The organism is Thauera sp. ZXT1-4 (genome assembly GCF_052598215.2).
Window position 1 is genome coordinate 219,757 of sequence record NZ_JBQWSN020000002.1, and the last position, 45,965, is coordinate 265,721.

Consider the following 45,965-nt stretch of genomic DNA (forward strand, 5'->3'; position numbering starts at 1 on the left):
GGTCGATCACCACGGCAATACCTCGGCGGCGTCGATCCCGCTTGCCCTTGATGAGGCGGTGCGTGGCGGAATGATCCGTCCGGGGCACCGGGTCATCATCGAAGGCGTGGGTGGCGGCTTCACCTGGGGCGCAGCCCTGATCGATTTCTGATACTTCCCGAACTCCCAAAACTGGAGAACAGCATGGCATTTGCGCTGGTTTTTCCCGGCCAGGGCTCGCAGTCGGTCGGCATGATGGCCGCCTATGGCGAATCGGCCGTGATTCGTGACACCTTCGCCGAAGCGTCCGAGGCGCTGGGCGAGGATCTCTGGACGATGGTCTGTGATGGCCCGGCGGAACGTCTGGCGTTGACCGTCAATACCCAGCCTCTGATGCTGACTGCGGGCGTCGCGGCCTATCGTGCCTGGCTTGCTGCAGGTGGTCCGAAGCCCGACATTGTCGCCGGCCATAGCCTCGGGGAGTACTCGGCTCTGGTCGCCGCGGGTGCGCTGGCCTTCAAGGATGCGGTGCCGCTGGTGCGCTTCCGCGCCCAGGCCATGCAGGAAGCGGTGCCGGCGGGCGAGGGCGCGATGGCTGCAGTGATGGGGCTGGAGGCCGACGCGGTGCGGGAGGCCTGCGCCGAAGCGGCGCAGGGACAGGTCGTCGAGGCGGCCAACCTGAACGCCCCTGGCCAGATCGTGATCGCGGGCGCAAAGGCTGCGGTGGAGCGTGCAGGTGAGATCGCCAAGGCCAAGGGCGCCAAACGCGCCGTGCTGTTGCCGGTTTCCGCGCCCTTCCACTGTGCACTGATGCGTCCGGCTGCGGAGCGCCTGGCTGAACGTCTGGCCGGTGTGTCGATCTCGCAGCCGGAGATTGCCGTCATCAACAACGTCGATGTTGCGGTGTACGACGAGCCGGAGAAGATCCGTGATGCGCTGGTGCGCCAGGCATATGCGCCGGTGCGCTGGATTGAACTGGTGCAGGCGATGGCCGGCCGTGGCATGAGCCACATCATCGAGTGCGGACCGGGCAAGGTGCTTGCAGGCATGACCAAGCGCATCGCCAAGGATGTGGAAGGGGGTTCGGCGCACGATGCGGCCAGCCTCGAGCAAGCCATTGGCGCAGTGAGGTGAATCATGAGTTTTTCGCTTGAAGGTCAGGTCGCGCTGATCACCGGCGCGTCGCGCGGCATCGGTCGTGCGGTGGCGCTCGAACTGGGGCGCCTCGGCGCTACCGTGGTCGGCACCGCAACGTCCGACTCCGGCGCTGCCGACATCGGTAAAGCGCTCGCCGAGACAGGTGTGCAGGGGGCCGGCATGGCGCTTGACGTCACCGATGCCGCGGCCTGCGAGGCGCTGGTCGGCGAGATCGAGAAGCGCTTCGGTGCCATCGGCATCCTGGTCAACAATGCCGGGATTACGCGCGACAACATCTCGATGCGCATGAAGGACGAGGAATGGGACGCGGTGATCGACACGAACCTGCGCGCCGTTTTCCGCATGAGCAAGCTCGTGATGCGCGGCATGATGAAGGCCCGCAACGGGCGCATCATCAACATCACCTCGGTGGTGGCCAGCTCCGGTAATGCGGGTCAGGCCAACTACGCTGCGGCGAAGGCCGGCGTGGCGGGCATGACGCGCGCACTGGCGCGCGAGTTGGGGAGCCGCAACATCACGGTGAACTGTGTTGCCCCCGGTTTCATTGATACCGACATGACGCGCGCGCTTCCCGAAGCCGCGCGCGACGCCCTGTTGGGCAACATCGCGCTGGGTCGCCTGGGTCGTCCGGAAGAGATTGCCGGCGCCGTGGCGTTCCTCGCATCTCCCGCGGCCGCGTACGTGACGGGAACCACCCTGCACGTGAATGGCGGCATGTACATGTCCTGACGCTCGTCGGGATAGCGGTTCCCCGGCGTTTTGGTAGAATACGCCGGCTTTTTAAATACACCTGTCTCAGGAAGGAGTTGGTTCATGGAGAACATCGAACAGCGCGTCAAGAAGATCGTCGCTGAGCAACTTGGCGTGAACGAATCGGAGATCAAGAACGAATCTTCGTTCGTGGATGATCTGGGCGCGGATTCGCTGGACACCGTGGAACTCGTCATGGCGCTGGAAGAGGAATTCGAGTGCGAGATTCCGGACGAAGAGGCCGAGAAGATCACCACCGTCCAGCAGGCGATCGACTACGTCAACGCCCACCTCAAGAAGTAAGCCTCTTTCGCGCTCCTGAAGCGTTGCCTGCCCGGTGCCCGCAGGGTTCTGCGGTGACCCCGGGCGGGTTTTCGTTCTTTGGGGTTTCATTCCTTTTTACCGAATTCAACGGAGTTGCCTGTGTCGCGTCGTAGAGTCGTCGTCACCGGTCTGGGCGTGATCTCGCCGGTGGGCAATACGGTTCCGGAAGCTTGGAACAACCTGATTGCCGGCAAGAGCGGCATCGGTCCGATCACCCGCTTCGACGCCAGCAATTTCGCTTCGCGCGTTGCGGGCGAAGTGAAGGATTTCGATGTGTCCGCCTACCTCTCGCCCAAGGAGGCACGCCGCATGGATGTATTCATCCATTACGGCATGGCAGCGGGCATCCAGGCAATCCGCGACTCCGGCCTCGAGGTCACCGAGGCCAACGCCGATCGCATCGGTGTCAATATCGGCTCCGGCATCGGCGGCCTGCCGATGATCGAGGAAACGCACAACGACTTCCTCGGCGGTGGTCCGCGCAAGATCTCGCCCTTCTTCATTCCCGGCACGATCATCAACATGATCTCGGGCAACCTGTCGATCATGTTCGGCATGAAGGGGCCCAATCTCGCGGTGGTCACGGCCTGCACGACCGGACTGCATGCGATCGGCATGAGTGCGCGCATGATCGAATATGGCGATGCCGACGTGATGGTCTGCGGCGGCGCCGAGTCGACCGTCACCAATCTCGCCATCGGCGGCTTTTCCTCGGCCAAGGCGCTGTCCACGCGCAACGACGACCCCGCGACTGCCAGCCGTCCCTGGGACAGGGATCGCGACGGCTTCGTGCTTGGCGAAGGCGCCGGTGTGATGGTGATCGAAGAGTACGAGCATGCGGTCAGGCGTGGCGCGAAGATCTACGCCGAGCTTGGCGGCTTCGGCATGAGTGGCGATGCCTATCACATGACGGCGCCCGATACCGACGGTCCGCGTCGCAGCATGCTTAACGCATTGAAGAACGCCGGCGTCAATCACGATCAGGTGCAGTATCTCAACGCGCATGGCACCTCCACGCCGCTCGGCGACAAGAACGAAACCGAGGCGATCAAGCTTGCCTTTGGCGTCGAGAATGCCAGGAAGCTGGTCGTGAACTCGACCAAATCGATGACGGGTCACCTGCTCGGCGGGGCGGGCGGCGTCGAGTCGGTGTTTACTGTACTTGCGGTGCATAACCAGATTTCGCCGCCGACGATCAACATCTTCGAACAGGACCCCGAGTGCGATCTGGACTACTGCGCGAACGTCGCGCGGGAAATGAAGATCGATGTCGCGCTGAAGAACAACTTCGGCTTCGGCGGTACGAACGGGACGCTGGTCTTCCGGCGCTTCTGAACCCGGTCCGTCGCGGGCGACATGCAGTTCCCGCGCGAGATCAGGATGCAGCCCTCCCGGGCTGTGATGGCGTCAGTGCGGGTTGCGCATCTCGCAGCCGCGCTGGCGCTTTTTCACGTGTTCGGTTCGGGCGTCGGCGTGGAGGATGAAGTCGTGAATGGCGCTCGGGTCGCAGCCCTGCTGATGGTGTGGGGCGTGCTGCTGGCGACTTTGTGGCACGGTCTGCGCGCCGAGGCTGCAAAACGTGGGGTGAGCATCCTGCTGGAGCCGGGAGGTGAACTGGTGTGGTTTGCCTCCGACGTGGAACAGGGTGTGCTGTGCGGCACAGTGCCCTCGGCGACCGTGGATCTTGGTTGGGCGGTGTGGCTGAGGCCGGTGCCGCGGGTCGAGATGGGCGAGGGCACAGGAATGCCGGCGCCGGTGCCTTGGCTCATGCTGGTGCGCGCCAACGTGGGAGGCAGCGACTGGCGCGCGCTGAAGATCTGGTTGCGGCACAAGACATCACGGGACCCGGCTGCCGCGACCGAATCCCCGCCGCACTCGGTGGTCTGAAGCCTCGCCGCCGTCGGCTGAGCGCGGCGGCGTGAGTCGGCCTTCAAGCGTCAGCGCGCAAGCCCCCTGGGTGTTGCCGGGCGCAGGACAGTGTCGCGAGCCCGTGGCAGCATCTCGGGGTAGTCGCGCGAATGATGCAGCCCACGGCTTTCCTTGCGCCGAAGCGCGCAACGCACGATCAGATCAGCGGTGACCACGAGGTTGCGCAGTTCGATCAGGTCGTTGCTGATGCGGAAATTCGAGTAGAACTCGTTGATCTCGCGTTCGAGCAGGCGGATGCGGTGCTGCGCGCGACGCAGACGTTTGGTGGTGCGCACGATGCCGACGTAGTCCCACATGAAGCGGCGCAGCTCTGCCCAGTTGTGGGCGATGACGATCTCCTCGTCGGCATCGGTGACCCGGCTCTCGTCCCAGTCCGGCAGCTTCGGTGCCGGCCGGCGCTGCTTGGAAAGGATGTCCTTCGCTGCGGCTTCGCCAAACACCAGACATTCGAGCAACGAGTTGCTCGCCAGGCGGTTTGCGCCGTGCAGGCCGGTGCAGGCGGATTCGCCCACCGCGTACAGGCCCGGCACATCCGTACGTGCGGATAGGTCGGTGACGATGCCGCCGCAGGAATAATGCGCTGCCGGAACGACCGGGATGGGTTCGCGCGTGATGTCGATGCCCAGTTCCAGGCAGCGCGCGTAGATGTTCGGAAAATGCCCGCGCAGCCAGTCGGCAGGCTTGTGGCTGATGTCGAGGTAGACGCAGTCGATGCCGCGTTTCTTCATCTCGAAGTCAATCGCGCGTGCGACGATGTCGCGCGGCGCGAGTTCCTCGCGTGCATCGTGCTCGGGCATGAAGCGCGTGCCATCGGGCAGTTTCAGCAGTCCACCTTCACCGCGCACCGCTTCGGAGATGAGGAAAGACTTCGCCTGCGGGTGGTACAGGCAGGTGGGGTGGAACTGGATGAATTCCATGTTGCCCACCCGGCATCCGGCGCGCCACGCCATGGCCACGCCGTCGCCGGTCGCGACGTCGGGGTTGGTCGTGTACAGGTAGACCTTGCCGGTGCCGCCGGTAGCGAGCACGGTGTGCTGGGCGGAGAACGTGACCACACGGTCGTTGACGATGTCGAGTACGTAGGCGCCGAGGCAGCCGGCGCCGGGGTGGCCGACCTTGTCACCGACGACCAGGTCCACTGCGATGTGGTGGTCGTAGATGTCGATGTTCGGGTGGTTGCGAACATGGTCGCCGAGCGTGGCCTGCACTGCAGCGCCGGTGGCGTCTGCGGCATGGATGATGCGTCGGTGCGAGTGCCCGCCCTCGCGCGTGAGGTGGTAGCCGAGCTCTGAATCTGCCTCGCGCGTGAAGGGCACGCCGCGGTCGATCAGCCACTCGATGGCGCGCTTGCCGTTCTCGACCACGAAGCGGGTCGACTTGGGGTTGCACAGGCCGGCGCCGGCAACGAAGGTGTCCTGGATGTGCGCTTCGATGCTGTCGGCGGTGTCGAGCACCGCGGCGATGCCGCCTTGCGCCCAGTTGCTGGCGCTGTCGGCCAGTTCCCGTTTGGTGACCAGCGCGACGCGAAGGTGGTCGGCAAGCCGGAGCGCCATGGATTGGCCAGCCGTGCCGCTGCCAAGAATGAGAACGTCGTACTGTTTCAGCAAGATGTCGCTCGGGCCGGATTAAAGGGAGAACGAATATAGCACGCCATGAGAGGCCCCAATAAACCCGCTCGACCGTGCGGGCCTTGCGAGTGACCGCTCGCGAACTGCTCGATCCTGGCGGCTGGCGCCGCCTTGACAGGTGCGCCAGGCATGCAGGTCTGCATGCGAGGCGGGTTACCGAGCGGCGTTTGCGGATGAGCGCCTGAACTATTTTGCAGGGGCCGGGTCATCTGACTGTCTTCGACTACTGCTGTTGGCGTGACCGGTCGCTTATAATCCGGGCGTTTTGTCATTCAAATACCCGGAAGAACCCAGTTCCCATGAGCGATCGTGAACTCGATCAGCAACTCGTCGAGCGCGTGCAGCGCGGCGACAAGCAGGCGTTCGGCTTGCTGGTATCCAAGTACCAGCGCAAGCTGAATCGTCTGCTTTCCAGGCTGATACGCGATCCAGCCGAAGTCGAGGACGTTGCGCAGGAGACCTTCATCAAGGCCTACCGCGCATTGGGCTCGTTCCGGGGAGACAGTGCGTTCTACACCTGGCTGTACCGTATCGGTGTCAATACGGCCAAGAACTATCTCGTCTCCCAGGGCAGAAGGGCGCCAACGTCGACCAGTTTCGACTCCGAGGAGGCGGAAACCTTCGAGGACGGCGATCAGTTGCGTGACATCAACACGCCCGAGCGGCTGATGATGACCCGCCAGATCGGCGAGACCGTGGAGGACGCAATGGCCGCGCTGCCGGAGGAATTGAGAACCGCCATCATGCTGCGCGAGCTCGAGGGTCTGAGCTACGAGGAGATCGCCGGCATCATGGAGTGCCCGATAGGGACCGTGCGCTCGCGGATCTTCCGTGCGCGCGAAGCGATTGCTGAACGTCTGCGGCCTCTGCTCGATACGGCCCCGGACAAACGTTGGTAGGTAACGAGTATGAAGGACAAGGTATCGGCTCTGCTCGATGGAGATCTCGACGATCAGGCCTCTCTGGCCGTGTTCGAACGCTTGCGTCGGGATCCGGATCTGCGCGAGGACTGGGAAACCTACTGTCTGATCGGCGACACGCTGCGCGGAGACCAGCCGCGATCGAGCGGGTTCGTCGCGCGCGTCATGAGTGAACTCGAGGACGAACCCACGCTGCTCGCACCGCTCGCCCAGCCGGCGCGCGCGCAGGCGGATGGTGATGGGCGCAGACTGTGGCGGTCGCTGATGCCGCTGGCCGCCTCGGTGATGGGCGTGGCCGCGGTCGGACTCGTCGCTGCGACGCTCTATCGGCAGGAGGCGCCGGCGCCGCAGATTGCTTCCAACGCGGCCGTCGTGCAGCTCGTCAAGGCCGCGCCGTCACAGGCGGGTACGGCAGGCTTGGGCGACGACCCGCTGCGCGAATACGTGTTCGCGCACCAGGGCCTGTCGCGTAGCGGCCCGCTGCCGGCGGGCGTGCAGTACGTTCGCACCGTTTCCGATCAGCGTCTGGGTGCCAACCGATGAGGTTGTTCGCGGTCGCGCTCGGCTTTTGCGCCCTGCTGGCGCAGGGGCCCGCTTGGGCGGACGCGCCCTCCGATCCGTTGTCCTGGCTTGGCCGGATTGCCTCGGCCGGGCAGCGGCTCAATTATGTGGGTACGTTCGTCTATCAATCCGGCGGACAGGTCGAGACCTCCCGTATCGTTCATCGCGTGGAAGGTGGGGTCGAATACGAACGCCTAGAAGTGCTCGATGGCAGTCCGCGCGAGGTGATCCGGCGGGGGAACGAGGTTCACTGCGTGTTGCCCGAGCGGCGTACGGTGATCATCGACGAAGCGGCCGGGCGACGTGCCTTTCCTGCGCGGCTACCGGGCTCGCCAGGTGGTCTCGCCGAGCACTACCGCATCCGCAAGGGCGAGGTGAGTCGCGTCGCAGGATACGAGGCGCAATCCGTGGTGCTGGAGCCTCGGGACAACCTGCGCTATGGACATGTGCTGTGGGCAGAGATGCAGACGGGCCTGCTGCTGAAGTCGCGTACGGTGGACGCGGGCGGCGGGCTGGTCGAGCAGTTCAGTTTCAGTGACTTGCAGATCGGTGGCGAGGTCGATCCCGCCCTGCTCGAGTCCCGCTTCGACCAGGGCGAGGGCTGGCAGGTAGTCAATGCGCGCGGCAACGATCTGGATGAGCGTGATGCAGGGTGGTCGCTCGCGGAGCCCTTGCCCGGCTACACCCTCAGTTCGGTGATGCGCAGGCCGCTCGGCCGTGAGCGCGGTGAGGCCTTGCACATGGTGTTCAGCGATGGTCTCGCTGCGATCTCGGTCTTCATCGAGCCTGTCGGGGACGCGTCGGCGATCGGCCTCGGGCCGATCTCGAACGGAGCCATCAGCATTTTCAAACGCACGGTGAACGGGCATCTGGTCACGACCCTGGGCGAAGCGCCTGAGCAGGCCGTGCGGCGGCTCGGCGAGAGCGTGCGGGCCCGCGAGCAATGATGCAGGCGCGGGCGCGCGTTCTTCGGGTCGAGGGCGGGCAGGCCTGGTTGAAGCTGTCCGAGAGTACCGGTGGCTGCGGGCGCTGCGACGAGCCGGGGGGCTGCCGCTCGGTGCAGATCAGTCATGCCTTCGGCCTGCCGAAGGAGGAGTTCGTGCTGCCGACCCGGCTGGATCTGAAGCCGGGTGACAGCGTGCTGATCAGCATCCCGGAGGGCGCTCCGTTGCGCGCGGCATTCGCGAGCTACGGGCTGGCCTCGCTGCTGCTGCTGCTGGGGGCTGCGCTGGGAAATCACCTGGGCGGCGCAGTGCGGGCGGATCTCTACGCCCTGATCGGTGCGCTCCTTGGTCTCGGCCTTGCCTGGGCAGCCAACCGGGCGCTTCCGCGTAGCCGCAACTGGCGCAGTCGCCTGCACATGGAGCTCACGCGGGAGGACGAGTGCGTACGAACCTTGCGCCCGTTGCAGCAATGAAGCGTCCGTCCGCGCATTCTCCCGACTGGGCCTTGCGGGTCTTCGTGGTCGTGCTCTGCGCGTGGCTGCTGCTTCCCCTCGGGACCGTGGGTGCGGCAGAGATCGTGCTGCCCGACTTCCGCGTGCTCGCCGCTCAGCAGGGCGCAGCCGTGGTCAACATCAGCGCGACGCAGCGCAGTGAGGCTCCGGTGCGCATGCCGTTCCGGCTTCCGGAACTGGACGAGTCGGACCCGATGTTCGACTTCTTCCGAAAATTCATCCCCCGCACGCCGGACAACCCCGGTCTGGGCGCCGACCCGGAGGACCGTTCGCTCGGGTCTGGCTTCATCATTGGCGCGGACGGTTACATCCTCACCAATGCGCACGTGATCGAGGGCGCCGAAGAGGTGCTGGTGCGGCTCGCGGACAAGCGCGAGTACGATGCCACTGTAATCGGTGCGGATGTCCGTAGTGACATTGCACTGCTGCACATCGATGCCGCTGATCTGCCGCACGTGGTGCTTGGCGATCCGGAAGCGCTGCAGGTGGGGGAGTGGGTGCTGGCGATCGGGTCGCCGTTCGGATTCGAGCAGTCGGTGACGGCAGGCATCGTCAGCGCGAAGGGGCGCAGCCTGCCGGATGAGAACTTCGTACCCTTCATCCAGACCGATGTGGCGATCAACCCGGGTAATTCGGGTGGGCCGCTGTTCAACCTGCGCGGCGAGGTGGTCGGCATCAACTCGCAGATCTACAGCCGTACCGGTGGCTTCATGGGCCTGTCGTTCGCAATTCCGATCGATGTTGCCATGGACGTGCAAGCACAGTTGCGCACCCAGGGCCGGGTGGAGCGTGGCCGGATCGGGGTGTCCATCCAGGAGGTCACGCGCGACCTGGCAGACAGCTTTGGTCTGCCCCGTCCTGCAGGCGCACTGGTGAGCATGGTCGAACCGGAGGGGCCCGCTGCGCGCGCGGGCGTGATGCAAGGGGACGTGATCGTGCGCTTCAACGCGCGTGTGGTGGAAAGCTCCGCCGACCTGCCGCGCATTGTCGCCGCGGCGCGCCCGGGCAGCAGGGCGCAGGTGGAGATCTACCGCGGTGGCGTGCCGGAGGCGCTGGAGATCGAGGTCGGCGAGTGGCAGGATCCGGAGCAGGCGCCCGAGCAGGCCGCTGCGCAGGGGCCGGCTCAGGCGCCCAACCGCCTCGGCCTGGAACTGGCCGAGCCCACAGCGGTGCAGCGCCGTGAGCGTGGCATTGAAAGCGGCCTGCTGGTGCAGCGTGCGCAGGGTCCAGCCGCGCGTGCCGAGATCGTTCCCGGCGACCTGGTGCTGGCGCTGGTGAGAAAGGGGCAGCAGATCCGCCTGGGCAAGCTCGCCGATTTCGAGCACGCGGTCGCTGGGCTTGCACCCGGCGAGCAGGTGACGCTGCTCGTCCATCGTGGCGATGGTGCATCCTTCGTCAGCCTGCGGGCGGCGCGATGACCGGCGAGACGGCAGATGCCTGCTTCACGGTCATGAGCCGGCAGTGGTGCCACCTGTGCCACGACCTTGTTGCCGCGCTCGAGCCGATCGCGCAGGAGTATGGCTGGCGCATATGCGTGATGGACGTCGATGAGGATCCTGCGCTGGAGGCGCGCTGGGATGAACTGGTGCCCGTGCTGCTGCACGGCGAACAGGTGTTGTGCAACTACCATCTCGACGAAGCGGCGGTACGCGCTTATTGCAGTGGTTTTCCGCTAGAATCGCGGGCTTGACGCGGTCGCCAAGCACCGGCCGCGACCCTTCCGAACATTTTTCCGAAACGGGTGCTGTGAGGCACCCTTTTCGTTTCGCTGAACCATATTCGCAACTAAGTCAAGCACTCCCAGTGCTGGCGCGGCTTGCAGCCCGGTCGGGCTCGTTGCGCTTCACGACATACCCGCTTTTCTACCCGCACTTTCAGGCGCTACCCGCACGCGGGGTGCCCCGCACCAACGAAAAACCCCCTTGCGGGGGCTTCGTGCGGGGGCTGTGCTTACGTGTAAGCACGTTGCCCGCTGCGGTCCTGTCGGGGTGCTCGTGCTCGGTCTGTCCGTCGCGCGCTCGTAGCGTCAAGGGGGAGGGGGTACCCCCTGCCGGGTGGGACATCGACCCGACCACCCCCGCCCACGTCCGATCTATTGCTCACAGGTCACGACCCCCTGAAAACTTCGCCCTGTAAACTTCTTAACAGCAAAGGCCAAGTGGTATAGTCGAAGCATTGCGCCTAATGATGGGTGCCCCCGCCCGCGTCAGTCGTTTACATAACTCGACGGTCAAGTCCTTTTAAGCACACCGTGCCCGACAATAGGCGCCACGACACAGGGAGAGGTCATGCAGGACAGCGAACCCACACGCGCGCAGCGCATGGCGGCGCATCTCAAGGCCGATCAGGCACGTTTGATCGAACAGGGCGTACTGCCCCCGGACACTGTACGGCGCACAGTCAAGGCGTCGGAGAAGGAAACCCCGGAGCAGCGCGAGAGGCGACGTGCTGCGCTGGAGAAACTGCGGTCATTTCTGGACTAGGGGAGGCGTGGATGTTGAACAAGGATCGTTTTGTAGAAACCTTCGGTGCAACGCTGGGGGTTGCGTTGTTTGCTTTCGGCATCTTGAGCTTTCCGCTTGCCGTCTATGCCATTAACGGCTTCACGCAGATGGGGGTGTTCGTCAGCGTCCTTGCGTTGATTGGGCTCTACATGTTCATTCCCTTCGGAGAGCTAGTGGGGTTAGTCCTTGCCGTTCTTGGCTTGATTGACCTGCTTTTTTACTGAAGGGCTTTTCTTGAATGCGTTATCACCTGCTCTTGGTCGTTGGGCTCTTGTTCTCTGGTGGAGCAAACGCCGGGATACTTGGGTACGACAATTATTGGGATTGCATCATTGAAGAGATGCCTGGCGTACAGAACGATGTCGCCGCGCGAGCCGTCCTGCGCAAGTGCAACAGCGAAGCGCCTAACCGTACCGTAGAACGAAAGAGATTCACGTTCTTGGGGATGAATGCTGAGAAGTGTCTGCTAAAAAACGCGAAGGATGTACGGAGTAATCTAGGAGCAGCCCAGATTAGATGGGCTTGTCGATCGCTTTACGAGTAACAACAAGGGGGCGAAAGCCCCCTTCGTGCTTAATGGACCTTGCTGCCGTCCTTCGTGGCCTCGGGGTGCGCGGCTTCATAGAACAGGTTCGCGGTCTCGGGGATGCCAAGCACCGTTTCAGCGATGCGCCGCACGTTGTCCAGTTCGGGCGGGAAGGGGCGGGTTTCGCCCTTGAGGGCGTCGGCGTGTTCGGTCAGGCTGGCGAGCAGTGCCTTACGAACGGGGGCGCGCAGGCGCTGCTTTTGCTCAGGTGGCAGTGCGTCAAGCACGGTGCGGATGAGGGTTGCAGGGTCCGCGCGCTTGAGGGCTTCCCAGCACGTAACCATGTGCTCGCCGTCCAGCTCGTAGTGCTCCATTCCGGGCACATTGTCGGTGCAGCCGGGGGCGCGTTCTTCGGCGGCGAAGGTCAGCAGGCACGTCGCCAGTGCTCGATTCAGGGGGCCGCTATACGCACCCAGTGCGGGGTGATCTTCGGTGCCGGTCGAGCACGTCACTTGAACGCCGGGAATTTGCTCCAGCACCGCAGCGAGTTGAAGGGCGTACAGGGGGTAGACCGCGCTCGTGGGGTCCATGGTGGTGGTCTCGGTGGTGCCGTCCACGTTCGTGGTGGTCACGACGATCGTGCAGGCGTGCTGGTTGGTCTGGGCGTGCATGGTGGTGGTCTCCGTTGGGGTGGTGCGGTTCAGCGGGGGAAGAGGTCGTATGGGTCGGTGCGTTCGATGGCGAGCAGCGCGAGCACGTCGAGGCTTGGGCGTCCCCGTGGGGGCTTGGGCACGTGGTGCCCAGGGGGTGCGTAGTAAGTGCGGATGCGTCGGCGTCCGGCTTCGCGGGTCCATCGCTGTGCGCGGTGCCAGCCCAGCAGTTCAAGCACGTGGGGGAGGTTGGCGCGGGCGATGCCGGTCGCGGCTTGGAGTTCGGCGGGTCGGTAACACGTGCGGCGTTGGCCGGGTTCGAGGCTTGCCCACCACAGCGCAGCGGCGGACATGTCGCGGGAGAGGGTCAGCGGGTCCATGTTGTGTGAGGTCCTTTACAGGTTGTGGGTTGGTCGTCGGGCACGGGTGTGGATCAGGTTCGGGGTGCTGGAACAGGCAAAAAACGCCACCTGTTCCACTACCTGTTCCAGTTTTTCCCAGTGCTGGCGCGGGTTGTAGGTGATTGGATCAAGTGGCACACGTTTTTCGGACCAAATTGCTGGGTAAGCACGGGGGATTAAAAGTTGCCTATTTTTTACGCAATCCTTTTTTAACCACTGAACTTATTAAAAAAGGTGTTCCACTTGATCCACGTGCTTGAATCCCAGTGCTGGCGCGGGGTTTGCTGGAACAGGATGTGGAACAGGTGCCCGAAAATGCTTGATCCATCCTGTTCCACCCCAGTGCCTCACTCGTCGGCGGGCCAGTCGGTGCTTGCACCCGACAAGACTGCTTCCTCGAACTGTCGCCGCGCTTCCTCCAGGGGCGGGAATACCCAGAACCGCGTCCGCTGGCCTGCCCCGGTTCGCCGGTTCGAGTCGCCCATCTCGGGAAAGACCTTGCGCAGTGACCTACCGATGAAGGCGGCGTCGGTGTGCTCGAACCGCGCCCCCTTGCGCCCCGCGTACTCTGCGAAGGCATTCACCACGGCGTCCCGGCTTTGTTCCCTGTTCCACTCGTTTTCGTGTGTCATCAGGTGCCCCGCGTATAGCCGCGCGTAAAGCCACGAGTGCAGCGGCGGGAGAGAAAGCAGCTTCTGCTGATCGAGTGCGGCGGTATGGGGCACGTCACGCACGTTGAACGAGGAAAGGTCGTAGTTCAGAAGGAAGTGGAGCAGGGCGGCGAGCCCGCCGTTTCCCATGTGCGCGTTCAGCGCGGCGAAATACTCGTGGTCCTGCTTCTTCACGTCGGACACGTCGAGGACCAGATAGCGCCGCTCGTCGGTGCCTGCGGGCACGACCCAGTCCGAGTTCGACGCCATCATGATCTTGAGCCGGTTGCGTGCCGTGAAGGCATCCACTCCCTTGCGTTCGATGGTGATGGTGGGTTCAGTGACCAGACCTTTCAGTACATCAGCCCCGGCGCGATCCCCGGCAAAAAACGCCTCATCTGCGAACAGAAAACACGTGCTCCGCAGGTGCGCGTTAAAGTTTCCGGTCAGGTGCCGACTGTGCAGGATGTGCAGGGCGTGACCGCCGAAAATCTGCGCCATCCATCGCCCCACGGTGCTTTTGCCGGTGCCACGCCCGCCACGCAGCACGACCGCGACTTCTGCGGGGTCTCCGGGCTTCTGGACGCAGTGCGCCAGCCATCCAAGCAGGTAGCGGAACACCTTGTCATCGCCCGAGCAGATCACGTTCCGCAGATGCTTCAGGGCGGGCTTAACGTCACCTTCCTTGGGTTCAATACCCCAGCCGCGCCACAGGTTATAGACCCCTTCGGGGGCGTCCTGTCCGGGCAGCAGGGCGAAACCGTTCGGATACTCACGACGTGCGGGGGATCGAATGAACGCGTCTGCGAGGCAAACCGCCTTCGTGTTGCCGTTGCCGTCCGTGACTTGAACCATGCGGTTCGCGCGCATCAGGCGGTATTCGGACTGGGTCATGCCGACGATCGTCCGGTGCCCCATCTCGGGGTCGATGCCTTCGCGGAATACGCCCGCCTTGCCGCCTTCGATGGACACGAAGAACTCGCGGTTCTCGGCTTCGATGGCCGCATCCAGGCTTTCGGCTGCGGCGTCGTCTCGGTCTTTGTCTGCCGCCTGCTTCACCTCGGCAAGCTGCGCCGCTGCTGTGATAGGTGCCCCCTGTGCGTCAGGCTGAATCTGGATCACATCGGCGGTTTTCGCCTCGGGGGCGGGCTGCTTCGGCGCGGCGGCTGCTTTGCCAGCCCTGCGGGCGTTGAGCATGTCCCGGAAATACTCTGTCTTCTGTTGAATGGCGCTCATGCTTGCACCTCGGTCGTGAGTTCATCGAATGCGCGGGGGTGGTACTTCGCCAGATACCGCGCAGCGCGCAGCCCTTCGGCGGTCAGGTGCCCGACACGTGCAACATCGGCACGGCACGCACTCAGTGCAGCATCGCGGGCACTGGCGAACAGCTTCCCGGCCAGACCTTCAGCAGGTGCGGCGGTCGGCTCCCAGGTCTCCCACAGGTGCGCGGGGTCATACCGCTTATCGTCGTTGTGGGCCTTCGCAGCGTCGCTGCCGCTCTCGGAGAAGGCGAACCACAGCCCTGCGGCGTCATCCTCGGGCAGTTCGCCCAGCATCACGCCCGCCTTGAGTGCCGACAGGCCGGTCATCCAGGGGGCGAACTTGTCCGCGCCGATCATGGCGAGCGCGTCGGCATAGCGTCCGGTCAGCGCAGCGCCGGAAACCTTCGGGCGGACCCGTTGGGGGCGTTCGACCTTCGGCGGGACCAGTGCCAGCAGTGCGTCAGCACTGAATAGCGCCCCCCGGTTTATGCCTCTGAACGCTGCCCCTTCACGCTCGGGGTGCGTGGCCCACACGCCAGCCTGCTGCGACAGTTTCGCCGTCGCCACATCGGCCAGCCCATCGAAGAAAACCCGGTTCAACACGTGCCACACGTCGGCCCATTGCAGCGGCTCCAAGGCGCGATCCATGAACAGCAGCACCCGCATACGCACTTCGTCGGGGCTCTTGCCGTGGGAGTACGTGGAATAGGCGCAGAACAGCCCCTCAGACGCCACCAGACGCCCCAGAATCCGCGCTTTGTCCTCGTGGGTGATCCCGTCCAGGTCGAATGCGAACCACGCCCCTGCGGTCACGTGTGACGCGCTGCGCTGCTTGCCCGACTGCCCCGGATACCGTTCGGCCGTCTTGCCGACGAAGGGCGCGACCTTCAGCACGCAGGGCACGAAGTAGGGCACACGTGCCTTATCCTCTGCCAGCAGCGGGCCGTCTTCGGGTGCCGTCCGGTCGATGATCTGCGACGCGGTAAGCCCTGCCTCCTCTGTGCTCGGGATCGTGATAAACGGGCCAGGAAAGCCCGACACGGCGAAGATTCGCGCACTGGGTGCGGTGCTGCTCAGAAGGGTTCGAGTATCAAGCGCCATCGCTGCCCCCTTCGCCCTCGGTCGGGGTCACGTCGATGATGTCGCCCGCTTCGCGCTGCGCGTTCGGCAGGCGGATAACGATCCGGTACTTATTGCCTTTCGGGTCGATCGGTTCGGGCTCGTCGCCGTACAGGATGTGGATCGCGGCTTTCGGCGTGTCGTCCTCGGTCTGCGCGCGCAGACGTGCGGCGCGTTCCTCGGCCAGCCCGGACAGCTTGAACAGGGTTTCAGCGACCTTTGGCGCAGCGGTGGGGCTGATCTGCCCCGCGTCGATCATGTCGCCGATCTGGTCGGTCAGTCGTTCGAGCAGGGGAATCGTTTTCCGCTTGAGCAGTTCGCCGTCTTGGCGCAGTTCTTCAGCGCGTACCAGTGCGGCGCGCATACCGTCTTCAGTGGCGAGCAGTTCGAGCAGGCTTTCAGGGTCTGTGCCGTAGTTCGCTGCAATCGCTTCGGCGTTGGTGGGGTTGTCGAGCACGAGGGCGAGCGCGGTTTTCAGGCGCTCTTTCGAGTCGTCGGTGTGGGGTATAATGGCATTCGACATAGCAGTACCTCGCCCGCTCGTGGAAACACGGCGGGTTTGTTTTTGTTTTTGGGGGAGCGTCAAGCAGCAACCGTGCTTTGCACGCGGCGCGATTCGATCCAGGCTTCGAGTTCCGACAATTTCCACACCGTCACCCTTGGCGACAGCTTGATGGGCTTCGGAAACGTGGGATCGTCATTAGTACGGCGCCACACGGTGGCGACTCCGCACCCCAGGAATGCGGCCACGTCGGGCACTCGGAGACATTCGCGCAGTTGCTGCGCAGCGTTTTTAGCGGGGTTGTGGTGGCGCGGGGTTGCGCCGGTCGTTTCGTTCATGATTTGCTCCAGGTAGTTATGCGCCGTCTTGCGACGTACTGAAGTTTTCACGACAAACGAAAGGGCTCAGCTTGGCCTGTCGGATTCATTTCGTGGTGAGCTTGTAGTACCGCTGGATGGTGCGCTCGGACACGCCTTCGCACTTGGCTATATGCGAGGTCCATTCGCGCGTGCCCCACATATTTTTCCGCCCCCACTCACGCGCCATGCGGCGAGCCTCCTGCCTTGTGCTCGTTTGGCGGTCCCTGTTCGCCGCCTGTCCGTGGTCAGTAGGAATGCACGGTTCGCCGGTTTCCTTCTCGAAGCTCAAGCCCGGTATGCGGTAGGACTTCAGAACGTGTTCCGGAATGCCCCACTCATCCGGGTCGAAGTCTGCCGCCTGCGCTTCCAGCCGCTCGCGGCGCTCAGGGGGGAGTGCAGCCAGTGCCGCGTCAAGCTCAGCCCACGCGCGTTCATCCTCTTCGCGCTTCTGGCGCCCCCGTGCTGCCTGTTCTCTGCGTTTCTTCGTCGGCATTACGCTGCCACCTTCCGCAGTTGGATCACCTGCGCCCCTTGCCGCTTCTCGTCGAGCAGGTCGGCGTAGTCCTGCATCATCTTCGCCCGGTCCCCCAGGTGCTGCGTGTGGTTGTAGCTGCGGCGCACGGCGTCGCTGTCATCGTGGGCAAGCTGTTTTTCGATCCAGTCGGCGTTATAGCCGCGCGAGTTCATCAGCGTGGAGAACGTGCCCCGTGCGCCGTGTGGGCTGAACCGTTCCGCATACCCGAGCTTCTTGACCGCGTTGCGCAGCGTCGCCGGGGGGATGGTCTCGGACTTCGTGCCTTGCGTGGGGAAGAGATACACCCCGTCACCCGTGACTTTCTCCAGTTCGCGCAGCAGTTCGACCGCTTGGCGGGACAGGGGCACGATATGAACGCGGCGCATCTTCATACGCTTCGCCGGGATGGTCCAGGTAGCCGCCTCCAGGTCGAATTCCGCCCATGCAGCCCCGCACATTTCCCCCGGTCGAACGGCGGTCAGCATCAACAGGTGCAACGCGGTGCGGGTCGTGATGTGCCCCGTGTAGTCCTCCAGCTTGCGCAGGAAGTCCCCAATGTCGCGTTCTTCAAGGTGCCGATGGTGCTCGACCGTGCGCCGTGCGATCTGCCGCTTCAGGGGCGTGGTGGGGTTGGTCTCGGCGCGACCATGCAGGATGGCGTAATCGAAAACCTGCCCCATGATCTGCCGCGCGAGGATGGCGCGCGTAACTGCACCGCGCGCCTCGATTTTCTTCATCACTTGCAGCAGGGTAGGGGCGGTGAGGGTGCGAATCGGGGTCTTGCCGATGCGGGGCAGAATATCCACGTCGAAGATGCGGCGCACGGTCCCCCGGTGCCCATCAGACCAAGGGGCGCTTTTCTCCTCGAACCACGCTTCTGCGTTCGCTTCAAAGGTGTTCGCCGACTCCTCGATGTTGGCGTTCTTCTGCTGCTTGCGGTGCAGCGTGGGGTTGATCCCCTGCTTCACTAGATCGCGTGCTTCGTCACGTGCCTTGCGCGCGTCAGCAAGGGTGATTTGCGGGTATGCACCGATGGCGAACAGGTTTTCCCTACCCGCAAGGCGGAAGCGGTAACGCCAGTGCTTGCCCCCGGCTGGGGTGACTTCAAGGTACAATCCTGCGCCGTCGGTGAGCTTCAAAGGCTTGTCAGCGGGCTTGGCGTTGCGAATCGCGGCATCTGTAAGCGGCATGGTTCGTTTCTCCAGGTGGGGGCGTGCTCGATGGCAGTCGATACGCCCAGTGCGGCGGGTGCGGGTAGATTTTTCAGGGGGTGTTGGTTGATACCCGCAAATCTACCCCCTGTTGCTTGAGGTGTGAAGAGGCATCCTAAGGTGCTTTGATACACGAAACTAAAGATTTTCAAGGGCTTGCGGGTCTTTACGAGACTGTGTGGGTCCTCCTGATACGCTAGACTCCACTTTGAACCACATACGCAATTTCTCCATCATCGCCCACATCGACCACGGCAAATCCACCCTGGCCGACCGACTCATCCACTTCTGCGGCGGACTGTCCGAGCGCGAGATGGAAGCGCAGGTGCTCGACTCGATGGACATCGAGCGCGAGCGCGGCATCACCATCAAGGCGCAGACCGCGGCGTTGCATTACAAGGCGAAGAATGGTCAGGTTTATAACCTGAATCTGATCGACACGCCGGGACACGTCGACTTTTCCTACGAGGTCAGCCGCTCGCTTGCCGCGTGCGAGGGGGCGCTGCTCGTCGTCGATGCCTCGCAGGGCGTCGAGGCGCAGACGGTGGCCAACTGCTATACCGCGCTCGACCTCGATGTCGAAGTGGTGCCGGTGCTCAACAAGATCGACCTGCCTGCGGCGGATCCTGAGAACGCGCGTGGCGAGATCGAGGATGTGATCGGCGTCGACGCCTCCGAGGCGATCCTGTGCTCGGCCAAGACTGGCCTGGGCGTGGAAGACGTGCTCGAGGCCATCGTGGCACGCGTGCCGCCGCCGGTGGGCGAGCCCGAGGGGCCGCTCAAGGCGCTGATCATCGACTCGTGGTTCGACAACTACGTCGGCGTGGTGATGCTGGTGCGGGTGGTCGATGGCGTGCTGAAGCCCAAGGACCGCATCCTGCTGATGTCGAACGGTCTGCAGTATCCATGTGACCAGGTCGGCGTCTTCACTCCGCGCTCGGTGGCGCGTGCAGAACTGCGGGCCGGCGAGGTGGGCTTCATCATCGCCGGTATCAAGGAGATCGAAGCCGCCAAGGTTGGCGACACCGTCACGCTCGCCAGCCGGCCCGCAGCCGAGGCGCTGCCCGGCTTCAAGGAGATCAAGCCGCAGGTGTTCGCCGGCCTGTATCCAGTTGAATCCTCCGAGTACGACCAGCTTCGCGACTCGCTGGAGAAACTGCGCCTGAATGACGCCTCGCTGCAGTTCGAACCGGAGGTCTCGCAGGCGCTCGGCTTCGGCTTCCGTTGTGGCTTCCTTGGTTTGCTGCACATGGATATCGTGCAGGAGCGCCTGGAGCGCGAGTTCGACATGGACCTCATTACCACCGCGCCGACCGTGGTGTACGAGGTGGTGCTCAACGATGGCTCGGTGATCCACGTCGAGAACCCGGCCAAGCTGCCGGAGCCGGGCAAATACCAGGAGATCCGCGAGCCCATCATCACCGCGACCATCTTCCTGCCGCAGGACTACGTCGGTCCGGTGATCACGCTGTGCAACCAGAAGCGGGGCAACCAGATCGACATGCGCTACCACGGCCGTCAGGTGCAGCTGATCTACGAGATGCCGATGAACGAGGTCGTGATGGACTTCTTCGACAAGCTCAAGTCGGTGTCGCGCGGCTATGCTTCGCTCGACTACGACTTCAAGGAGTACCGCACGGCCGATCTGGTCAAGCTGGACCTCATGGTGGGCGGCGAGAAGGTCGATGCGCTGTCGGTCATCGTGCACCGCGCCAGCGCACAGTACCGCGGGCGCGAGCTGGCGAGCAAGCTGCGCGGGCTGATTCCGCGCCAGATGTTCGATGTGCCGGTGCAGGCGGCGATCGGTGCGCACATCATCGCGCGCGAGACGATCAAGGCGCTGCGCAAAAACGTGCTCGCCAAGTGCTATGGCGGCGACATCACGCGCAAGAAGAAGCTGCTCGAGAAGCAGAAGGAAGGCAAGAAGCGCATGAAGCAGGTGGGCAACGTGGAAATTCCGCAGGAGGCCTTCCTCGCCGTGCTGCGCACCGACGAAGGCAAGTGACGGAAACCGCATGAATTTCGCCCTGACTCTTTTCCTGCTGCTGGTCGCCACCGGCGTGCTGTGGTTCTTCGACCGCTTCCACGCACGCAAGCTGCGCCCGGCCGGTGCGCCCAACCCCTGGTGGGTGGAGTACGGCGCGAGCTTCTTTCCGGTGATCCTGATCGTATTCGGCCTGCGTTCCTTCGTGGTCGAGCCGTTCAAGATCCCTTCAGGCTCGATGATTCCGACGCTGCTGGTGGGCGACTTCATCCTGGTCAACAAGTGGACCTACGGTATCCGACTGCCGGTGATCAACAAGAAGATCATCGACCTCAACGATCCGCAGCGTGGTGACGTGATGGTGTTCCGCTATCCGGCGGACCCCTCGATGGACTACATCAAGCGCGTGGTTGGCGTGCCGGGCGATCGGGTCGAGTACGTCAACAAGCGGCTCACCATCAACGGCGAGGCTGTCCCGATCGAAGAGAACGGCACCTACCTGCATCCGGACCGGCTGTATTACTCACCGCAATACACCGAGCAACTCGGCACGGTCGAACACTCGGTGCTGATCGAGCGCGAGGCGCCTGCCTTTGTGCCGCATGTGCTGAATTTCCCGAACCGTGACAATTGCACCTATACGCACTCCGGGCTGCGCTGTACCGTGCCTGAAGGGCATTTCTTCGTGCTCGGCGACAACCGTGACGCAAGCAGCGACAGCCGGGTCTGGGGGTTCGTCCCGGAAGAGAACATCGTGGGGCGCGCCTTCTTCATCTGGTTCAACTTCAGCGACATGAAGCGCATCGGCAGCTTTCATTAAGACTCGGGAGACCTCATGAACCACACATCCCAACGCGGCGTGAGCCTGCTCGGCGTGATGATCGTCGGCGCCTTTGCGGCCTTTCTGTTGATCGTCGCCTTTCGCACGGTGCCGGTTTTCAATGAGTACACGGCGATCAAGCGCATCGTCGGCATCCTGGCCAATGACATCGACAATGGCACGTCGGTGATCGAGGCGCGACGCAATTTCGACCGGCGCAAGTCCATCGACGACGTTTCGAGTGTTTCCGGTGCCGATCTGGTGATCGACCGCAGCGGAGGAAAGACCGTGGTGGAGGTCCAGTACGCCCGCACGGTGCCGCTGGTGGCCAACGTGAGTCTGCTGTTCGAGCTCAGTCCGAGCAGCGAGGTGCGTTGACCCGATGACCGCGGAACGCTTGCAGGCCCGACTCGGGCACGTCTTCGCCTCGCCCGGCCTGCTGCAGGAGGCGCTCACGCACCGCAGCTTCGGCCAGCCGAACAACGAGCGCTTCGAGTTCCTCGGCGACAGTATCCTCAACTGCGTCATGTCGATCGCGCTCTTCGAGCGCTTCGAGGCCCTGCGTGAGGGAGAACTCTCGCGGGTCCGTGCGTCGCTGGTGCGTCAGGATGCGCTGTATCGCGTCGCGTTAGACCTCGAACTCGGCGAGTGCCTACGCCTTGGGGAGGGCGAACTGCGGTCCGGTGGGGCGGGCAGGCCCTCGATCCTTGCCGATGCGGTGGAGGCGGTTTTTGCGGCTGTGTTTCTCGATGGCGGTTTCGCGGCTGCAAAGTCGGTCATCGACCGTCTCTACGCACCGCTGCTCGCCGAGGTCGACCCACGCAAGCCCAGCAAGGACCCCAAGACAGCGCTGCAGGAGTGGCTGCAGGGCCGCAGATTGCCGCTGCCGGCGTATTCGATGGTGCAGGTGCTGGGCGAAGCGCACTCGCAGGAGTTCGAGGTAGCCTGCGACATTCCCAAACTCGGTGTTCGCACCCTGGGCCGCGGCCCGAGCCGGCGCATCGCCGAACAACAGTCGGCCGAGCTTGCGCTCGCCGCGGTGAGAAAGAAATGAGCGAAGTCCCCAGCACGCCGGCGGCAAGCGCTGAAGATCATGACGAACAGGCATCCCGTGCCGGCTTCGTCGCCATCGTCGGCCGCCCCAATGTCGGCAAGTCCACGCTGCTCAACCGTTTGATCGGGCAGAAGATCAGCATCGTCTCAAGTAAGGCGCAGACCACACGCCATCGCGTCACCGGCATCCTCACAGAGCAGGGGGTGCAGTTCGTCTTCGTCGATACGCCGGGCTTTCAGACCCACCACCGCAACGCGCTCAACCGCGCGATGAACCGCACGGTGTCGCAGGCGCTGGCCGACGTCGACCTGGTGTTCTTCGTCATCGAGGCGGGGCGCTTCACCGACGATGACCACAAGGTGCTCAGCGTGATCCCCGAGTCGTCACGGGTGATTCTCGTCATCAACAAGGTGGATCAGCTCAAGGACAAGGCGCGCCTGCTGCCCTTCATTGATGAGCTCCGCCAGTTGCGGGCGTTCGCCGAGATCGTGCCGTTGTCGGCGGAGAAGGGGCGCAACGTCGAGGCCCTGATTGCTGCGGCCACGCCATTGTTGCCGGTCGGTGAGCCGATGTTCGAGGAAGACGAGGTGACTGATCGCAGCGAGCGCTTCCTCGCCTCCGAGTTCCTGCGCGAGAAGCTGTTCCGCCTGCTGGGCGACGAGTTGCCTTACGGTATCGCGGTCGAGATCGAGAAGTTCGAGGTCGAGGGCAATCTTCGCCGTATCTTCGCGGCGGTGATCGTCGACAAACCCGGCCACAAGGCCATGGTGATTGGCCGTGGGGGCGAGAAGCTCAAGCGGATTTCGAGCGAGGCGCGTGTCGAGCTCGAGAAGCTCTTCGATGCCAAGGTCTTCCTCGAGGTTTGGGTCAAGGTGAAGAGCGGCTGGGCCGACGACGAGCGCGCGCTGAAGAGCCTGGGGTACGAGTAAGCCGGGCGCCCTGTCATGGCAGGACCCAAGCAGCGCGTCGAGCAGCAGCCCGCATGGGTGCTCCACACCTATCCGTGGCGCGAAACAAGCCTGATCGTGGAGATCTTCGCGCGCGAACATGGCCGCGTGGGACTGGTCGCCAAGGGTGCGCGCAGACCGTATTCCCAGCTGCGTGGCGTGCTCCTGGCATTCCAGCCCTTACGGATGGACTGGTCCGGCGGCGGTGAGGTGAAGACCCTGGTGCGCGCCGAATGGCAGGGTGGCCAGCCGCTGCTCTCGGGGCGGGGGCTGCTGTGCGGTTACTATCTGAACGAGCTTCTGGTGCGTCTGACCGCGCGCGAGGATGCGCACCCGCGTCTCTTCGATGCCTACGTCGATGCGGTGGGCGCGCTCGGCCGCGGTGAGCCGGCGTCGCCGATCCTGCGTCGGTTCGAGCTCGCCCTGCTGCAGGATCTGGGGTACGAGGCCGGGCTCGCGGTGGAAGCCGACAGCGGCGCGGCGATTCAGCCCGACGGGCGCTACCTTTATATAATCGAACGCGGGCCCGTAAGGCTGGACACGCTGGAGGAGGAGGGGGTCGAATCCGGGGCGCTCGGCGAGCAGCCACTGCTCTCCGGACAGACCCTGCTCGACATGGCCGCCGACGATTTTTCCCGCGCAGAGACGCTGGCCCAGTCCAAGCAGTTGCTGCGCATGCTGATCAACCACACCTTGGGCGGCCAGCCGTTGCAGTCGCGCCGGGTGCTGAAGGAATTGCAGGAACTCTGATGATCGAACTCGGCGTCAATATCGACCACGTCGCCACGCTGCGCCAGGCGCGCCGCACCTGGGAGCCCGATCCGGTGTGGGCCGCGGTGGAAGCCCACCTGGGCGGCGCGGACGGCATCACCATCCACCTGCGCGAGGATCGCCGCCACATCAACGACGAGGACGTGCGCCGCTTGGCCGAGCTCACCCAGGTCAAGCTCAACCTCGAGATGGCGGCCACCGACGAGATGGTCGCGATCGCCTGCCGCACCCAGCCGCAGATGGCGATGCTGGTGCCCGAGGGGCGCCACGAGATCACCACCGAAGGCGGGCTCGATGTGGTAGCGCAGGAGGCGCGGCTCAAGGACGTCATCGCCCGCCTGGCCGACGCCGGCATCGTCACCAGCGTCTTCATCGACGCGGAGCTTGAGCAGATCGAGGCTGCCGCCCGCATTGGCGCGCGTGTCTGCGAAATCCACACCGGTCCTTACGCCCACGCCTTCCACGCCGCCGGCCGCGATGCCGAGGCGCCGGACGTGGTCGGCGAGATCGACAAGATCCGCAACGCGGGTGAGGCCGTGCGCCGCCTGGGCATGCGCTTCAACGCGGGCCATGCGCTCAACTACTACAACGTGCAGCCGATCGCCCGCCTGCATGGCATCCGCGAGCTGCACATCGGCCATTCGATCGTCAGCCGTTCGGTCTTCGTCGGCCTGCGCGAGGCGGTGGTCGAGATGAAGCGCTTGATGCGCGAAGCCGCGCAGACCGCGTGAGCCAGGCGCGCAAGGAACGCAAGCGGTGAGCGGCCGACAAGACAAAGGGCAGGGCGCACCATGATCCACGGCATCGGTACGGATCTCGTGCAGTTGCGGCGCATGCGCGAGGCGCTTGAACGCCACGGCGAGCGCTTCGCGTTGCGCATCCTGGCAGCGAGCGAGGTCGAGGGCTGGCGCGCTCACCGCGACCCGGCCCGCTTCCTCGCCAAGCGCTTTGCCGCCAAGGAAGCCTTCGGCAAGGCGCTCGGCACCGGCGTCGCCGTGCCGGCCACGCTACACGCCGTCGCCGTCGGCCATGACGCGCGCGGCAAGCCCGAATACCGCTACGACGAGCGGCTCACAGCGCACATGCGCGACAACGGGCTGCGTGCGCACTTGAGCATCAGCGACGAGGACGAGCACATCGTCGCGTTTGCGCTCATCGAAATAGCCTGAGCCCCGGAGTCTCCCGCACATGAGCTCACCCATCCTCCGCTCCCGCGGCCCCGTCATGATCGACGTCGCCGGCACCGAGCTGACCGACGAGGAGCGCGAACGCCTGCTCGACCCCTTGGTCGGTGGCGTCATCCTGTTCGCGCGCAACTACACCGGCTCCGACCAACTCCGTGCGCTCACCGCAGAGATCCGCGCGTTGCGTGACCCGGCACTGATCATCGCCGTGGACCACGAAGGGGGTAGGGTGCAGCGCTTCCGCACGGACGGCTTCACCCGCCTGCCTGCCATGCGCAGCCTCGGCGCCTTGTGGACGCAGGATCACCTTGCCGCGCTCGATGCCGCCCGCGCCACCGGCTTCGTGCTTGCAGCGGAACTCCTGGCGCATGGCGTCGACCTCAGTTTCACGCCGGTGCTCGATCTCGACTACGGCTGCTGTCGCGCCATCGGCAACCGTGCCTTCCACCGTGATCCGCAGGCTGTTGCCGCGCTTGCGCAGGCACTGTGCGCGGGGATGGCCGATGCCGGCATGGGCTGCGTCGGCAAGCACTTCCCCGGCCACGGCTTCGTCGAGGCTGACTCGCACCACGCTGTGCCGGTCGACACGCGCGACTTCGATACGGTGTGGAACGAGGACATCGCCCCCTACCGCCACCGCCTCGGCCGCCAGCTCGTCGGCGTGATGCCCGCGCACGTGATCTACCCCAACGCCGACCCCAGCCCGGAACCCCAGCCGGCCGGCTTCTCGCCCTTCTGGCTCAAGGACGTGCTGCGCGAGCGGCTCGGCTTCAAGGGCGTGATATTCAGCGACGACCTCAACATGGAAGGTGCCCGCATCGCCGGCGACATCGTCGGTCGTGCCAAAGCCGCATACGCCGCCGGCTGCGACATGCTGCTGGTGTGTAACCGCCCGGACCTGGCCGCCGAACTGCTCGACCGCTGGGCACCCGTCCCGGACCCGGACAATCTCGCCCGCCTTGCCGCGATCGTGCCCGCCGCACCGCAGCCCGCCTGGCTCGCCGACCCCTTTGCGCTCGAACTCCACGCTGCCTACGTCCAGGCGCGCGAACGCGTCGCGGCCATCCCCGACGACAGCAACACCGCGCCGATCATGACCGCCGCCACCATCGGCGAGCAAGGTACCGAGATCCTTCATAAGCACGGATAATCGAGCACCGATAATCGACAGGAAGTTTTCCGCGGACCGTCGAGCATGCACTGCGTTGGAGTGGATGCGGGGCGTTCCTGGAATGGGCGAGGACTGTCTGAGTGAGCGCAGCGAGCGAGTTCCGCAGCCCATGGAAGGAATGCCCCGTGTCCGCTCCGAGGCACAGATGGTTTCAAGCCCTGTTCTGCATCACCACTCATGACCGATCCGACGCCCTCCAACGCCTTCGACCCCAAGCCCTTCCTGCGTACCCTCACCGAGGAGCCCGGCGTCTATCGCATGATCGGCGCCGACGACAAGGTGCTCTACGTCGGCAAGGCCAAGAACCTCAAGCGCCGCGTCTCCAGCTACTTCCAGAAGACCGTCTCCAGCCCGCGCATCGCCATGATGGTGGCGCAGGTGCTGCGCGTGGACATCACCGCCACCCGCTCCGAGGCCGAGGCCCTGATCCTCGAGAACAACCTCATCAAGAGTCTGGCGCCGCGCTACAACATCCTCTTCCGCGACGACAAGACCTACCCCTACATCGAGCTCTCCGCCGACGAGTTCCCGCGCCTGGCCTACCACCGCGGCGCTTTCACCAAGGGCGCGCGCTACTTCGGCCCCTTTCCCAACGCCTGGGCGGTGCGCGAGAGCATCCACCTGCTGCAGAAGACTTTCCAGCTGCGCACCTGCGAGAACACTGTCTTCGCCAACCGCTCGCGCCCCTGCCTGCTGCACCAGATCAAGCGCTGCACCGCGCCCTGCGTCGGCCTCGTCGAGTCCGAGGCCTATGCCGCGGATGTGAAGCTCGCCACCCGCTTCCTCGACGGCCAGGCGAGCGAGGTCATCGACGACCTGACCAGCCGCATGCAGGCCGCTGCCGAACGCCTCGCCTTCGAGGAGGCTGCTGCCTGCCGCGACCAGGTGCGCGTGCTGCAGGCGGTGCTGCACAAGCAGTTCGTTGACAGCCGCAAGGACGAGGACGTCGATGTGCTCGCCGCGATCGAGGCCGACGGCCTGACCTGCGTGAACATCGCCATGGTGCGCGGCGGCCGCCACCTCGGCGACCGACCGCAGTTTCCCAGCGGTGCTGCGGTGTCGGGGGCGATGGACAGCCTGCTCGCTTTCGTCGAGCAGCACTACAGCCAGCACCCGATCCCGGCGCGCATCCTGGTGAACCTGCCGCCGGAGGCCGTGAAGGAGACGCTCGCCGAGATCACCGAGCGCCCGCCCGGCGTGGTGTCGCCGCGCTTCGAGGCGGAAAGGGCGTGGATGGAGATGGCCGAGAAGAATGCCCACCTCGCCATCCAGGCGCGTGCGCGCGACACCGGCCGCATTGAGCAGCGCCTAGAGGCCCTGCGCGAGGCGCTCGGCATGGATGAGGCGCCGCAGCGTATCGAGTGCTTCGACATCAGCCACACGATGGGCGAGGCCACGGTGGCATCCTGCGTGGTGTGCGAGGCCGGTGCCATGAAGCGCGCCGAGTACCGCCGCTACAACATCACCGGCATCACTCCGGGCGATGACTTCGCGGCGATGCGCCAGGCGCTGGAGCGCCGCTACGGCAAGGTCGCAGCGGGTGAGGGCGTGTGCCCCGATCTGATCCTGATCGACGGCGGCAAGGGCCAGGTCAGCGCGGCGCGCGCAATCCTCGCCGAGGTCGGGCTGGAGGCGGTGGCGATGGTGGGCGTGGCCAAGGGTGAGGGGCGCAAGGCGGGGCTGGAGACGCTGATCTTCCCCGACGGTCGCGAGGGGTTGGTGCTGGGCGGCGAGTCGGCTGCGCTGCACCTGATCGTGGAGATCCGCGACGAGGCTCACCGCTTCGCCATCACCGGGCACCGCGCCAAGCGCGGCAAGGCGCGGGTGGGCTCGAAGCTGGAGGACATTCCCGGCGTGGGACCCTCGCGCCGGCGCAACCTGCTCGCCGCCTTCGGCGGGCTGGACGGGGTGCGCGAGGCGACGGTAGAAGACCTCTGCCGGGTCGAAGGTGTCAGCCGCAAGCTCGCGGAGCAGATCCACGCCGCGCTGCGCTGAGCGGGGGCATCTGCAGGCCGGCCCGAGGCGCTGAGCGGCCGCATGGTGTGTTCAGGAGGTGAGCGCGTCCTTCACCCAGGCGTTGGCCTGTTTGGCGTCGAAGCTGCTCCCATACTTCGCCTTCAGCGCACCCATCACCGTGCCCATCTGCTTGGGCGAGCGCTCGGCGAGGCCGGCGACGGTCTCGGCGATGAAGGCCTTCACCTCGGCCTCGCTTGCCATCGGCGGCAGGTAGGACGTCAGGATCGTCGATTCCTGCCCCAGCAACGCGAGGCGGTCGGCGTCCTTTATCACGGCCACCGCTTCCTGATTGTTCTTCAGGAACTTGCGGATCGTCTGCTGCACCTCGTCGTCGCTGCTTTCGCGGTTGCCAGCATTCTTGCCGACCATTTCGGCTTCGGCGATCAGTGTGCTGAGCAGGGTTGCGCGTACGCCGTCGGCGGCCTTGCGGGCGAGCAGGGAATCCTTTTTCAGTTGGGCGATCAGGCTCATGGGGTGACTCCGTCGGGTTCTGTGGCGAGGCTCGCCGGGTGCGGGCGCCCCCGTGCGTGCCGGAAAAGTCGGGATTCTAGCGCAGCGATGATGTGCGCCGAGTGCTGCGCTCACTCGCTGCTGTCCCTTGGGCTCAGGGAGGCGATGCATCCTGGGCGCTCGGGCTGCTCGTGGGCCAGGGGCGCACGGTTGCGATAGATGGAGCGCGCCCGCGCGGGTACGATTCAGGGAACAATCCGTTGCGCGATCCGCCGCACGCCGATGTCTGACTACCATGAATTCTGAGGAGCCCTGAACATGAACGTTTCCTTGATCGTCACTCTCGTGGGCGAGGACCGCCCGGGGCTGGTCAATACGCTTGCCGAGTGTGCGGCCGCGAACGGTGCCAATTGGCTGGACAGCAGCATGGCGCACCTGGCCGGCAAGTTCGCAGGCATCGTGCGGCTCGACACCGCCGAGGCGAACGCCGACCGCCTCGAGGCGGCGCTGCGCGGGCTTTCTTCGGCCGGACTGAGCCTGAGCATCGAGCGCGGCACCCCCACCGCGGGCGCGGTCGGTGGCGAGCGGATTCACATGGAACTGCTCGCCCACGACCGCCCGGGCATCGTGCGCGACATCTCGTCGGTGCTGGCGCAGCACGGCGCGAGCATCGACCGCATGGACAGCGCCTGCGAAAGCGCGTCGTTCAGCGGCGAGGCGATGTTTCGCGCCGAGCTTGATGTGCGCGTGCCGGGGAGCGTGTCACCCGCGCAACTGCAGGCGGCGCTTGAGTCGCTGGCCAACGAGTTGATGGTCGACCTGAAGCTCGAAGCGAAGGGCTGAGCCCGCCATGACGGTGCGCAATGTTGGCACCGTCCGGTTCGACGATTCGCTCCCCGGGGCATGAAGCCCCGGTACGAGTGCGTTGGTCAGGCTTATTTCTGGTCGGGGCGATAGATTTTTTCGGGGTTCATCTTTGCCGACCAGGGAAGGCCGCTGTTCTGCCAGCCGTTCTTGATGCGCAGGCCCGCCTGCGTGCCATCCTTCAGGGCACTGCCCTGGAATCCGTCCACCACGTAGCGAGCGTTCGGGAAGCCATTTTCGCGCAGGAAGGCAGCGCTGGGTTCGCCGCGCTCGCTGCCCGAGCGGCACATGGTGATGATTTCGGCATCCGAGCTCAGGCCGCGCTTGGCGAGTTGCAGCTTGACCTGGTTGATGAAGTCCGGGTTGCGGTAGAGGCGGAAGATGTTCTTCTCTGCGTTCCACTGCGTGCGATCGACGAGCATGTAGGGCACATTGGCGTGCACGGCGTCCGTGGAGCCGACGAACATGATCTCTACGGGGTCGCGCACGTCGATGAAGAGCACGTTCTTCTCGTCGTTCTGGATCTTGGCGTAGGCGTCCTTGTTGGAGATGGCGATGTCGGCTGCCTGGGCGGCGAAGCTGGTGAAGCCGATGGCGGCGGCGATCAGAAGTCGTTTCATGACGGGATGCTCCACAGGTTGGAAAGCGGGATGCTTGAATGAAAAAACCCCGCTGCGCAGCAGATGCGCCACGGGGCTCAGGACTCCAAGCTCAGCGAGCAGGCCGCATCATGGCCGCGATCGGCCAGGTGAGGGCGGCGCCCACGCCGCCGAAGGCGGCTGCGTAGAGGAAGAGGTTGCCCCAGTCGACCCAGTAACCCATGTTGGCGAATGAGGATTTGGTCATGCCCGGGGTGATGAAGAAGGTGATTGCGGTAACGACCACGAAGACCACGAGGGCGGGTTTGAGCGCCTTGGCCCAGCCTGCGTTGCCGCGCTTTACGGCCATGATCGTCAGCAGGATCCAGAGCGCCGCGGTGATGATCACCTGGGGCAGGTAAAGGAGCCCCAGCTCGAAGAGGATGTTGAGCGTCAGCCAGATTTCGTACATGTCGTCTCCTCCTTATACCCGGCCCTTGGCCACTGCCATGTAGGCGGGCTTGAGCAGGCGATATTTCATGACCCAGGCGAAGTAGCTGTCCTGCAGCGGGTCGATTGCCGGGAGCGATGGGGTCAGTCGGTTCTCGTAGTCGAACTCGATCAGCAGTGCAGCGCCTTCACGCACCAGCAGCGGGCAGGAGGTGTAGCCGTCGAAGACCTGGGACGGCTCGCGCCCCGCAATCACGTCGATCAGGTTCTGCACCACCATCGGCGTGCTCTTCTTGACCGTTGCGGCGGTCTTGCCCTTGGGCGTGCCGTTGATGTCCCCGATGCCGAACACGTTGGGGAAACGCTTGTGGCGCAGGGTGTCCTTATCCACTTCGAGCCAGCCGCCAGCAGCGAAGCCACCTTCCTGCCAGGCGAGCGGACTGTTCTTCACCGAGTCCGGTGCGCGCATCGGGGGCACCACGTGGAGGAAGTCGTACTCCAGTTCGCTCCGCTCGCCTTCGGGGCTGGCGAAGGTCGCGCGACGGGCGCCAATGTCGACCGCCACGAGCTTGCTGTTGAAATGGACCGGGATGTCGAGTTTTGCCCAGCGCTCCAGCACCTCCTGGTTGATCCGCGGGACGCTGAAGATGTTGCCGAGGGCCGAATGGAACTGGACGTCCGACGTGTCACGCGTGCCGGCCTGCTTGAGCCGGTCCACCAGCATGAAGGTCATTTTCAGGGGCGCCCCCGCGCACTTGAGCGCGGTGGATGGCAGCGTCATCAGGGCTTTGCCGCCTTTCTGGCGGAAGCTGTCCATCGCGCTCCACGTGGCCTGCGCCGCCTCGGGACTGGGATATACGCAACCCAGACCGTTGGTGCCGATCGCGGCCACGTCCATGCCTTCGATCAGGTTGAAGTCCATGTGCAGGCCGGTGGCGACGATCAGGTAGTCGTATTCGATGCGGTGGCCTGCATCGGTGACGATTGCGTTCGCTTCGGGGTCGAACTCGGCAACCATCTCCTTCACCCACTCGACGCCGGAGGGGATCAGGTCGGCGTTGCGGTCGCTGACCTTCTCGACCGGCCACACGCCCGTGGCGACCAAGGTGTAGCCAGGCTGATAGTTGTGGATTTCCTTGCGGTCGACGATGGTGATCTTCGCGCCATCGAGTTCGCGCGCCAGCCGGTTGGCCGCAGCGAGGCCACCGAGGCCGCTGCCGGCGATCACGATCCGGGCGTTCGTCTTCAGGGCAGCCTGTGCCTTCCGTGGCGAGGCGCTCAGCCCGATCCCTGCCGCGACGGGCAGGGCCGATGCGCCGAAAAGCAGTCGACGCCGATTGGCGTCGACTTCCTGAACGGCTTCAGTCCGCGTGTCTTTCACTGTCATTGACTCCTCCGGTGCGAGTGAATCGGCGTGCCGGGCCGAAGCCGGCACGCCTGTTTTTGTGGGTATAACTATATAAGTAAAAACTTAACATTTGTTAAGGAATATTTTCCTCTTACCCTATAGCGCAAATTCCGCCACCTGCCATAGCGCCAGCGTGATGCCGGTGAGGCAGGCCAATGGTGAGAACAGATAGCGCGCAATCCGGTTATGCGCACGAAAACCGACACCACTGACAAAGCCCGCGCTCATTGCCCAGAACAGCGCCATTGCCGCCCAATGGTCGGCTGCGCCGTCCGGGCCAGACAGCGCGCCCGGCCAGGCGGTGATGCCGAGCATCACCGCGATCGCTGTCAGCAGCGGCAAAAGGCGGATACGGGGGGGGGCGGACGCGTACGCAGCGGTTGAACCCGCTGCGTCCGGTGGGGTGCGATCGGGTGCGCTCATGACGGCGGCCCTCATTCCTCGACTCCGGTGGGACGGCGCCCACGCGAGCGCTCGCGCGCTTCCTCGTTCTCGCCCCACAGGGCGTTCAGGATGGCCAGCAGCACCGCGAAACCGATGCCGAGTACCCAGGCGAAATACCACATGTCGTTCTCCTTGTTCGGTATGCGCGTTCAGTACGCGGAATGCTCGTTTTCCCGGATATAGGCCGCGGTGACCTTGCCGGCCATCACGCTGTAGGCCCAACTCGTGTAGGCGACGATGATCGGCATGAAGATGATCGTGGCCCAGAACATGATGCCCAGCGTGCGATGGCTCGAGACCGCGTCCCACACGGTGAGGCTGGCGCCCGGCACCGTGGAGGAGGGCATCACGAAGGGGAACATCGACACGCCGGCGGTGCCGATCACGCCGACGATGGCGAGCGACGAAGCGATGAAGGCGGCCAGCGTGCGGCCCTTCCACACCAGCAACAGCGCAGCGAGCCCGCCCGCGTAGGCCAGTGCCGGCACCAACATCGTCAGCGGCGCCTTGTCGTAGTTGGCCAGCCAGGCGCCGGGCTGCAGCTCGACCGTCTTCGCGAGCGGATTGGGCAGCGCAGCGGTGTCCACCGCCGAGGTGATGGCGTAACCGAAGTTGCCGTTGGCGATCCAAAGCCCGGCGGCGGTGAAGCCGGCCAGCATCAGCACGCCGAAGATCAGCGCAGCGGTGGTGGCGCGGCGCTGGATGTCGCCCTCGGTGCGGTGCGCGAGGTAGATCGCGCCGTGGAAGGTGATCATCGCCGTGCTCACCACGCCGGCCAGCAGCGCGAAGGGATTGAGCAGACCCCAGAAGCTGCCGGTGTAATAGGGCACCAGAGTGTCGTCGAAGTGGAAGGGCACGCCCTGCAGCAGGTTGCCGAAGGCCACGCCGAAGATCAGCGGCGGCACCGCACCGCCGATGAACAGTCCCCAGTCCCAGGTGCTGCGCCAGGTGGCGTTGTGGATCTTGCTGCGGTAGTCGAAGCCCACCGGGCGGAAGAACAGCGCCCACAGCACCGCCAGCATCGCCCAGTAGAAGCCCGAGAAGGCGGTCGCATAGACGATCGGCCAGGCGGCGAAGATGGCGCCGCCGCCGGTAATGAACCACACCTGGTTGCCGTCCCAGTGCGGGCCGACGGTGTTGATGACGACGCGGCGCTCCTCGTCGTTCTTGCCGACGAAAGGCAGCAGCGTGCCCACGCCCATGTCGTGGCCGTCCATGATGGCGAAGCCGACGAGCAACACGCCCACCAGCAGCCACCAGATGAGTTTCAGGGTCGGGTAGTCGAAGATCATGATGTCCGCTCCGGATCAGGCGTGGGCGTGGTGGGTTTCGTTCATGTAGCGGCCGGTGCCCAGGCTGCCCGGGCCCTGGCGGGCGAACTTCACCATCAGGTACATCTCGACGATCAGCAGCAGGGTATAGAAGCCGACGAAGCCGGCGAGCGAGCCGTAAAGGCTGTTGACCGTCAGCGTCGACACCGACAAATGGGTGGGCAGCACGCCGTAGATGGTCCAGGGCTGGCGGCCGTACTCGGCCACGAACCAGCCCATCTCGCAGGCCAGCCAGGGCATCGGCAAGAACCACAGCGCCCACCTGAGCAGCCACGGCCGCTGTGCGAAGTCGCCCTTGATCGAGTACCACAGGGCCAGGCCGAATAGCGCCAGCATCGCGAAGCCCAACGCCACCATGATGCGGAAGGTCCAGAACAGCGGCGTCACCTTGGGCAGCGTGTCGCGTGCGGCGCGGTCGATCAGCTCGGGGGTGACGTCGTCCATGGAGGCGACGTATTTCTTGAGCAGAAGGCCGAAGCCGAGGTCGTCCTTGACCTTGTCGAAGGCCTCGCGCAGGGCCGCATCCTGAGGGTTCTTGCGCAGCGCCTCGAGCAGCTTCACCGCCTCCACGCCCACCTTCACACGCTCGCGGTTCAGCGCGTAGATCTGGTTGAGGCCGGGCAGCTCCTTGTCGAGCGAGCGCGTGCCGATCAGGCCCATCACCCAGGGAATGTGGATCGCAAAGTCGTTCTTCATCTCGGCTTCGTTGGGCACGGCGATGACGTTGAAGCTGGCGGGCGCGGGTTCGGTCTCCCACATCGCCTCCATCGCCGCGAGCTTGGTCTGCTGCGCTTCGCCCAGCGCGTAGCCGGACTCGTCGCCGAGCACGATCACCGAGCAGATCGAGGCGAAGCCGAAGGCCGCCGCGATGCGGAACGAGCGCTTGGCGAACTCCACGTCGCGCCCGCGCAGCAGGTACCAGGCCGAGATCGACAGCACGAACATCGCCCCGGTCACGTAGCCCGCCGACACCGTATGCACGAACTTGCCCTGCGCCACCGGGTTGAACACCACCGCCCAGAAATCGGTGAGTTCCATGCGCATCGTCTCGTAGCTGAACTCCGAGCCCACCGGGTTCTGCATCCAGCCATTGGCGATCAGGATCCACAGCGCCGAAAGGTTGGTGCCCACCGCCATCAGGATCGTCACCAGCAGGTGCTGCTGGCGCGACAGGCGGTCCCAGCCGAAGAAGAACAGGCCGATGAAGGTGGATTCGAGGAAGAAGGCCATCAGCCCCTCGATCGCCAGCGGCGCGCCGAAGATGTCGCCCACGTAGTGCGAGTAGTAGGCCCAGTTGGTGCCGAACTGGAACTCCAGCGTGATGCCGGTGGTGACGCCGAGCGCGAAGTTGATGCCGAACAGCTTGCCCCAGAAGCGGGTCATGTCCTTGTAGATCGTCTTGCCGGTCATCACGTAAACGCTTTCCATGATGACCAGCATCCACACCATGCCGATGGTGAGCGGCACGAACAGGAAGTGGTACATCGCCGTGGCGGCGAACTGCAGCCGCGACAGGTCGACGAGTTGCTCACTGACCATGGGTTTCTCCAGATGTCGTGTGTAGTTTTGAGCTTGCAGGGGTGGCAACCTGGGCGGCCATGGCGCCGGGATCGACCGGCACCTTCGCGTCACGGATGAAGGCCCACCACAGTGCGGTGATGAGCATCAGCTTGATGACGATGACCACGGTGATTTCACGCACCAGGCGACGATCGGTGGTGTTCATGAGGGGCTCCGGTTGTCGGTGCGCTCCCTTAATCAAGAGCCGTGCCAGTTCCTGTCATGTTCTGGATTTGATGTAAATCAAGACTTTCCGGTGGGATACACACGTCGGCATTGACGTGTTTTCTGTCACGGTGGCAGACTGGTGGCGTATAAACCGTCATGAGTGGCAGCCATGCAACCCGATTCACGTCCCTTGCCCGAACTCGTATCCTTTCTCGAAACCCTTGCCGAGCCGCACATCCTGTGCGACCGGGACTACCGCATCATTGCCGCCAACGCGGCGTATCGCAGCGCGCTCGGCGATGGGCGCAGCGTGGTCGGGCGGGCGTGCTACGACGTATCGCACCACTACAGCGTGCCGTGTGACCGGGCGGGCGAGTCCTGTCCGCTTGCGCGCAGCCTGCAGTCGGGTCAGCGCGAGCGCGTGCTGCACCTGCACCACACGCCGCGGGGGGAGGAATACGTCAACATCGAGCTCTCGCCGATACGCGACGCCAGCGGAGAGATCGCCTGGTTCATCGAAAAAATGGAGCCCATGCAGGTGGCGCGCGGCGCGACCGAGCATCAGGGCATGATCGGGCGCTCCCCAGCCTTCCAGCACATGCTCGAGCTGATCTCCAGGGTGGCGCCGTCCGATGCGAGCGTGCTGCTGCAGGGCGAATCGGGAACGGGCAAGGAGTTGCTCGCTGCGGCCGTGCATGAGGCCAGCCGGCGTGCCGAAGGGCCTTTCGTTGTGGTGGACTGCTCGGGGCTCCCCGAGACCTTGTTCGAAAGCGAGGTGTTCGGCCATGAGCGCGGTGCCTTCACCGGTGCCACCGCGCGCAAACCCGGGCTGGTCGAGGCGGCCAGTGGCGGCACCCTGTTTCTGGATGAAGTCGGCGACATTCCACTCGGCATGCAGGTGAAGCTGCTGCGCCTGCTCGAGACCGGCACCTACCGCCGTGTCGGTTCGACTGAACTGCGGCGCGCCGACATCCGCCTGGTCTCGGCCACGCATCGCCCGCTCAAGCGCATGATTGCCGAGGGCAGCTTCCGCCAGGATCTCTACTTCCGCATCAACACGTTCCCGATTCGTGTTCCGGCCTTGCGCGAAAGGGAGGGTGACCTCGCGCCGCTGATCGAGGCGCTGCTCGAACGGGTGGCACCCCAGCGTAGGTTGTCGCTGTCACCCGCTGCCATGCGGGTGCTGTGCGACTACCCCTTTCCGGGTAACGTGCGCGAACTGCGCAACGTGCTCGAACGTGCCAGCCTGATGTGCGATGGAGACATCATCGGTCCCGAGCATCTGCCGGAGGAAGTGCTGGACCCGGTGCCTGATGAGGACGACATGTTTGGCGTGGCCGCGATTCCCTCTCCCACCGTGCAAGGTGCATCGGTCGACCTCGACGAGATCCAGCGCCAGGCGATGTTGCGTGCGGTGCGTGGCCACCGTGGCAGCCGGCGCGAGCTGGCACAGAAGCTCGGCATCAGCGAGCGCACGCTGTACCGCCGTCTGCGTGAGCTCGGCCTGCTTGAGGACCGGGGTGGCTAGGGCGTGGGGGAAGACGGACCTGGCGTCAGGAGTCCGGGGTCAGGAGCCTGCGCGCGCGGAGCTGGTCGCCTGCGAGCGCGGTGGAAAGGCAGTGAGGGGGGCAGGGGGTGCTGCCAAACTGACCGAAATGGCAGGTGAAATGGCGGTTTGGCGGAGTTTGGCGGCTCGGCACCTGTTCTGTCGCGCTACACTGGCTTTATTTTCGGGTGTTTTGAGAGCTGGCACGGTCGTTGCTTATGTAGTGTCGTGCGAAGCGGGACGAGTCGTGATCGCTGCATGATCGTCCCCCCCTCAACGGTCTTGCCCCCGGCAGCGCTGGCCCGACGATATCCCCCGACCCGCTTCGCCTTTTTTCTTCCCCGCGCATTCCCTGCCGGTCCGACGAACGTTTCCCCCGGAGAGCGTCCCGCCATGTCCGATACACGTTCCGACCTCGCTTCCCAGCGTCGTAAACTGTTGATTGCTACCTCCGGTGCAGGCGCACTTGCCGCGGCTGCCACCGCAGTACCCTTCGTTGCCAGTCTCACCCCTTCCGAGCGTGCCCGCGCGGCTGGTGCTCCCGTCGAGGCCGATGTCGCGGGCCTTGCGCCCGGTGAAATGATGACCGTCGAGTGGCGCGGCAAGCCGGTGTGGATCGTACGCCGCACGGCCGAGATGCTCGCAGCGCTTGAGCCCGTCGAACCCAAACTGGCGGATCCTGCTTCCGACGTGCCCCAACAGCCCGACTACGCGACGAACCGACACCGTTCCATCCACCCCGAATACCTCGTGGTGATCGGCATCTGCACGCATCTCGGTTGCTCGCCTTCGGATAAGTTCGCCGAAGGCTCGGCCGAAGGCATGCCTGCGGATTGGCCGGGCGGGTTCTTCTGCCCCTGCCACGGTTCCATCTTCGATCTGGCCGGTCGTGTGTATCTCAGCCAGCCGGCACCCACCAATCTCGAGATCCCTCCGCACAAGTGGTTGTCTGCCTCACAGGTTCTGATCGGCGAAGACGACCAGGGCGTCGCCTGAGCGACGCAGTTCCAGCAACACCCTCTCCAGTGCGCCGCCGCGTACCGACCCTGCCCGGGTACGGAACGCGGCGGCTTTTTTGCGCCAGCATCCCGGTCAGGCCATGAACATCAGCTTGGCGAGGATCACGATGCAGATGCCCAGTCCCATGGCGAGGTAGTGCACTGCCTCGAAGCGGTCGATGCGGAAATCCTCGGGGCCGCCGGTGACGATCAGGAAATGCTTGAAGTGGCCGACCGTGCTGCGGGGGCGGCTGCGCATGAAGACGAAGGGCGAACTCGCGAAGATGGTGAGCAAGCCAAGCGCGAGACTCATCTTGATGGTCAGCAGCATGCCGAAGCGAGTGTCGATGAAGGCACTGAAGCCGCCGAAGTTCTCTACATAGGTGAAGTACATGTAGAAGCCGGTGATGTAGAGCGGGATCACTGCGAGCGGGTAGGTGCGACGGATCTGGCGGAAGAGATAGAACTCCACGCGCTGGAAAACGTCTTCGCCGATGATCTTGCGTACCGGCTCGAGGATCAGGACTTCCATGGCCACCGCGCCGACGAACAGGATTGCGCAGATGAGGTGGAAGAGGACGACGACTTGATGGTCCATTTTGAGCTCCAGTCGGGCTTGCCGATGCAAATAGGAATGACTCGTATTTTAGAGTATCAGAGATTGCTGTTGAATTGACCGGCGTCAAAAACGCCCACGCAGCATGAACGACAGGGTGGAAAGCCTTGCCTCTTGCGCATCGTCAAGGGGCCGTCACGCTGATGAAGGCACACTTCGCGACCGCATGTGCAGACCCGACACGCGTTGGAGCCACGCATAAGATGACCCCAAACTCCCTGCCTTTCCCCGCGGCGGTGCCGACGACCGTGCCCACGACCCTCGCCCCCCCTACGCCCGGACCCAGCCCGCGATTGCCGGGGGGAATGGGTGGGCAGCCGTATCCGGGCCCACCCTTTGGCGAGCGCCGTTACAACGCGTGGAACGACTACGTCAAACGCCGCTACGGAGGTCGGGTGCAGAAAGTTTCCGTGGCGGCGGGCTTCACCTGCCCGAACCGTGACGGTTCGCTCGGGCGCGGCGGCTGCACCTTCTGCAACAACGCCGGTTTTACGCCTGGGTACCTCGACCGGCGTGACGGCATCGCGGAGCAGATTGACACCGGGCTGCGTTTCCTCGACCGGCGTTATCCGGGAACCGGGCGCTTCATTGCGTATTTTCAGAGCTATACCAATACCTACGGTGATTTCGCGCGTCTGCGCGAGAGCTATGAGGCTGCGCTGGCACATCCACGCATCGACGGGCTGGCCATCGGCACCCGTCCTGACTGCCTGCCGGACGAAGTGCTGGCCTACCTGGCCGAGCTCTCGCACGAGCACATCATCGAGCTCGAGATTGGCATTGAGTCCTGCGACGATGCGGTTCTACGCCGGGTCAATCGAGGGCACGACTTCGCTTGCAGCGTGGACGCGCTGGAGCGTGCGGCGGTGCACGGGTTGGAGGTGACGGCACACCTCATCCTCGGCCTGCCCGGGGAGACACGGGCAGGCATGCTCGAGGCAGCTACCCGTCTCTCCGCGCTGCCCGTCAAGGCGCTCAAGCTGCACCAGCTCCAACTCGTACGCGGCACCGAGATGGCACGCGACTGGCAGCGTGACCCGGGCTCCGTGCCCCTGTTCGACGAAGAAGCCTACATCGTGCTCCTTGCCGACTTCGTCGAGCGCCTGTCTCCCCGCATGCTGCTCCAGCGGCTGGGCAGCGAGGTCCCGCCGGCGCTCAAGCTGGCGCCGCACTGGAACATGCGCCTGTCCGAACTGGCGCCGCGCCTGAGTGCCGAACTGGCGCGCCGTGGCAGCTGGCAGGGCAGACATTGGCAGGACTGTGGCGCCTAGCGACCGAGAGCCAGGGGCGCAGTTGCAGTCCTCGCAGGGCGAGGCGGCGGAAGAGTGCTACATGTGTGGTGCGTGTGCAGGGAACGCATGAAGGGTGCGCAGGACCTTGCGGTGCTCACTTGCGGAAGTCGCGGTGGCAGGCCTTGCAGCTGTCCTGTGCGGCGGCGAAGGCGCTGCGGACCTGAGCTTCTTCACGCGATGCGGCTGCGGCAACGAGGGCGTCGATCGTAGCGATGAACTTGCTGCGCAGGCGCGCGAAATCCTCGGGGCGATCCCATACCGCCGCGAGGGCTTTGGTCGGGGGGTAATTCGTGTCGGGACCGAAGTGCGGCCAGGGCGCCTCCTTGAGTGCAGCGACCTCGCCAGCATGGCGGGTGAAGCGCTCGGGGTCGTAGCGCCCCTCCTTGAGCATGGTTCCCATCGGTTCGAAGCTGCGGAGCATGCCCTTGAAGGCTTCCTGTCGCTTGCTCACCGGCTGCTCGGGGTGGGTGTCGGCGACTTCGGTGGAGCACGCGCCGAGTGCGAGCATACTCAGGGTGAGTGCGGCGAGGCGAGCGGAGCGGGGGACACGGGTGGTGAGGGTCATGAAAGTCGGATCAGGTTGGGCAGTGGAGCAGAATGGCGCGCAGACAGGTTCCGCTTGCGCATGCCTGCAGAGCCCGGGGGCTGTCCAGAAGTTCCCCGGGCGCTGACGCTGTCGGGACGTTTGCGCTGTTCAAGGTGCTTGCGTCGCGCTAGGGTTGCGCCATGGATACCCCCAACCTCCGTCCCGCACATGGCTTTGCGCCCACCACCGGCCTGCCCGGCCTCGATGCCGTGCTCAGCGGGGTCGCCCCCGGTGACAACATCGTGTGGCAGATCCAGTCGCTCGAGGACTATCGAGCCCTGGTGCTTCCCTACGCTGCCGCGGCCAGGCGGCAGCAGCGCCGGCTGATCTATTTCCGCTTCGCGTCCCATGCCGCGTTGCTCGGGCCGGGGGATGGGGCGGAAGTGCAGCACCCGCGGGCGCAGGATGGTTTCGACGCCTTCGTCGATCAGGTGCATTCCGTGATCGAGGCAGCGGGGCCCGAAACCTTGTACATCTTCGATTGCCTGTCCGAATTGGCGGATACCTGGCAGTCGGATCGCATGCTTGGAAATTTCTTCCGCCTGACCTGTCCGCGCCTGTTCGACCTGGACACGGTGACCTATTTCGGCGTGCTCCGTCATCGTCATGCCCGCGCGGGCATGGATCTCATCGCCGACACTACACAGTACCTGCTTGATGTGTTCCGCTGCCGCGGACGGCTGTATATCAAGCCGATCAAGGTCCAGCACCGTTCGGCGGCGGTCATGAACCTCATTCATGCGTGGGAGGAGGGGGAGCGTCCGGGGATGGATCGCTTCCGGCCGGTGGCCGACAGCGGGACGGTGGCGGAGATCCTGGCCGGCTCCGGGTGGCCCGGACTGGAGGATGAGCGGATCCTCAGTCACTGGCAGCGCCTGTTCGACGAGGCGCGGGATCACCTTGCCCAACGTGGAGCGCAGTCAGCGGACCCGAGGGCCGAGCAGGCGTGCTTTGCCCGTCTCGCGGCCTTGTTGTTCCCCGAGGAGCCGGGCCTGCAGCGTCTGATCGCGCGCTACCTGGACCTTGGCGACCTGCTCGAGGTACGCAGCCGCATGATCGGCATCGGCACGATTGGCGGGAAGGCTGCGGGCATGCTGATCGCGCGCGCGATCCTGCGTCGTGATGCGCCCGCGGTGGATTGCCGGCTGGAGGCGCACGACTCCTTCTACGTCGGTACCGAGGTGTTCGACACCTTCTTCGTCCTCAATGGCCTGTGGTGGGTGCGCCGCCGCCAGCGTGAACCCGATGGCTTTCTCCGCGGGCTGGAAGGTGACGAGGGCGCCCATGCGCGCATCCTGCGTGGCAGTTTCCCTGCGGCGACGGTGCGCCAGTTCGAGGCCATGCTGGACTATTTTGGCGAGTGGCCCTTTATCGTGCGTTCAAGCTCCAGGCTTGAGGACCGCTATGGCAACGCCTTCGCTGGTCAGTACGAGAGCGTTTTCTGCGTAAACCAGGGTCCGCGAGAGAAGCGCCTGTCCGACCTGCTCGATGCGGTGCGGCGCGTGTATGCGAGCACGCTGTCCGAGGAGGCGCTGCGTTATCGCCAGCGCCGCGGCTTGCTCGACGAGCATGAGCAGATGGCGCTGCTGATCATGCGCGTGTCCGGCACCGCGGGTGGGCGCTATTTCCATCCCCATGCCGCGGGGGTCGGGCTGTCGGTGAATCCATACCCGTGGAACCCGCGTATCGACATGAAGGCCGGCGTGGTTCGCCTGGTCGCCGGCCTCGGTACGCGCGCGGTGGATCGTGCGGATGACGACTACACGCGATTGATCGCGCTCGGAGCCCCCGAACTGCGGCCCGAGACGAGCTTCGGTGCCATTGCGCGTCACGCGCAGCGGCGCATGGACTCGCTGGACCTGCGTGAGAACAGGGTCGTCACCGGTCCCTTTGCTGAGCTTGTTCGAGGACAAGAGGATTTCCCGCACGCTCTGTTCACCACCCGCGAGCAGGAGGATCGCCCGCCTTTCCTGACTTTCGACGGCCTGATCGCGCAGACTGACTTCGTTGCCGACCTGCATGGCGTGCTCGCTGCCTTGCACGCAGCCTATGCGCACCCGGTCGAGATCGAGTTTGCCCTCAACTTCAACCCGCAGGGTGACTACCGCATCAACCTGCTGCAATGCCGGCCGATGCAGGTGCGTAGCGTGGAGGGCGTGAGTGCGGAGGCGCCGCCGGTGGAACTGCCGCGGGTGGTCGAAGCCCGTGGTGCCGTGATCGGTCCGAGTCGAGTGATCCGGCCGGACCGGCTGGTGTATGTACGGCCGGGCGCGTATGCGGCGCTGACTTCCGCACAACGCATCGAGATTGCGCGCCTGATCGGGCGGATCAATGGCCTTGCAGATGCGGCCTGCCTGCTGGTGCTGGGGCCTGGACGCTGGGGGTCCAGCGATCCCTTCCTCGGCATCCCGGTGCGCTTCTCGGAGATCAACCACGTTGCGGCTTTGTGCGAGATCGTCGCCATGCACGAGAACCTGGTGCCGGATGTGTCGTTGGGCACGCACTTTCTCAACGAACTGATCGAGGCCGATCTGCTCTACTTCGCCTTGTTCCCGAAGATGGCGGGCAACGGACTGGATGAGGACTGGATCCTTCGGCAGCCGAACCGGCTTGGTGTCCTGTTGCCCGGCGACGGGCAGTGGGAGGTGGTCGTGCACGTCATCGATCCGCAGGCGGAGGACGGGCTGACCCTCCATGCCGATGCACCCGGGCAGCGTCTCAGTCTGTGCTTGCAGGCCCCGCGGACTTGATTCACTTCAAACCGGATTGTGTTGCAGACGGGTAGCATTCCCGGCATTCATCGGCCTTCGTGGAGCCTCTCATGCGCAAATCCCTCGTCCTCGCGTCGCTCATCGCCAGTTGCGCGGTGGTTTTTCCCCTGCCTGCGGCCGCGGACGCGGCACCCCGGCTCGCATCCGGCGCGGATGCGCTGCCTCGTGCGACCGATGAGTCCTTGCGCGCCGCGATGGAGGATCTGCGTGCTCTCGTTGCGGCAAGGCTGGCCGATGGTGGTGCGGAGAAGCTGAACGAGGACGAGCATGTGACGTTGGCCGCGGGGATCGACCACCAGGTGGCCGCGATTGCTGCCGGGCGGGATTTTCACAGTCCGGCCGGACGACACTTGCAGTGGATGCTGGGCGACATCACCGATGGCGCTGGCCTGATGCGCAGCGCACCCCGCGCAGCGGGCAAACGGCTGGGCCTGCTGCGCGTGGTGGAAACGCTGAACTATTACGGTCGTGAATACGACCATCCGGGCTGGGCGCCGCTGCAGCCTTGATCCAGGCGCTGCGTGCCCAGCACCCGGTCCGTTTGTCGCCTATGGTCGCGGCAGGGGGAGGGCGCTGGCCTTGCCTGCCGGGTTGCGCTCGCGGCGCTGGATCATGTCGGTGATGAAACCGTCCCGGCTCTGCTGCAGGCGCGCGGCGTAGCGGGTGCGCAGTTCGCCGAGCGTGGCCACCTGGCGTCCCCGGATCGGATGGGCCGGGAATACCAGGGTCTGCTCGGGCAGGGTGAAGAGGCGGCGGGTCAGCGTGTCGAACATCATCCCCGGATCGGCCTCGCCGTCGCCCGCGCCGCAACTGCCGACGTCGAACGCGTCCCCGCAGAACAGCCGGTCACGCCACAGGTAGCTCAGGCACCCGGGTGTGTGTCCCGGTGTGCTCAGGACACGGATGACTTCGTTGCCGAACACGAGGCGGCTGCCGTGCGCGGCGCGATGGACGGCCTGTCCGCACCCGATTGGCATCGAAGCCGCTTCGCCGACCACCAGCTGTGCGCTGGTGCGATCGCACAAAGGGCTGCAGTCGGCAACGTCGACCTGATGCACATGCGTTCGCAGCACATGACAGAGCCGCAGGCTGCGTTCGGTCAACAGCGCGAGGATCAACTCGGTATGGCGCGGCGGTGGATCGATGATGACGGCCTCCTGCTCGTCGAGGTCGGCGAGCAGGTATCCGATCAGGCTCGAATCCGGGCTGTGGAGGGGGTGGAAGTACATGGGCGGATCGCTTGGGCCGGCGCTTGCCGGCCGGAATCGGTCAGGCGCTCTTGCGCAGGCTCATGACCCATTCGGTCATCTTGCGGTTGGCTTCCGGCATCGGCGCTTCGAGGAAACTGATCACGTAGCGGTCGGGCAACTCGGCAAAGCCGATCGAGCGCGGGCGCACGGCCATCATCACCGGGTCGGGAAGTTTGACCCCGAAGCAGAAGATCAGGTTTTTCGCTGCGAGGATGTCGGGGCGGATTTCGCCGCCGATCAGCTTCGTGTGGCTCAGGTGGTCGAATACGGCGATCAGGCGCACGGTCGGATCGGCCTCGGCCTTGGCCTCGATCGCTTTCAGAAGCTCATCGAGATGGGCGTGCTCGGTCTCGTTCTTGCCCAACTCCAGCACGTGGATCGGGTACTTATCGGCGAGAAGCTTGTTCTGCATGAGTTGCTCCGTGGTGTAGGGGGGGTGCGCGCAATGCGCTCGTGTCGACTTCCTGCATACAGGAATCGTGCCAGGCCCAAAGGCAAATGCATTCTGCGCGAATGCTGCTGCGGCGTGCATTTGATTCGAGTCGGGTGCGATTTCGAAGTTGCCATCGCTGTCAGAGTGGCAGTTAATTCTGCGCAACTGGCAGTGATGGCGTTCGCTGCTTTCAGTGGGTGTGAGTGTGCTCGTGGGCGTGATCGTGCGCCAACGGCGGCTTGACCATGCCGGAAAGATAGTCGCGCACTGCCTGCATGGGGTCGGATTCGCCGCAGACCACTACCTCGATGCCGCGTGTTGCGAGGCGTCGAACGAATCCACCACCGGCGCCGCCGGTGATGACGACATCCATCTCGAAAAGGGGGTGGTCAAGCCCGCGGAACTCGTGGAAGGACATCTCACGCGGTAGGTCGAGCCGTTCCAGTTCGCGTGGTACAGCCGGATCGGACAGGTCGTAGACCAGGAAACGGCGCGCCTTACCCGCGTGGGAAGTGACAGTGCGGAAGTTCTGGCTGGTGATTGCGATCTTCATGGTGGTGTGAGTGTTTCCAGGGGGTGTCGGGAACTGCCATCGGAATCAAGTTCCATGCCAGAAGGCAGATCGAATGGGTGATCCGTCCTGAGCGCCGACCCCCTACCTGAATACATCACAACTTGTGGCATCCAAATTGCTTGGATTCGCGGAGAGCGGACGGGCTGGAGGACTCCACTGAGAAACTGTTTCGATATCTCATGGTGCTCTGACCTGGAAGGTCTCGGGGGTGCTCAGGGCGCTTACGGCGTGGTCAGGATGCCGCTGATCTGGATGTACTGGACCGAGGTGCGCCGCACCGATGTGCTCGAGGAGCG

At 64.6% G+C, this 45,965-nt stretch carries 53 protein-coding genes (1 of these 53 running past the window's edge); 30 read left to right on the forward strand and 23 right to left on the reverse strand.

Annotation, left to right across the window (positions count from 1 at the left end):
• The 6 genes from ACUH78_RS03150 to ACUH78_RS03175 all read left to right on the forward strand — a co-directional run.
• A protein-coding gene (locus ACUH78_RS03150) for a beta-ketoacyl-ACP synthase III (RefSeq protein WP_418364671.1) crosses the window boundary here: on the forward strand, nt 1-151 show its 3' portion. The gene continues 815 nt to the left of window position 1, outside the view; only the last 151 of its 966 coding nucleotides appear in the window; its start codon lies off the left edge, out of view; the stop codon is at nt 149-151.
• A gap of 32 nt (nt 152-183) precedes the next feature.
• Entirely contained in the window at nt 184-1,113 is a 930-nt protein-coding gene (fabD, locus tag ACUH78_RS03155; protein WP_445332620.1) for an ACP S-malonyltransferase, read from the forward strand.
• 3 nt (nt 1,114-1,116) lie between these two features.
• The gene (gene fabG / locus ACUH78_RS03160; RefSeq protein WP_418364669.1) at nt 1,117-1,866 is read left to right on the forward strand and encodes a 3-oxoacyl-ACP reductase FabG; all 750 of its coding nucleotides are present in this window, start codon (nt 1,117-1,119) and stop codon (nt 1,864-1,866) included.
• A gap of 84 nt (nt 1,867-1,950) precedes the next feature.
• Nucleotides 1,951-2,190, forward strand: a complete 240-nt coding sequence (acpP, locus tag ACUH78_RS03165; RefSeq protein WP_011765359.1) for an acyl carrier protein — start codon at nt 1,951-1,953, stop codon at nt 2,188-2,190.
• 120 nt (nt 2,191-2,310) lie between these two features.
• The gene (fabF, locus tag ACUH78_RS03170) at nt 2,311-3,546 is read left to right on the forward strand and encodes a beta-ketoacyl-ACP synthase II (RefSeq protein ID WP_445332619.1); all 1,236 of its coding nucleotides are present in this window, start codon (nt 2,311-2,313) and stop codon (nt 3,544-3,546) included.
• Nucleotides 3,547-3,591: 45 nt separating this feature from the next.
• Nucleotides 3,592-4,098: a hypothetical protein gene (locus ACUH78_RS03175; RefSeq protein ID WP_445332618.1), complete on the forward strand. Its 507-nt coding sequence runs from the start codon at nt 3,592-3,594 to the stop codon at nt 4,096-4,098.
• Nucleotides 4,099-4,148: 50 nt separating this feature from the next.
• On the opposite strand, the gene nadB is transcribed toward ACUH78_RS03175, so the two are convergent.
• On the reverse strand, nt 4,149-5,747 hold the full coding sequence (gene nadB / locus ACUH78_RS03180) for an L-aspartate oxidase (RefSeq protein WP_445332617.1): 1,599 nt from the start codon (nt 5,745-5,747) through the stop codon (nt 4,149-4,151).
• A gap of 320 nt (nt 5,748-6,067) precedes the next feature.
• Between nadB and rpoE the strand changes: the two genes are divergently transcribed.
• From rpoE to ACUH78_RS03220, 8 genes are all read left to right on the forward strand, one after another.
• A complete protein-coding gene (gene rpoE / locus ACUH78_RS03185) occupies nt 6,068-6,667 on the forward strand; it encodes an RNA polymerase sigma factor RpoE (RefSeq protein ID WP_418364665.1) in 600 nt (199 codons plus the stop codon).
• A gap of 9 nt (nt 6,668-6,676) precedes the next feature.
• On the forward strand, nt 6,677-7,231 hold the full coding sequence (locus tag ACUH78_RS03190; RefSeq protein WP_418364664.1) for a sigma-E factor negative regulatory protein: 555 nt from the start codon (nt 6,677-6,679) through the stop codon (nt 7,229-7,231).
• Nucleotides 7,228-8,196: a MucB/RseB family sigma factor regulatory protein gene (locus ACUH78_RS03195; RefSeq protein WP_445332616.1), complete on the forward strand. Its 969-nt coding sequence runs from the start codon at nt 7,228-7,230 to the stop codon at nt 8,194-8,196. Before ACUH78_RS03190 ends, ACUH78_RS03195 begins: the two co-directional genes overlap by 4 nt.
• Entirely contained in the window at nt 8,193-8,666 is a 474-nt protein-coding gene (locus tag ACUH78_RS03200; protein WP_418364662.1) for a SoxR reducing system RseC family protein, read from the forward strand. Before ACUH78_RS03195 ends, ACUH78_RS03200 begins: the two co-directional genes overlap by 4 nt.
• Nucleotides 8,663-10,123, forward strand: coding sequence for a Do family serine endopeptidase (locus ACUH78_RS03205; RefSeq protein WP_445332615.1), 1,461 nt, complete (start codon nt 8,663-8,665; stop codon nt 10,121-10,123). The genes ACUH78_RS03200 and ACUH78_RS03205 overlap by 4 nt, the downstream gene beginning before the upstream one ends.
• Complete coding sequence (locus ACUH78_RS03210) at nt 10,120-10,395, forward strand: glutaredoxin family protein (RefSeq protein WP_445332614.1); 276 nt, start codon at nt 10,120-10,122, stop codon at nt 10,393-10,395. The genes ACUH78_RS03205 and ACUH78_RS03210 overlap by 4 nt, the downstream gene beginning before the upstream one ends.
• Before the next feature lie 598 nt (nt 10,396-10,993).
• Nucleotides 10,994-11,188 carry a hypothetical protein gene (locus ACUH78_RS03215; RefSeq protein ID WP_445332613.1) on the forward strand — a complete coding sequence of 65 codons (195 nt, stop codon included), beginning with the start codon at nt 10,994-10,996 and terminating at the stop codon, nt 11,186-11,188.
• Between the two features lie 11 nt (nt 11,189-11,199).
• Nucleotides 11,200-11,433, forward strand: a complete 234-nt coding sequence (locus ACUH78_RS03220; RefSeq protein ID WP_445332612.1) for a hypothetical protein — start codon at nt 11,200-11,202, stop codon at nt 11,431-11,433.
• Nucleotides 11,434-11,782: 349 nt separating this feature from the next.
• Here the strand turns inward: ACUH78_RS03220 and ACUH78_RS03225 are convergent, their stop codons facing one another.
• The 8 genes from ACUH78_RS03225 to ACUH78_RS03260 form a co-directional block, all read right to left on the reverse strand.
• Nucleotides 11,783-12,406 (reverse strand): hypothetical protein, encoded by a 624-nt coding sequence (locus ACUH78_RS03225; protein WP_445332611.1) that lies wholly within the window; start codon nt 12,404-12,406, stop codon nt 11,783-11,785.
• Nucleotides 12,407-12,435: 29 nt separating this feature from the next.
• Nucleotides 12,436-12,765, reverse strand: a complete 330-nt coding sequence (locus ACUH78_RS03230) for a hypothetical protein (RefSeq protein WP_445332610.1) — start codon at nt 12,763-12,765, stop codon at nt 12,436-12,438.
• A 368-nt stretch (nt 12,766-13,133) separates the two neighbouring features.
• Nucleotides 13,134-14,672: a DUF5906 domain-containing protein gene (locus tag ACUH78_RS03235; protein ID WP_445332609.1), complete on the reverse strand. Its 1,539-nt coding sequence runs from the start codon at nt 14,670-14,672 to the stop codon at nt 13,134-13,136.
• Nucleotides 14,669-15,799 (reverse strand): hypothetical protein, encoded by a 1,131-nt coding sequence (locus tag ACUH78_RS03240; RefSeq protein WP_445332608.1) that lies wholly within the window; start codon nt 15,797-15,799, stop codon nt 14,669-14,671. The genes ACUH78_RS03235 and ACUH78_RS03240 overlap by 4 nt, the downstream gene beginning before the upstream one ends.
• The gene (locus ACUH78_RS03245; RefSeq protein ID WP_445332607.1) at nt 15,789-16,403 is read right to left on the reverse strand and encodes a hypothetical protein; all 615 of its coding nucleotides are present in this window, start codon (nt 16,401-16,403) and stop codon (nt 15,789-15,791) included. The genes ACUH78_RS03240 and ACUH78_RS03245 overlap by 11 nt, the downstream gene beginning before the upstream one ends.
• Entirely contained in the window at nt 16,400-16,657 is a 258-nt protein-coding gene (locus ACUH78_RS03250) for a helix-turn-helix transcriptional regulator (protein WP_445332606.1), read from the reverse strand. Before ACUH78_RS03250 ends, ACUH78_RS03245 begins: the two co-directional genes overlap by 4 nt.
• Before the next feature lie 85 nt (nt 16,658-16,742).
• Nucleotides 16,743-17,171, reverse strand: coding sequence for a hypothetical protein (locus ACUH78_RS03255; RefSeq protein WP_445332605.1), 429 nt, complete (start codon nt 17,169-17,171; stop codon nt 16,743-16,745).
• Nucleotides 17,171-18,382 carry a tyrosine-type recombinase/integrase gene (locus tag ACUH78_RS03260; RefSeq protein ID WP_445332604.1) on the reverse strand — a complete coding sequence of 404 codons (1,212 nt, stop codon included), beginning with the start codon at nt 18,380-18,382 and terminating at the stop codon, nt 17,171-17,173. The genes ACUH78_RS03255 and ACUH78_RS03260 overlap by 1 nt, the downstream gene beginning before the upstream one ends.
• Before the next feature lie 229 nt (nt 18,383-18,611).
• Between ACUH78_RS03260 and lepA the strand changes: the two genes are divergently transcribed.
• From lepA to uvrC, 10 genes are all read left to right on the forward strand, one after another.
• Nucleotides 18,612-20,408, forward strand: coding sequence for a translation elongation factor 4 (gene lepA / locus ACUH78_RS03265; protein ID WP_418364659.1), 1,797 nt, complete (start codon nt 18,612-18,614; stop codon nt 20,406-20,408).
• A 10-nt stretch (nt 20,409-20,418) separates the two neighbouring features.
• Complete coding sequence (gene lepB / locus ACUH78_RS03270) at nt 20,419-21,207, forward strand: signal peptidase I (protein ID WP_418364658.1); 789 nt, start codon at nt 20,419-20,421, stop codon at nt 21,205-21,207.
• A gap of 15 nt (nt 21,208-21,222) precedes the next feature.
• On the forward strand, nt 21,223-21,585 hold the full coding sequence (locus ACUH78_RS03275; protein ID WP_445332603.1) for a DUF4845 domain-containing protein: 363 nt from the start codon (nt 21,223-21,225) through the stop codon (nt 21,583-21,585).
• A gap of 4 nt (nt 21,586-21,589) precedes the next feature.
• Complete coding sequence (rnc, locus tag ACUH78_RS03280) at nt 21,590-22,261, forward strand: ribonuclease III (protein ID WP_445332602.1); 672 nt, start codon at nt 21,590-21,592, stop codon at nt 22,259-22,261.
• Complete coding sequence (era, locus tag ACUH78_RS03285; protein WP_445332601.1) at nt 22,258-23,190, forward strand: GTPase Era; 933 nt, start codon at nt 22,258-22,260, stop codon at nt 23,188-23,190. Before rnc ends, era begins: the two co-directional genes overlap by 4 nt.
• A 15-nt stretch (nt 23,191-23,205) precedes the next feature.
• Complete coding sequence (recO, locus tag ACUH78_RS03290; RefSeq protein WP_445332600.1) at nt 23,206-23,958, forward strand: DNA repair protein RecO; 753 nt, start codon at nt 23,206-23,208, stop codon at nt 23,956-23,958.
• Nucleotides 23,958-24,710, forward strand: a complete 753-nt coding sequence (locus tag ACUH78_RS03295; protein WP_418364653.1) for a pyridoxine 5'-phosphate synthase — start codon at nt 23,958-23,960, stop codon at nt 24,708-24,710. The genes recO and ACUH78_RS03295 overlap by 1 nt, the downstream gene beginning before the upstream one ends.
• A 60-nt stretch (nt 24,711-24,770) precedes the next feature.
• Entirely contained in the window at nt 24,771-25,148 is a 378-nt protein-coding gene (gene acpS, locus ACUH78_RS03300) for a holo-ACP synthase (RefSeq protein ID WP_418364652.1), read from the forward strand.
• Between the two features lie 19 nt (nt 25,149-25,167).
• Nucleotides 25,168-26,313, forward strand: a complete 1,146-nt coding sequence (gene nagZ / locus ACUH78_RS03305; protein WP_445332599.1) for a beta-N-acetylhexosaminidase — start codon at nt 25,168-25,170, stop codon at nt 26,311-26,313.
• 198 nt (nt 26,314-26,511) lie between these two features.
• Nucleotides 26,512-28,329, forward strand: a complete 1,818-nt coding sequence (gene uvrC, locus ACUH78_RS03310) for an excinuclease ABC subunit UvrC (protein WP_445332598.1) — start codon at nt 26,512-26,514, stop codon at nt 28,327-28,329.
• 51 nt (nt 28,330-28,380) lie between these two features.
• Here uvrC and ACUH78_RS03315 read toward each other — a convergent pair whose 3' ends face one another.
• The gene (locus ACUH78_RS03315) at nt 28,381-28,821 is read right to left on the reverse strand and encodes a GatB/YqeY domain-containing protein (RefSeq protein WP_418364649.1); all 441 of its coding nucleotides are present in this window, start codon (nt 28,819-28,821) and stop codon (nt 28,381-28,383) included.
• Between the two features lie 297 nt (nt 28,822-29,118).
• Here ACUH78_RS03315 and ACUH78_RS03320 point away from each other — a divergent pair, with 297 nt between their 5' ends.
• Nucleotides 29,119-29,643, forward strand: a complete 525-nt coding sequence (locus ACUH78_RS03320) for a glycine cleavage system transcriptional repressor (RefSeq protein WP_435751075.1) — start codon at nt 29,119-29,121, stop codon at nt 29,641-29,643.
• Between the two features lie 92 nt (nt 29,644-29,735).
• Here the strand turns inward: ACUH78_RS03320 and ACUH78_RS03325 are convergent, their stop codons facing one another.
• The 8 genes from ACUH78_RS03325 to cydP form a co-directional block, all read right to left on the reverse strand.
• The gene (locus tag ACUH78_RS03325; RefSeq protein ID WP_445332597.1) at nt 29,736-30,284 is read right to left on the reverse strand and encodes a rhodanese-like domain-containing protein; all 549 of its coding nucleotides are present in this window, start codon (nt 30,282-30,284) and stop codon (nt 29,736-29,738) included.
• A 91-nt stretch (nt 30,285-30,375) separates the two neighbouring features.
• A complete protein-coding gene (locus ACUH78_RS03330) occupies nt 30,376-30,714 on the reverse strand; it encodes a hypothetical protein (RefSeq protein WP_418364647.1) in 339 nt (112 codons plus the stop codon).
• A 12-nt stretch (nt 30,715-30,726) separates the two neighbouring features.
• Nucleotides 30,727-32,079 carry an NAD(P)/FAD-dependent oxidoreductase gene (locus ACUH78_RS03335; protein WP_445332596.1) on the reverse strand — a complete coding sequence of 451 codons (1,353 nt, stop codon included), beginning with the start codon at nt 32,077-32,079 and terminating at the stop codon, nt 30,727-30,729.
• 117 nt (nt 32,080-32,196) lie between these two features.
• Nucleotides 32,197-32,523 carry a cyd operon YbgE family protein gene (locus ACUH78_RS03340; RefSeq protein WP_510497548.1) on the reverse strand — a complete coding sequence of 109 codons (327 nt, stop codon included), beginning with the start codon at nt 32,521-32,523 and terminating at the stop codon, nt 32,197-32,199.
• Nucleotides 32,524-32,534: 11 nt separating this feature from the next.
• Nucleotides 32,535-32,666 (reverse strand): cytochrome bd-I oxidase subunit CydX, encoded by a 132-nt coding sequence (gene cydX, locus ACUH78_RS03345; RefSeq protein WP_418364644.1) that lies wholly within the window; start codon nt 32,664-32,666, stop codon nt 32,535-32,537.
• 27 nt (nt 32,667-32,693) lie between these two features.
• Entirely contained in the window at nt 32,694-33,836 is a 1,143-nt protein-coding gene (gene cydB / locus ACUH78_RS03350) for a cytochrome d ubiquinol oxidase subunit II (protein ID WP_435751077.1), read from the reverse strand.
• Between the two features lie 15 nt (nt 33,837-33,851).
• Nucleotides 33,852-35,414, reverse strand: coding sequence for a cytochrome ubiquinol oxidase subunit I (locus tag ACUH78_RS03355; RefSeq protein ID WP_445332594.1), 1,563 nt, complete (start codon nt 35,412-35,414; stop codon nt 33,852-33,854).
• Complete coding sequence (gene cydP, locus ACUH78_RS03360) at nt 35,404-35,601, reverse strand: cytochrome oxidase putative small subunit CydP (protein ID WP_418364641.1); 198 nt, start codon at nt 35,599-35,601, stop codon at nt 35,404-35,406. Before cydP ends, ACUH78_RS03355 begins: the two co-directional genes overlap by 11 nt.
• A gap of 171 nt (nt 35,602-35,772) precedes the next feature.
• Here cydP and ACUH78_RS03365 point away from each other — a divergent pair, with 171 nt between their 5' ends.
• Complete coding sequence (locus ACUH78_RS03365; protein WP_445332593.1) at nt 35,773-37,131, forward strand: sigma-54 interaction domain-containing protein; 1,359 nt, start codon at nt 35,773-35,775, stop codon at nt 37,129-37,131.
• A gap of 411 nt (nt 37,132-37,542) precedes the next feature.
• Nucleotides 37,543-38,145, forward strand: a complete 603-nt coding sequence (petA, locus tag ACUH78_RS03370; RefSeq protein ID WP_418364639.1) for a ubiquinol-cytochrome c reductase iron-sulfur subunit — start codon at nt 37,543-37,545, stop codon at nt 38,143-38,145.
• A 96-nt stretch (nt 38,146-38,241) separates the two neighbouring features.
• Here the strand turns inward: petA and ACUH78_RS03375 are convergent, their stop codons facing one another.
• Nucleotides 38,242-38,745 (reverse strand): hypothetical protein, encoded by a 504-nt coding sequence (locus ACUH78_RS03375; protein ID WP_418364638.1) that lies wholly within the window; start codon nt 38,743-38,745, stop codon nt 38,242-38,244.
• 323 nt (nt 38,746-39,068) lie between these two features.
• Here ACUH78_RS03375 and mnmL point away from each other — a divergent pair, with 323 nt between their 5' ends.
• Nucleotides 39,069-40,034, forward strand: coding sequence for a tRNA modification radical SAM protein MnmL/YtqA (gene mnmL, locus ACUH78_RS03380; protein ID WP_435751083.1), 966 nt, complete (start codon nt 39,069-39,071; stop codon nt 40,032-40,034).
• A 115-nt stretch (nt 40,035-40,149) separates the two neighbouring features.
• On the opposite strand, the gene ACUH78_RS03385 is transcribed toward mnmL, so the two are convergent.
• Nucleotides 40,150-40,620, reverse strand: a complete 471-nt coding sequence (locus ACUH78_RS03385; RefSeq protein ID WP_418364637.1) for a c-type cytochrome — start codon at nt 40,618-40,620, stop codon at nt 40,150-40,152.
• Nucleotides 40,621-40,781: 161 nt separating this feature from the next.
• Between ACUH78_RS03385 and ACUH78_RS03390 the strand changes: the two genes are divergently transcribed.
• Complete coding sequence (locus ACUH78_RS03390; protein ID WP_445332592.1) at nt 40,782-43,391, forward strand: PEP/pyruvate-binding domain-containing protein; 2,610 nt, start codon at nt 40,782-40,784, stop codon at nt 43,389-43,391.
• Nucleotides 43,392-43,462: 71 nt separating this feature from the next.
• Nucleotides 43,463-43,921: a hypothetical protein gene (locus ACUH78_RS03395; protein ID WP_435751081.1), complete on the forward strand. Its 459-nt coding sequence runs from the start codon at nt 43,463-43,465 to the stop codon at nt 43,919-43,921.
• A gap of 39 nt (nt 43,922-43,960) precedes the next feature.
• On the opposite strand, the gene ACUH78_RS03400 is transcribed toward ACUH78_RS03395, so the two are convergent.
• The 3 genes from ACUH78_RS03400 to ACUH78_RS03410 all read right to left on the reverse strand — a co-directional run bounded on the left by ACUH78_RS03400 (nt 43,961) and on the right by ACUH78_RS03410 (nt 45,648).
• The gene (locus ACUH78_RS03400) at nt 43,961-44,641 is read right to left on the reverse strand and encodes an MBL fold metallo-hydrolase (RefSeq protein WP_418364634.1); all 681 of its coding nucleotides are present in this window, start codon (nt 44,639-44,641) and stop codon (nt 43,961-43,963) included.
• Nucleotides 44,642-44,681: 40 nt separating this feature from the next.
• The gene (locus ACUH78_RS03405) at nt 44,682-45,074 is read right to left on the reverse strand and encodes a DUF6858 family protein (RefSeq protein ID WP_418364633.1); all 393 of its coding nucleotides are present in this window, start codon (nt 45,072-45,074) and stop codon (nt 44,682-44,684) included.
• 211 nt (nt 45,075-45,285) lie between these two features.
• Nucleotides 45,286-45,648 carry a NifB/NifX family molybdenum-iron cluster-binding protein gene (locus ACUH78_RS03410; protein WP_418364632.1) on the reverse strand — a complete coding sequence of 121 codons (363 nt, stop codon included), beginning with the start codon at nt 45,646-45,648 and terminating at the stop codon, nt 45,286-45,288.
• Between the last annotated feature and the right edge of the window lie 317 nt (nt 45,649-45,965).

Excerpts from the sequence above, each read along its gene's own strand:
- fabD (WP_445332620.1), top strand. The coding sequence starts at position 184 with ATGGCATTTGCGCTGGTTTTTCCCGGCCAGGGCTCGCAGTCGGTCGGC.
- fabG (WP_418364669.1), top strand. The coding sequence starts at position 1,117 with ATGAGTTTTTCGCTTGAAGGTCAGGTCGCGCTGATCACCGGCGCGTCG.
- acpP (WP_011765359.1), top strand. The coding sequence starts at position 1,951 with ATGGAGAACATCGAACAGCGCGTCAAGAAGATCGTCGCTGAGCAACTT.
- ACUH78_RS03175 (WP_445332618.1), top strand. The coding sequence starts at position 3,592 with ATGCAGCCCTCCCGGGCTGTGATGGCGTCAGTGCGGGTTGCGCATCTC.
- rpoE (WP_418364665.1), top strand. The coding sequence starts at position 6,068 with ATGAGCGATCGTGAACTCGATCAGCAACTCGTCGAGCGCGTGCAGCGC.
- ACUH78_RS03190 (WP_418364664.1), top strand. The coding sequence starts at position 6,677 with ATGAAGGACAAGGTATCGGCTCTGCTCGATGGAGATCTCGACGATCAG.
- ACUH78_RS03195 (WP_445332616.1), top strand. The coding sequence starts at position 7,228 with ATGAGGTTGTTCGCGGTCGCGCTCGGCTTTTGCGCCCTGCTGGCGCAG.
- ACUH78_RS03200 (WP_418364662.1), top strand. The coding sequence starts at position 8,193 with ATGATGCAGGCGCGGGCGCGCGTTCTTCGGGTCGAGGGCGGGCAGGCC.
- ACUH78_RS03205 (WP_445332615.1), top strand. The coding sequence starts at position 8,663 with ATGAAGCGTCCGTCCGCGCATTCTCCCGACTGGGCCTTGCGGGTCTTC.
- ACUH78_RS03210 (WP_445332614.1), top strand. The coding sequence starts at position 10,120 with ATGACCGGCGAGACGGCAGATGCCTGCTTCACGGTCATGAGCCGGCAG.
- ACUH78_RS03215 (WP_445332613.1), top strand. The coding sequence starts at position 10,994 with ATGCAGGACAGCGAACCCACACGCGCGCAGCGCATGGCGGCGCATCTC.
- ACUH78_RS03220 (WP_445332612.1), top strand. The coding sequence starts at position 11,200 with ATGTTGAACAAGGATCGTTTTGTAGAAACCTTCGGTGCAACGCTGGGG.
- ACUH78_RS03225 (WP_445332611.1), bottom strand. The coding sequence starts at position 12,406 with ATGCACGCCCAGACCAACCAGCACGCCTGCACGATCGTCGTGACCACC.
- ACUH78_RS03230 (WP_445332610.1), bottom strand. The coding sequence starts at position 12,765 with ATGGACCCGCTGACCCTCTCCCGCGACATGTCCGCCGCTGCGCTGTGG.
- ACUH78_RS03235 (WP_445332609.1), bottom strand. The coding sequence starts at position 14,672 with ATGAGCGCCATTCAACAGAAGACAGAGTATTTCCGGGACATGCTCAAC.
- ACUH78_RS03240 (WP_445332608.1), bottom strand. The coding sequence starts at position 15,799 with ATGGCGCTTGATACTCGAACCCTTCTGAGCAGCACCGCACCCAGTGCG.
- ACUH78_RS03250 (WP_445332606.1), bottom strand. The coding sequence starts at position 16,657 with ATGAACGAAACGACCGGCGCAACCCCGCGCCACCACAACCCCGCTAAA.
- ACUH78_RS03255 (WP_445332605.1), bottom strand. The coding sequence starts at position 17,171 with ATGCCGACGAAGAAACGCAGAGAACAGGCAGCACGGGGGCGCCAGAAG.
- ACUH78_RS03260 (WP_445332604.1), bottom strand. The coding sequence starts at position 18,382 with ATGCCGCTTACAGATGCCGCGATTCGCAACGCCAAGCCCGCTGACAAG.
- lepB (WP_418364658.1), top strand. The coding sequence starts at position 20,419 with ATGAATTTCGCCCTGACTCTTTTCCTGCTGCTGGTCGCCACCGGCGTG.
- ACUH78_RS03275 (WP_445332603.1), top strand. The coding sequence starts at position 21,223 with ATGAACCACACATCCCAACGCGGCGTGAGCCTGCTCGGCGTGATGATC.
- rnc (WP_445332602.1), top strand. The coding sequence starts at position 21,590 with ATGACCGCGGAACGCTTGCAGGCCCGACTCGGGCACGTCTTCGCCTCG.
- era (WP_445332601.1), top strand. The coding sequence starts at position 22,258 with ATGAGCGAAGTCCCCAGCACGCCGGCGGCAAGCGCTGAAGATCATGAC.
- recO (WP_445332600.1), top strand. The coding sequence starts at position 23,206 with ATGGCAGGACCCAAGCAGCGCGTCGAGCAGCAGCCCGCATGGGTGCTC.
- ACUH78_RS03295 (WP_418364653.1), top strand. The coding sequence starts at position 23,958 with ATGATCGAACTCGGCGTCAATATCGACCACGTCGCCACGCTGCGCCAG.
- acpS (WP_418364652.1), top strand. The coding sequence starts at position 24,771 with ATGATCCACGGCATCGGTACGGATCTCGTGCAGTTGCGGCGCATGCGC.
- nagZ (WP_445332599.1), top strand. The coding sequence starts at position 25,168 with ATGAGCTCACCCATCCTCCGCTCCCGCGGCCCCGTCATGATCGACGTC.
- uvrC (WP_445332598.1), top strand. The coding sequence starts at position 26,512 with ATGACCGATCCGACGCCCTCCAACGCCTTCGACCCCAAGCCCTTCCTG.
- ACUH78_RS03315 (WP_418364649.1), bottom strand. The coding sequence starts at position 28,821 with ATGAGCCTGATCGCCCAACTGAAAAAGGATTCCCTGCTCGCCCGCAAG.
- ACUH78_RS03320 (WP_435751075.1), top strand. The coding sequence starts at position 29,119 with ATGAACGTTTCCTTGATCGTCACTCTCGTGGGCGAGGACCGCCCGGGG.
- ACUH78_RS03325 (WP_445332597.1), bottom strand. The coding sequence starts at position 30,284 with ATGAAACGACTTCTGATCGCCGCCGCCATCGGCTTCACCAGCTTCGCC.
- ACUH78_RS03330 (WP_418364647.1), bottom strand. The coding sequence starts at position 30,714 with ATGTACGAAATCTGGCTGACGCTCAACATCCTCTTCGAGCTGGGGCTC.
- ACUH78_RS03335 (WP_445332596.1), bottom strand. The coding sequence starts at position 32,079 with ATGACAGTGAAAGACACGCGGACTGAAGCCGTTCAGGAAGTCGACGCC.
- ACUH78_RS03340 (WP_510497548.1), bottom strand. The coding sequence starts at position 32,523 with ATGAGCGCACCCGATCGCACCCCACCGGACGCAGCGGGTTCAACCGCT.
- cydX (WP_418364644.1), bottom strand. The coding sequence starts at position 32,666 with ATGTGGTATTTCGCCTGGGTACTCGGCATCGGTTTCGCGGTGCTGCTG.
- cydB (WP_435751077.1), bottom strand. The coding sequence starts at position 33,836 with ATGATCTTCGACTACCCGACCCTGAAACTCATCTGGTGGCTGCTGGTG.
- ACUH78_RS03355 (WP_445332594.1), bottom strand. The coding sequence starts at position 35,414 with ATGGTCAGTGAGCAACTCGTCGACCTGTCGCGGCTGCAGTTCGCCGCC.
- cydP (WP_418364641.1), bottom strand. The coding sequence starts at position 35,601 with ATGAACACCACCGATCGTCGCCTGGTGCGTGAAATCACCGTGGTCATC.
- ACUH78_RS03365 (WP_445332593.1), top strand. The coding sequence starts at position 35,773 with ATGCAACCCGATTCACGTCCCTTGCCCGAACTCGTATCCTTTCTCGAA.
- petA (WP_418364639.1), top strand. The coding sequence starts at position 37,543 with ATGTCCGATACACGTTCCGACCTCGCTTCCCAGCGTCGTAAACTGTTG.
- ACUH78_RS03375 (WP_418364638.1), bottom strand. The coding sequence starts at position 38,745 with ATGGACCATCAAGTCGTCGTCCTCTTCCACCTCATCTGCGCAATCCTG.
- mnmL (WP_435751083.1), top strand. The coding sequence starts at position 39,069 with ATGGGTGGGCAGCCGTATCCGGGCCCACCCTTTGGCGAGCGCCGTTAC.
- ACUH78_RS03385 (WP_418364637.1), bottom strand. The coding sequence starts at position 40,620 with ATGACCCTCACCACCCGTGTCCCCCGCTCCGCTCGCCTCGCCGCACTC.
- ACUH78_RS03390 (WP_445332592.1), top strand. The coding sequence starts at position 40,782 with ATGGATACCCCCAACCTCCGTCCCGCACATGGCTTTGCGCCCACCACC.
- ACUH78_RS03395 (WP_435751081.1), top strand. The coding sequence starts at position 43,463 with ATGCGCAAATCCCTCGTCCTCGCGTCGCTCATCGCCAGTTGCGCGGTG.
- ACUH78_RS03400 (WP_418364634.1), bottom strand. The coding sequence starts at position 44,641 with ATGTACTTCCACCCCCTCCACAGCCCGGATTCGAGCCTGATCGGATAC.
- ACUH78_RS03405 (WP_418364633.1), bottom strand. The coding sequence starts at position 45,074 with ATGCAGAACAAGCTTCTCGCCGATAAGTACCCGATCCACGTGCTGGAG.
- ACUH78_RS03410 (WP_418364632.1), bottom strand. The coding sequence starts at position 45,648 with ATGAAGATCGCAATCACCAGCCAGAACTTCCGCACTGTCACTTCCCAC.